Annotated in this window: 42 protein-coding genes and 1 pseudogene (1 of these 43 only partly in view); 28 read left to right on the top strand and 15 right to left on the bottom strand. The window is 71.7% G+C overall.

Annotation, left to right across the window (positions count from 1 at the left end; genetic code table 11):
- The 4 genes and pseudogenes from Aco04nite_RS05215 to Aco04nite_RS05200 form a co-directional block, all read left to right on the top strand.
- Positions 1–214: pseudogene (locus Aco04nite_RS05215) on the top strand (ATP-dependent Clp protease ATP-binding subunit ClpC); the annotation flags it as partial.
- Between the two features lie 698 nt (positions 215–912).
- A complete protein-coding gene (locus tag Aco04nite_RS05210; protein ID WP_212996007.1) occupies positions 913–1,389 on the top strand; it encodes a DUF8817 family protein in 477 nt (158 codons plus the stop codon).
- A 429-nt stretch (positions 1,390–1,818) separates the two neighbouring features.
- The gene (locus tag Aco04nite_RS05205) at positions 1,819–5,073 is read left to right on the top strand and encodes a 3-keto-alpha-glucoside-1,2-lyase-like domain-containing protein (RefSeq protein WP_244875763.1); all 3,255 of its coding nucleotides are present in this window, start codon (positions 1,819–1,821) and stop codon (positions 5,071–5,073) included.
- A 355-nt stretch (positions 5,074–5,428) separates the two neighbouring features.
- Positions 5,429–5,575, top strand: coding sequence for a hypothetical protein (locus tag Aco04nite_RS05200; RefSeq protein ID WP_212996005.1), 147 nt, complete (start codon positions 5,429–5,431; stop codon positions 5,573–5,575).
- On the opposite strand, the gene Aco04nite_RS05195 is transcribed toward Aco04nite_RS05200, so the two are convergent.
- From Aco04nite_RS05195 to Aco04nite_RS05175, 5 genes are all read right to left on the bottom strand, one after another.
- Positions 5,565–6,563, bottom strand: a complete 999-nt coding sequence (locus tag Aco04nite_RS05195) for a CaiB/BaiF CoA transferase family protein (RefSeq protein ID WP_212996004.1) — start codon at positions 6,561–6,563, stop codon at positions 5,565–5,567. The two genes, Aco04nite_RS05200 and Aco04nite_RS05195, sit on opposite strands and share 11 nt — an antisense overlap.
- Positions 6,564–6,603: 40 nt before the next feature.
- Entirely contained in the window at positions 6,604–7,761 is a 1,158-nt protein-coding gene (locus Aco04nite_RS05190; protein ID WP_212996003.1) for an MFS transporter, read from the bottom strand.
- A 9-nt stretch (positions 7,762–7,770) separates the two neighbouring features.
- Positions 7,771–8,676, bottom strand: a complete 906-nt coding sequence (locus Aco04nite_RS05185; RefSeq protein ID WP_212996002.1) for a TIGR03619 family F420-dependent LLM class oxidoreductase — start codon at positions 8,674–8,676, stop codon at positions 7,771–7,773.
- A gap of 70 nt (positions 8,677–8,746) precedes the next feature.
- The gene (locus Aco04nite_RS05180; RefSeq protein WP_212996001.1) at positions 8,747–9,697 is read right to left on the bottom strand and encodes a DMT family transporter; all 951 of its coding nucleotides are present in this window, start codon (positions 9,695–9,697) and stop codon (positions 8,747–8,749) included.
- An 82-nt stretch (positions 9,698–9,779) separates the two neighbouring features.
- Complete coding sequence (locus Aco04nite_RS05175) at positions 9,780–10,718, bottom strand: LysR family transcriptional regulator (RefSeq protein WP_212996000.1); 939 nt, start codon at positions 10,716–10,718, stop codon at positions 9,780–9,782.
- Positions 10,719–11,093: 375 nt separating this feature from the next.
- Here Aco04nite_RS05175 and Aco04nite_RS05170 point away from each other — a divergent pair, with 375 nt between their 5' ends.
- The 13 genes from Aco04nite_RS05170 to Aco04nite_RS05110 all read left to right on the top strand — a co-directional run bounded on the left by Aco04nite_RS05170 (position 11,094) and on the right by Aco04nite_RS05110 (position 26,876).
- Entirely contained in the window at positions 11,094–11,594 is a 501-nt protein-coding gene (locus Aco04nite_RS05170; RefSeq protein WP_212995999.1) for a LuxR C-terminal-related transcriptional regulator, read from the top strand.
- Positions 11,595–11,770: 176 nt separating this feature from the next.
- Complete coding sequence (locus Aco04nite_RS05165; RefSeq protein WP_212995998.1) at positions 11,771–12,511, top strand: maleate cis-trans isomerase family protein; 741 nt, start codon at positions 11,771–11,773, stop codon at positions 12,509–12,511.
- Positions 12,508–13,683 (top strand): FAD-dependent oxidoreductase, encoded by a 1,176-nt coding sequence (locus Aco04nite_RS05160; protein WP_212995997.1) that lies wholly within the window; start codon positions 12,508–12,510, stop codon positions 13,681–13,683. The genes Aco04nite_RS05165 and Aco04nite_RS05160 overlap by 4 nt, the downstream gene beginning before the upstream one ends.
- 32 nt (positions 13,684–13,715) lie before the next feature.
- Positions 13,716–14,525, top strand: a complete 810-nt coding sequence (locus Aco04nite_RS05155) for an aspartate/glutamate racemase family protein (protein WP_212995996.1) — start codon at positions 13,716–13,718, stop codon at positions 14,523–14,525.
- Positions 14,526–14,529: 4 nt separating this feature from the next.
- Positions 14,530–15,555 (top strand): porphobilinogen synthase, encoded by a 1,026-nt coding sequence (gene hemB, locus Aco04nite_RS05150; RefSeq protein ID WP_212995995.1) that lies wholly within the window; start codon positions 14,530–14,532, stop codon positions 15,553–15,555.
- A gap of 23 nt (positions 15,556–15,578) precedes the next feature.
- On the top strand, positions 15,579–16,907 hold the full coding sequence (locus Aco04nite_RS05145; protein ID WP_212995994.1) for a glutamyl-tRNA reductase: 1,329 nt from the start codon (positions 15,579–15,581) through the stop codon (positions 16,905–16,907).
- A complete protein-coding gene (locus tag Aco04nite_RS05140; protein WP_212995993.1) occupies positions 16,904–18,964 on the top strand; it encodes an acetate--CoA ligase family protein in 2,061 nt (686 codons plus the stop codon). Before Aco04nite_RS05145 ends, Aco04nite_RS05140 begins: the two co-directional genes overlap by 4 nt.
- Positions 18,961–20,304, top strand: coding sequence for a glutamate-1-semialdehyde 2,1-aminomutase (gene hemL / locus Aco04nite_RS05135; protein ID WP_212995992.1), 1,344 nt, complete (start codon positions 18,961–18,963; stop codon positions 20,302–20,304). The genes Aco04nite_RS05140 and hemL overlap by 4 nt, the downstream gene beginning before the upstream one ends.
- Entirely contained in the window at positions 20,301–20,723 is a 423-nt protein-coding gene (locus Aco04nite_RS05130; RefSeq protein ID WP_212995991.1) for an Ohr family peroxiredoxin, read from the top strand. Before hemL ends, Aco04nite_RS05130 begins: the two co-directional genes overlap by 4 nt.
- 282 nt (positions 20,724–21,005) lie before the next feature.
- The gene (locus tag Aco04nite_RS05125) at positions 21,006–24,104 is read left to right on the top strand and encodes a GH92 family glycosyl hydrolase (RefSeq protein WP_212995990.1); all 3,099 of its coding nucleotides are present in this window, start codon (positions 21,006–21,008) and stop codon (positions 24,102–24,104) included.
- A 144-nt stretch (positions 24,105–24,248) separates the two neighbouring features.
- Complete coding sequence (locus Aco04nite_RS05120; RefSeq protein ID WP_212995989.1) at positions 24,249–25,343, top strand: aldo/keto reductase; 1,095 nt, start codon at positions 24,249–24,251, stop codon at positions 25,341–25,343.
- 18 nt (positions 25,344–25,361) lie between these two features.
- Positions 25,362–25,961 carry a TetR/AcrR family transcriptional regulator gene (locus Aco04nite_RS05115; protein ID WP_212995988.1) on the top strand — a complete coding sequence of 200 codons (600 nt, stop codon included), beginning with the start codon at positions 25,362–25,364 and terminating at the stop codon, positions 25,959–25,961.
- Between the two features lie 48 nt (positions 25,962–26,009).
- Positions 26,010–26,876 (top strand): S1 family peptidase, encoded by an 867-nt coding sequence (locus tag Aco04nite_RS05110; protein WP_212995987.1) that lies wholly within the window; start codon positions 26,010–26,012, stop codon positions 26,874–26,876.
- A 140-nt stretch (positions 26,877–27,016) separates the two neighbouring features.
- On the opposite strand, the gene leuA is transcribed toward Aco04nite_RS05110, so the two are convergent.
- Positions 27,017–28,795, bottom strand: a complete 1,779-nt coding sequence (gene leuA / locus Aco04nite_RS05105; protein ID WP_438874894.1) for a 2-isopropylmalate synthase — start codon at positions 28,793–28,795, stop codon at positions 27,017–27,019.
- A 60-nt stretch (positions 28,796–28,855) separates the two neighbouring features.
- Here leuA and Aco04nite_RS05100 point away from each other — a divergent pair, with 60 nt between their 5' ends.
- Positions 28,856–29,545, top strand: coding sequence for a FadR/GntR family transcriptional regulator (locus tag Aco04nite_RS05100; protein WP_212995986.1), 690 nt, complete (start codon positions 28,856–28,858; stop codon positions 29,543–29,545).
- Between the two features lie 10 nt (positions 29,546–29,555).
- On the opposite strand, the gene Aco04nite_RS05095 is transcribed toward Aco04nite_RS05100, so the two are convergent.
- Genes Aco04nite_RS05095 through Aco04nite_RS05085 form a run of 3 tightly spaced genes read right to left on the bottom strand, consistent with a single transcriptional unit; the run spans position 29,556 to position 32,823 of the window.
- Positions 29,556–30,833 carry a glycosyltransferase family 2 protein gene (locus Aco04nite_RS05095; RefSeq protein ID WP_244875762.1) on the bottom strand — a complete coding sequence of 426 codons (1,278 nt, stop codon included), beginning with the start codon at positions 30,831–30,833 and terminating at the stop codon, positions 29,556–29,558.
- Positions 30,827–31,924 carry a glycosyltransferase family protein gene (locus tag Aco04nite_RS05090; RefSeq protein ID WP_212995985.1) on the bottom strand — a complete coding sequence of 366 codons (1,098 nt, stop codon included), beginning with the start codon at positions 31,922–31,924 and terminating at the stop codon, positions 30,827–30,829. The genes Aco04nite_RS05095 and Aco04nite_RS05090 overlap by 7 nt, the downstream gene beginning before the upstream one ends.
- The gene (locus tag Aco04nite_RS05085; protein WP_212995984.1) at positions 31,921–32,823 is read right to left on the bottom strand and encodes a WcbI family polysaccharide biosynthesis putative acetyltransferase; all 903 of its coding nucleotides are present in this window, start codon (positions 32,821–32,823) and stop codon (positions 31,921–31,923) included. Before Aco04nite_RS05085 ends, Aco04nite_RS05090 begins: the two co-directional genes overlap by 4 nt.
- Positions 32,824–32,994: 171 nt before the next feature.
- On the opposite strand from Aco04nite_RS05085, the gene Aco04nite_RS05080 reads away from it, so the two are divergent.
- Genes Aco04nite_RS05080 through Aco04nite_RS05065 form a run of 4 tightly spaced genes read left to right on the top strand, consistent with a single transcriptional unit; the run spans position 32,995 to position 37,047 of the window.
- Positions 32,995–34,125, top strand: a complete 1,131-nt coding sequence (locus Aco04nite_RS05080) for a glycosyltransferase (protein ID WP_212995983.1) — start codon at positions 32,995–32,997, stop codon at positions 34,123–34,125.
- A complete protein-coding gene (locus tag Aco04nite_RS05075) occupies positions 34,122–35,255 on the top strand; it encodes a glycosyltransferase (RefSeq protein WP_212995982.1) in 1,134 nt (377 codons plus the stop codon). The genes Aco04nite_RS05080 and Aco04nite_RS05075 overlap by 4 nt, the downstream gene beginning before the upstream one ends.
- Positions 35,246–36,223, top strand: a complete 978-nt coding sequence (locus Aco04nite_RS05070) for a glycosyltransferase (RefSeq protein ID WP_212995981.1) — start codon at positions 35,246–35,248, stop codon at positions 36,221–36,223. The genes Aco04nite_RS05075 and Aco04nite_RS05070 overlap by 10 nt, the downstream gene beginning before the upstream one ends.
- Positions 36,220–37,047 carry a glycosyltransferase family 2 protein gene (locus tag Aco04nite_RS05065; protein WP_212995980.1) on the top strand — a complete coding sequence of 276 codons (828 nt, stop codon included), beginning with the start codon at positions 36,220–36,222 and terminating at the stop codon, positions 37,045–37,047. Before Aco04nite_RS05070 ends, Aco04nite_RS05065 begins: the two co-directional genes overlap by 4 nt.
- On the opposite strand, the gene Aco04nite_RS05060 is transcribed toward Aco04nite_RS05065, so the two are convergent.
- The gene (locus Aco04nite_RS05060; protein ID WP_212995979.1) at positions 36,977–38,179 is read right to left on the bottom strand and encodes an FAD-dependent monooxygenase; all 1,203 of its coding nucleotides are present in this window, start codon (positions 38,177–38,179) and stop codon (positions 36,977–36,979) included. The genes Aco04nite_RS05065 and Aco04nite_RS05060 overlap by 71 nt on opposite strands.
- A gap of 153 nt (positions 38,180–38,332) precedes the next feature.
- Here Aco04nite_RS05060 and Aco04nite_RS05055 point away from each other — a divergent pair, with 153 nt between their 5' ends.
- Positions 38,333–39,610, top strand: coding sequence for a cytochrome P450 (locus tag Aco04nite_RS05055; RefSeq protein ID WP_212995978.1), 1,278 nt, complete (start codon positions 38,333–38,335; stop codon positions 39,608–39,610).
- 16 nt (positions 39,611–39,626) lie between these two features.
- On the opposite strand, the gene Aco04nite_RS05050 is transcribed toward Aco04nite_RS05055, so the two are convergent.
- Both Aco04nite_RS05050 and Aco04nite_RS05045 read right to left on the bottom strand, forming a co-directional pair.
- Positions 39,627–40,871 carry a sensor domain-containing phosphodiesterase gene (locus Aco04nite_RS05050; RefSeq protein WP_212995977.1) on the bottom strand — a complete coding sequence of 415 codons (1,245 nt, stop codon included), beginning with the start codon at positions 40,869–40,871 and terminating at the stop codon, positions 39,627–39,629.
- Between the two features lie 86 nt (positions 40,872–40,957).
- The gene (locus tag Aco04nite_RS05045; RefSeq protein WP_212995976.1) at positions 40,958–41,701 is read right to left on the bottom strand and encodes a VOC family protein; all 744 of its coding nucleotides are present in this window, start codon (positions 41,699–41,701) and stop codon (positions 40,958–40,960) included.
- A 1,244-nt stretch (positions 41,702–42,945) separates the two neighbouring features.
- Between Aco04nite_RS05045 and Aco04nite_RS05040 the strand changes: the two genes are divergently transcribed.
- Positions 42,946–44,205, top strand: a complete 1,260-nt coding sequence (locus tag Aco04nite_RS05040; protein WP_212995975.1) for a prolyl oligopeptidase family serine peptidase — start codon at positions 42,946–42,948, stop codon at positions 44,203–44,205.
- Between the two features lie 100 nt (positions 44,206–44,305).
- Here the strand turns inward: Aco04nite_RS05040 and Aco04nite_RS05035 are convergent, their stop codons facing one another.
- Entirely contained in the window at positions 44,306–46,834 is a 2,529-nt protein-coding gene (locus Aco04nite_RS05035; protein WP_212995974.1) for an alpha-L-rhamnosidase-related protein, read from the bottom strand.
- A gap of 256 nt (positions 46,835–47,090) precedes the next feature.
- Here Aco04nite_RS05035 and Aco04nite_RS05030 point away from each other — a divergent pair, with 256 nt between their 5' ends.
- Together Aco04nite_RS05030 and Aco04nite_RS05025 are read left to right on the top strand one after the other, a co-directional pair.
- Entirely contained in the window at positions 47,091–47,903 is an 813-nt protein-coding gene (locus Aco04nite_RS05030) for a P-loop NTPase family protein (protein ID WP_212995973.1), read from the top strand.
- A complete protein-coding gene (locus Aco04nite_RS05025) occupies positions 47,900–50,701 on the top strand; it encodes an AfsR/SARP family transcriptional regulator (RefSeq protein WP_212995972.1) in 2,802 nt (933 codons plus the stop codon). The genes Aco04nite_RS05030 and Aco04nite_RS05025 overlap by 4 nt, the downstream gene beginning before the upstream one ends.
- Here the strand turns inward: Aco04nite_RS05025 and Aco04nite_RS05020 are convergent, their stop codons facing one another.
- Both Aco04nite_RS05020 and Aco04nite_RS05015 read right to left on the bottom strand, forming a co-directional pair.
- Positions 50,702–51,196: a helix-turn-helix transcriptional regulator gene (locus tag Aco04nite_RS05020; RefSeq protein WP_212995971.1), complete on the bottom strand. Its 495-nt coding sequence runs from the start codon at positions 51,194–51,196 to the stop codon at positions 50,702–50,704.
- Between the two features lie 149 nt (positions 51,197–51,345).
- Complete coding sequence (locus tag Aco04nite_RS05015) at positions 51,346–52,101, bottom strand: hypothetical protein (RefSeq protein WP_212995970.1); 756 nt, start codon at positions 52,099–52,101, stop codon at positions 51,346–51,348.
- A 272-nt stretch (positions 52,102–52,373) separates the two neighbouring features.
- Here Aco04nite_RS05015 and Aco04nite_RS05010 point away from each other — a divergent pair, with 272 nt between their 5' ends.
- Together Aco04nite_RS05010 and Aco04nite_RS05005 are read left to right on the top strand one after the other, a co-directional pair.
- Positions 52,374–52,670 carry a WXG100 family type VII secretion target gene (locus tag Aco04nite_RS05010; protein ID WP_212995969.1) on the top strand — a complete coding sequence of 99 codons (297 nt, stop codon included), beginning with the start codon at positions 52,374–52,376 and terminating at the stop codon, positions 52,668–52,670.
- A gap of 19 nt (positions 52,671–52,689) precedes the next feature.
- A protein-coding gene (locus tag Aco04nite_RS05005; protein WP_244875765.1) for an FtsK/SpoIIIE domain-containing protein crosses the window boundary here: on the top strand, positions 52,690–53,443 show its 5' end (the start). The gene runs 3,650 nt beyond the window's last position; only the first 754 of its 4,404 coding nucleotides appear in the window; it begins with the start codon at positions 52,690–52,692; the stop codon falls past the right edge of the window.

Below are 53,443 nucleotides of genomic sequence, written 5' to 3'. Positions count from 1 at the left end.
GCGGCGCACGATCCAGCGGGATCTGGAGGACACCCTGTCGGAGCAGATCCTGTTCAACGAGCTGCGTCCCGGCCAGATCGTGGTCGTGGACTGTGAGGGCGACCCGGACAACATCGAAAAGTCCAAGCTCACCTTCACCGGCGCCGACCGCGGCGCCACCGTCCCCGACGCCGTCCCGGCAGACCTCGACACGGCGGCCACCGCCGAGGAGTAGGCCCGCCCCTGTTACGACAACGAGCCCGCCGTCCCGGTGGTGCCATGCCGCTCACGTGGCTTGGCGCTGACCATGACGGCGGGCTCGCTCCGCATCCGGCATCAGTCGCCCGACGACGTTCGGATCCTGTACCGAGGGGTTCGAGAGCCACCTTCACCTAGCGTCCTGCGTCAGTAGTTGCTTTGTCGGTTCGGTCCGGGTGGAGCTACCTTTCCCAGCCGATGCCGCTGATCTGGACGCGAATCGCCGTGCCGTGTGCGGCGGACTTGTCGGCCGGGTGATGCCGGGCTGCCAACACCACCCACTGGCTGCGACCGAGTGGTCTCAGTCCATGCCGCGTGGCTGAATGTTGCGCTGGACACCGGGATGGGAGAACTTTCTGCGGTGTTGCTCGTCAAATCCGATCAATCACGTCTGGCAGAAGAACATGTGTTTTATGGCCAGACGTGATTGGCCCACGCTTGACATCTGATGCCGCAGAAGGTTGCGCTGTAGCTGGCTTCGCCGCAACTTCGTGCGCCGTGGCCAGATCCCGCCCTCGCCGACTGCTGCAAACAGGATCGAAGACTGAGGACGCGAGGTGAACCCGACCGCAGAAGGTGAGACGGTGGTTCGCTGGAACTCATGGAACTCATGGAACTCATGGAGCGCTGGACGTGGTTCCGGGCAGCCGACTCGGTCGGGCGAAGGGCCGGTGCGTGGTGACCGGGCCGACCCCTGAGCAACTCGCGTCACAGAAGCGAAAGCGCGACGCGCGGCGGGCCGCTCTGGAGCAGGGGTATGCCCGGCTTGCCACACCGCGCCGGGGCGGTGTGGTGCCTGGTGGCGCAGTTGCGCCGTTGTCGGCTGTGCCGATCCTGCGCTGTGCTGACCTGGACCGGACCATCGCGTTCTACGAGTTCCTGGGATTCGCCTCGGACCGGTTGTCAGGCTATGCCGTCTTCACCGCCGGTGACGCTGAGCTTCATGTCTCTGCGACCGGGACCGTGCTTGATCCGGGGGGATGCCTCGTCCATGTCAGCGACGCCACGGTGACGCGAGCGGTGTTGGCTGCCCGGGGTGTTCGGTTGCTCGGTGACCTCGAGGAGGACGGCCGGCCGGGTGCCGGGATCCGCAGCTTCACTGTTGAGGATCCAGACGGTAATACGATCCGCTTCGGTAGCCCCTGGTCCTGACGGTCCGAGGCCATCAGCGGGCTGTGACCTGTGCATATCCGCATGGACATAGCCAGCGGTTGAGCAGCTGCGACTACTGCGGACGGCCGAGATCAGCAGGTGGGCGCACGTCGAGTCTTGGTGGCACAGGTCACAGAAGCGTACTTCTCAGAACTATACTTCTGTGACCTGAACAGACCAGGTTCCTAGGATGATGTAGAGGGTGTGGCGGGCTGCGGGGGACTTTTGCTGGCTGCGGCGAAAGTTGTGGACTTCGTGACAGAAGGCGCCTAGCGTGATCAGGCATCGATGGTTGTCGACCTGTCTGCGGGGCGCTCGATGAAGAGATCGCTGTTCACCCGACCATGCGCCGCCCTGTTGGTGGGCGCCCTTCTGCTGGCTGCGGCACCGGCCGGGGCGGCGGCCGCGCCCCCTCCGCAAGAGCCCGGCGTGACCCTGCGGACCTACGATCTGCAGACGGCGCGGGATGCGATCTGCACGCTCAAGCCTGCGCAGACGCCGAACGTCGACAAGCTGATGCCGGCGATCAACTGGACGACCGAGGCGGACTTCGGGCTGGCGGACCACTTCCAGGCTGAGGTGCTCGCGAACATCAACATCGGGACGGCGGGGGCGTACGCGTTCCGGCTCACCAGCGATGACGGGTCCCGGCTGCTGATCGATGGTGCGACCGTGATCAATCATGACGGCGCGCACGGGGCGACCTCGAAGGACGGCAGTGTCACGCTCACGACCGGGTATCACAGCCTGCGTGTGGACTACTTCGAGCGTGACGGCGGCCAGCAGTTGACTCTGGCGTGGCAGCCGCCGGGGGCGAGCTCGTTCGTGACGGTGCCGAACAGCGTGCTGAGCACCGATGCGGGCGTGGTGCGGGTGACCGCGCCGGGGCGCAAGGAGTGCGAGGGCTCGGCGGACAGTCCGGGGGATGGGCTGCCGTTGGATGCCGTGCACCCGGGCTACACGCTGACGGATCTGCGGCCGGCCGGGTTCCAGCCGCAGGTGAGCGCGATGGACTGGTTCCCGGACGGGCGCCTGGCCATCGCGACCTGGGGCGGGAGCGACACCGTGGCGGGGGAGGTGTACATCCTCAGCGGGGTCACCGGTGCGACCTCGCCGAGCCAGGTGACGTACCGGAAGATTGCCTCTGGTCTTCGGGAACCGATGGGGTTGAAGATTGTTGACGGCACGATCTATGTCTCGCAGAAGCATGAGCTGACGGAGCTCACCGACACCACCGGCGACGGCGTGATCGACCAGTATCGCCGGGTCGCGACGTGGCCGTTCGACGGCAATTTCCACGAGTTCGCGTTCGGGCTGCTCTACAAGGACGGCTACTTCTACCTGAACCTGTCCGTGTCCATCGATCTCGGTGGCGCGACCACGCAGCCGCAGGGTTCACCGAACCGCGGCACCAGCTTGAAGATCAACCGCTCGACGGGTGCGGTGCAGTACGTCGCGGGCGGGCTGCGCACGCCGGATGGTCTCGGGTTCGGGCCGGAGGGTGACCTGCTCGTGCTCGACAACCAGGGCGGGTGGCTCCCCGCGTCGAAGCTCGTGCAGATCAAGCAGGACCGGTTCTTCGGGCACTACACCAATCCGGACGGACCGTACGACGACCAGCCCGTGACGCAGCCCGTGCTCTGGCTGCCGCAGAACGAGATCGCGAACTCGCCGAGCACTCCGCTGATGCTGGACTCGGGTCCGTACGCGGGGCAGCTGCTCTTCGGTGATGTCACCTACGGCGGGATCCAGCGGGCGTACCTCGAGAAGGTCGGTGGTCAGTATCAGGGTGCGGTTTTCCGGCTGACCCAGGGGCTCGAGTCGGGGGTGCTGCGGCTGACGCAGGGGCCGGACGGTGCGCTCTACTACGGCGGGCTCGGTGCGGGTGGAAACTGGGGTCAGGAAGGCAAGCTGACGTACGGGCTGCAGAAGCTGACCCCCAACGGCACGAGCGTTTTCGACATCAAGGCCATGCGTACGATCGCCGGCGGTTTCGAGTTCGAGTACACGCAGCCGGTGTCGGCGGACACCGCCGCGCAGCTCGCCGCGCGGTACCGGGCCGAGCAGTGGCGTTACGTGCCGACCCCGGCGTACGGCGGGCCGAAGGTGGATGAGGAGTCGCTGCCGGTGGCGTCGGCGTCGCTGTCGGCGGACCGGTTGAAGGTGACGCTGAAGCTGACGGGGCTGAAGCCGGGCCGTGTGGTGCACGTTCGCTCACCGCGTCCGTTCACGTCGACATCCGGTGCGTCGTTGTGGAGCACCGAGGCCTGGTACACGCTCAACAGCCTGGCCGATGGTTCGACGTTGCCGACGGGCCGGGCCGAGGCGGAGAACGCCGGGCTCAGCGGGAGTGCCGGGGTGGCTTCCGACCACACCGGTTACACCGGGTCGGGCTTCGTCGCGGGGTATGGCTCCGTGGGGGCCGCGACCACGTTCAGCGTCGATGTGCCGGCCGCCGGGGCGTACCCGGTGTCGCTGCGTTTCAGTAACGGCCCCAACCCGTCGGCGGGTGCCAAGACGGTCAGCCTCTACGTCAACGGCAGCAAGGTCAGGCAGGTCAGTCTTACCGACACGGGTACGTGGGACACCTGGGCGACCCAGCTCGACACGGTGACATTGCGGGCCGGGGGTAACACGATCGCCTACAAGGTGGATGACGGCGACGTCGGGCACGTCAACCTGGACAGCCTGACCGTCGGCGACACCACGGCGGCCGCGCCGCGGACAGGAACGCTCACCGGCATCGGCGGCAAGTGTGTCGATGTGGACAACGCGAGCAATGCCGACAAGACCAAGATTCAGCTGTACGGGTGCAACAACTCGTCCGCGCAGAGCTGGACCCGCGACGGCGACACCCTGCGCGCGCTCGGCAAGTGCCTGGACGTGGACAACGCCGGCACGGTCAACGGCACCAAGGTGCAGCTCTACACGTGCAACAACGGCGGCGCGCAGGTGTGGCGGGCCCAGGCTGACGGGTCGTTGCTGAATCCGCAGTCGGGCAAGGTCCTCGACGCGGCGGGCGGTTCGAGCGCGGACGGCACCCAGCTGCAGATCTGGGAACCGGCGGGTGTGGCCCAGCAACGGTGGACCCACAACGGCCCCGGCCGGGTGACGCTGTTCGACGGCGGCAACCTGCAGGCCTTCCAGAACGCTGACGGTACGCCGGCCACGTGGCCGGTCTCCGGCGGCTCGGCGGAGGCGTTCGGTGGTGACCTGCGCACCAAGCAGACGTACGGCGATTTCCGGTTGCACGCCGAGTTCTGGCTGCCGAACCTGCCCGGTGACGTGACCGGTCAGGCCCGCGCGAACAGCGGCATCTACCTGCAGGACCGTTACGAACTTCAGATCCTCGACACGTACGGTAAACCGGCCCTGGTAGACAACGACTGCGCCGCCATCTACCTGAAACGGGCGCCCTCGGCCAACGCGGGAACAGCCCCGGAAACGTGGCAGACCTACGACGTCACGTTCCGGGCAGCCCGCTACGACGGCACCACGAAGATCGACAACGCCCGCGTCACCGTGGCCTGGAACGGCACCACCGTTCACGACAACATCGCCATCGACGGCCCCACCGGCAACGGCGCCGCGGAAGGCCCGTCCTTCCTGCCGATCCGCCTGCAGGACCACGGCGACCCGGGGGCGAACGTCCGCTACCGCAACCTCTGGATCGAACCGGCCTGACGGTGCTCGCGTACCCGGGCCCGCCCGCTCCAAACGGGCCCGGGTGGGTGACGTGATGCGGCCGCCCGGCTCCGTGAGAAGCGCTGACGTGGGGGTAGCCCGGGCCGACAGCAACTCGGCTACCGGAGGATTCCCATGGCGAAAGACACCCTGTCCCGTTCCCTGCACGACGTCGGCCTCGCCGCGTGGTTCGGCGGCACCCTGGCCAACGCGGTAGCCCTCAACCCGGCCGCCGCGCAAGCGGACACGGCGAGTGGCACCGGCCGCGTCGCGAACACCGGCTGGAACAAGTGGACCCCGGTCAACGCGGCCGCCATCGGCGCGCACCGAACCGGCCAGCAGCACCCCCGGCGACGTGGCCACAGCGCAGAAGCGGCTGTCCACCCTGCAGTGGGCCATTCCGCTGCTGACCGGCGCGCTGATCGTCGTCAGCTCGTTCGCGGGCGAGCAGCAGCGCGCCGGCGAGGTCAAGAAGGGCGTCCTGGCCCGCTTCACCAGCTGATCGGGGCAGGGGTTGCGGTGGGGGTGCGGGAGAAGCGGGGGGCCGGCGCCGGCTGCCGGACCCCGCCCACCGAGGGGTACGCCCGCCGCGCGGCCGCCTGCGGGTGGTCGGCGGCCTCGTCGAGGGTCAGGACGGGGACGACACACGCGTCCGTGTCGGCGAACACCTTCGTCCAGTCGTCGCGGTCGCGGGTGCGGAAGGTGTCGGCGAGCAGCCGGGTCAGCTCCGGCCAGCTCGCCCGGTCGTCGCGCGGCGGGAGGTCGTCGAGGCCGAGGGTCTCGGTGAGGGTGCGGTAGAACTTGTCCTCGATGGCGCCGACGGCGATCCGGCGGCCGTCTGCGCACGCGTACGTCGTGTAGAACGGCGCGGAGGTGAAGGTCTGCAGGCCGGGGGTTTCCCGCCAGCGTTGCACGAGACCGGTGAGCAGGGCGGTGCCTTCGACCATGGCGGTGTCGACGACCTGGCCGGGCCCGGTGTCGCCGCGTTCCCAGACGGCGGCGAGCAGGCCTAGGGCCAGGGTCATCCCGCCGCCGGCGAAGCTGGAGAGGTAGTAGGGCGGGGGCTCGGCGGCGTCGGCGAGCGCGCCGGTGACGGCGAGGAACGTGATGTCGTGGCCGGGGCGCTGGGCCCAGGGGCCGTCCTGGCCCCAGCCGCTGACCCGGCCGTAGATCAGGCGCGGGTTGCGGGCGTGGCACTGCTGCGGGCCGATGCCGAGCCGTTCGGCGACGCCGGGGCGGAAGCCCTCGACGAGGATGTCCGCGTGGGCGACGAGGTCCAGGATCTCGGCGACGCCGGCCGGGTCCTTCAGGTCGGCGGTGACGCGGCGGCGGCCGCGGGCCAGGGGGTCGCCCGGTGCGGCCGGTGCGGTGGCGGGGCGGTCCACGCGGATCACGTCAGCGCCGAGATCGCCGAGCAGGGTGGCGGTGAAGGCGCCGGCCGCCGTACCCGCGATCTCGATGACGTGCAGCCCGTGCAGGGGTCCGGTCATGGTGAGCTCCAGCGTGGTAGGTGGGGGTGCGTCTTCGAACCTAGGCGCGCGAGCGGCGGGGCTCACTACGGGAAGCCGAAGGGCTGGTGGCGATCGCGACGGCCAGGCCGAGCACGGCGATGACCGCTGCCAGCACGGGTAGGCGTACGGCGGGGACACCGGCTGCGAGTGCCGTGCCGCCGAGCGCCGCGCCGATCGAACTGCCCAGGTAGGTGGCGGAGCTGTTGGCGCCGATCGCCGCGGTCGCGGTGTCCGGGCAGTGCCGCAGCAGCTGATGTTGTTGCGGCACGACGAAAGCCCAGCCGGCCGCACCCCAGGCCGCGCAGGCGAGGAAGACGGCGGCGGTCCCGGCGGACAGCGTGAATCCCACCAGGGCGACGGCGAGCACGGCCAGCAGCGCGGCGGCCAGGCGCGGCGGGCGGTGGCCGCGGTCGAGGACCGGCCCCGCGGCGAGGCTGCCCAGCAGGCCACCGGCACCCCAGACACCGAGGTGCACGGTGGGATCGGTGACACCTCCGGCGGCAAGCACGGGTGCCAGATAGGTGTACGCCCCCAGGCTCGCCGTGGTCTGCAGCAGGGTCACGGTGACGACGGCGGCGACGCGGCGGTCGCGCAGGGCCGCCGTCCGGTCCCGCAGGGACGTCGTGGTGCGCGGCTCCTCGCCGGCGGGAAGCACGAGCAGCAGCGCGGTGAAGGCGAGCGCACCGCACCCGGCGACCAGCCACAGGGCCGCCGCCCAGCTGTGGTGGCGGCTGAGGATCAGGCCCGCGGGGACACCGGCCACCGATCCGGCGCTGAGACCGGCGAGCACGAGCGACAGGGCCCGGCCGCGGCGGTGCGGTGCCACGAGGGCGGCGGCGGTGGTCGCGGCGAGCGGTGAGAAGACACCGGCGGCGGCTCCGGCCACCGCCCGGGACACGAACAGCACCGGCAGGGACTGTGCGAGGGCGCCGGTGACATTGGCCGCTACGAAAATTGCCATGGCGTACGCGAGGACGGTGCGCCGCCGCCCCGGCAGGAGCATCGCCAGGGGCGGCGCCGCGAGCGCGTACGCCAGGGTGAACGCGGTGACGAGCTGGCCGGTCGCCGCGGGGGAGCTGCCGAAGTCCCCGGCGATCGGGATCAGCAGGCCGGCGGTGAGGTACGCGTCGGTGCCGAGGGCGAACGTGCCGAGGGCCAGGACGGCGGGGGCTCGCACCACGCGTACCTATCGCAGGGTCTGGCGGCCGAGGTCGACGAGCTGTTCCGTGACCGTCCGCAGGGTCTTCCAGTGGGTGGCCTCGTCGAGCGGCACGCCGGGGAACGAGGTGTCCAGCACGACCTGGTCCACGTCCAGCTCGTTGAGGCGTACGAGATCGGTGTGAATCTGATCCAGCGAGCCCTCACCGGCGAGCCTGGAGTGGGCGGGCAGCGGGGCGTCGGTGATCCGCAGTTTGATGCGGGGCGCGAGGGCGGGCACCGGGCGGCCCTGTTTGCCGGCGACCGTGCGCAGGCGGCGAGCCCCGGTGGCCAGGTCTTCGATCGTCATGGACGTGGGGTGCCAGGCGGTGCCGTGCTGGACGGCCCGGCGCAGGGCGGCCGTGCTGTGCCCGCCGACCCACACCGGTGGTGGCTGCCGCACGGGCCGGGGAGCGGTGTGCACGTCCCGGAAACGGACGTGTCTGCCCTCGTAGGAGGCGACGTCGCGGGTCCAGAGCAGCAGCAGCGCCTCGAGGTATTCGTCCATCAGCTCACCGCGTTGCGCGTAGGGCAGCCCGAGGGCGGCGAACTCCTGCGGTGCCCAGCCCGCGGCGACGCCGAGCACGAGCCGGCCGCCGCTGATCTGGTCGAGGGTGGCGGTCACGCGGGCGGTCTGCAGCGGATGCCGGTACGGCAGGATCAGCACGGTCGTGCCGAGCTCCACGGTCCGGGTGATCCCGGCGAGCCACGCCAGCGTCGTCAGCGGGTCGTAGAACGGCGCCGGGAACAGCCGCTGGACCTCCGGGGTCAGCGCCACGTGGTCCGACATCATGATCAGGTGGAAGCCGGTCTCCTCGATGCGGACGCACCAGTCGTGCAGGCGGGCCGGGTCGGTGCCGGGGCCGAAGTTGGGAACGTTGATGCCGAATCTCATGCGGGCTCCTGACAACCGTGGGCGCGGGGAAGGGCAGGCGCGCCGCACGGGGGAGCGGCGCGCCTGAGCATCAGCGGGGCACTTCGGCAGGGGGAGCCGGCGCAGCGGGTGCGGGTTGTGCGGGGACCGCCTGTGCGGGCGGGGTGGCGGTCACGGGCTTGCGGCGTACAAAGTAGATGGCCGTCAGGATCAGGGCGGCACCGGCCAGCACGGGCCAGCCGAGCGGCTCACCGAGGACGATGGCGCCGAGCAGCACCGAGACGGGCGGGAACAGGTAGGTGACGGTCGAGGCGACCGTCCCGCCCTCGCGCACGATCAGCTGGAAGTTCAGCACGTACGCCAGCCCGGTGCAGATGACGCCGAGCACGAGCAGCCCCAGCACCGCGTCGAGGCGCAGGTGCACGGCCCGCAGCCCGCCGAACGGCAGCGCGGGGATCATCAGCAGGGTGCCCGCGCTGAGCTGGGCGGCGGCGAGCGTCAGCGGGGGCAGGCCGCGCCGGGCGAGGAAACGTCCCATGTAGGCGAAGCTCGCGCCGAGGCTCACGGTGCCGACGGTGAACGCGATGATCCCGGACGTGCTGTTGGCGGTGCCCGTGTGCCACGGCGCGGCGATCAGCAGGGTGCCCGCGAAGCCGAGAACGAGACCGAGGGCACGCCACCCGCCGAGGCGGCGTTCCTGCCGCCAGAGCAGGGCGACCACCAGGGCCCACACGGGAGTGGTGGAGTTGATGACACCCGCGACGCTCGACGACGCGGACTGCTCGCCCCACGCGAACAGGGTCCAGGGCAGGGCGTTGCCGAGGAACGCGGCGACCAGCAGATGCCCCCACAGCGCCCCGCCGCGCGGCAGGCGCAGGCCCCGCGAGTAACAGATGGCCAGCAGGACCAGCGCGCCGAGCGCGAGCCGGGCGAAGACCATCTGCACCGGCGAGAAGCCATAACCGGTGATCTTGATCCAGAGGAAGACCGATCCCCAGATCAGCCCCAGCAGACCAAGCCTGAGCAGGCTTGCTTTGGACACGTCGTCTCCCTCACACAGCGGCGTAGCGGGTCGTCGAGACCCATGCTCACGTGCGGTGACGGTTCAGGTCCATCGCGAGAATCTAGCCAGGAACGTTAAGTAGATCTGCACGGTCGAGCCGTCGCGCGGCGGTGCCGAGCTCGTTCAGCACGGCGGCGAGGTGCGGCGCCCGTTCGCTGCCGCGGCGCAGCACAGCGGTGATGTGCCGGGCCGGGCGGTCGACCTCGAGACCGCGGATGACCACCCCCGGGCGCGGGGCGACGCTGGCCAGCCGCGAGACGAGGGCGACACCGAGCCCGAGGGACACCGCGGTCATCACGCCGTCCCAGTCGCCGATGCTGTGCACGACGTGCGGGGTGAACCCGGCCGCGGCGCAGGTGGCCATCGACACGTCGAGGCAGGCCCCGGCGCGCGGCAGGATCCAGGGGTCCTCGGCGAGATCGGCGAGGCTCACGACCGCCGAGGTGGCCGCGGGATGCTCGGCGGGCAGCGCGATGTCGAACACGTCGGTCAGCAGCGGCTGTCGGTGGAAGCGCCGGTCGGTGGCCGGCGGGCCCTGGCGCGACTCCACCATGAGCACGATGTCGAGGTCGCCGCGCACGAGCAGGTCCAGCGCCTCGGGGTGCTCGACCTCGAGCAGCCGCAGCCGCAGCAGCGGTGACGTGTCCCGCAGCGAGCGCAGCGCGGGCAGCGCCAGCCCGGACAGGGTCGCCGCGAACCCGCCGAGTGCCACCTGCCCGGCGGCGCCGCCGCCGGTGGAGGCGGCGATGTCGGCCTGGGCGAGCTCGATGCGGGCGAAGATCTCGTCGGCGTGCCGCAACAGGATCTGGGCGGCGTTCGTGAGCCGGACCCGGCGCCCCGCCGACTCGATCAGCGGCACACCCGCCTCCCGGCTGAGGGCGGCCAGTTGCTGGGAGACGGCGGACGGGGTCAGGTGCAGGGCCTGCGCGGCGGCGGTGACGGTGCCGTGCCGGCTGAGCTCGCGCAGCACCCGAAGGCGGCGCACATCCAGGTCATGCATGGCTTCCAGGCTAAGGCCTTCCTCGGGGCCGGGTGGGCGGGTAGCGGCGTGGCGAGGCTGTTCATTCTCTATTAAAACTGTATTTATGTGACGCGCACCACACTCCTTGTCCGCACTCACGGTCACCAATACAGTGCATATTCGTGACGGCCGCCGGGGGTCACGCAATGGATCATTCGGTGGCCGCCGCGACGACTCCGGCACGATCGGCGTCACGGCAGGCACGGGGTGCCGTAGATCATCGATCAGCGACGCTCGGTGCATTCCTTACATCCTTGGCGCGGCTCCCGTGCGCCCACCGGAACAACCGATGTGTTCAGCGCCTGAATGCATCGGGATCGCTGGGAGGCGAGGATGCAATGCTATGCGGTGGAAATGTCTTTCAGTGCCGACGAGAAATTACGAAAACAGTGGCGCGCGGCGCACCGTGACTACTGGCAGGCGCTCGCCGATCGCGGTGTCCTCGTCGGTGGCGGACTATGGCCCGACGAGAACGGCGGCCTGCTGGTGTGCCGCGCCGCCGGTGAGGACGAGTTGTGGACGCTGGTGCGCGCCGACCCTTACGCCCTCGCGGGGGTGATGGCCCGGCTGCGGGTGCGGCGGTGGAACGTCATGATGGGCGAGCGGCTGCTCGACCCGCCGGAGCCCGACGAGCCCCCCGACGGGCCCGCACAGTCGGAATGGCCGCTGACGGCCCATGAGCACCGGATCGCGCGGCTGGTGCTCGACGGCATGACCAACCAGGAGATCGCCACCCACTTCCGGGTCTCCTCGCGCGCCGTCGAGCTGCACCTGACCAGCATGTACCGCAAGCTCGGCATCTCCCGGCGCGCCCAGCTCGCCCTCGCCCTGACGTTCAGCCCGCTCGCCGCCTGAAGGCCGGCCGCACCACCGACGCCGTCGCGGCCCGGTGTCACGCCCGTCGCGTGACACCGGGCTCGTTCGTATTTCCCCGCAATTTCGCCGAACCCGTATCGCTGCGGATTCCCGTAGTGCCCGTGCCCGTGACCCCCGCTTAGGCTCGGCGCAGCGATTAATTGTGGGAGGCACACGTGGCAACACATTCCAGGCACCGGTTCGCCGTGGTGGTTCCGCCCGCCAACGCCGCCGTTGAGCCGGAAACCAGAATTCTGCTGTCGGACCGCGGTGATGTCTATTCTGCGCGTTTTCCCGTCCTGCCCGGAAAAACGCTGCGGGAACGCCTCGAAACGTACAACAAAGTGCTGCCCGAAACGCTCGGCGCATTCGGCACCCTGCGGCTGGACGCGGCGGTGATCGCATGCAGCGGTTCGCACTATCTGCTCGGCCCGGCCGAGGACCGCGAGCTGTGCGCCCGCCTCAGCCGCGAGTTCGGATACCCCGTGGTGTCGGCGACGGTGGCCACCCTCGACCTGCTGGCCGCGCTCGGGGACCGCTCGATCACGCTCGTCTCGCCGTACGAGCCGTGGCTGACCGAGCTGTCCGTCGGCTACTGGCAGGCGGCGGGACTCACCGTCGACCGGGTCATCGCGATCCGTGCCGGTGCCGGCTTCTCCCCGTACGACGTGACCACCGACGAGCTCGTCGACCAGGTCGAGCGGGCCGCGCCCGGCGACACCGGCACGTTCTTCCTCACCGGCACCGGCATGTTCACCCTCGACGCGCTCGACCGGCTGGCCCGCGGCACCCGGCGCACCGTCCTGACCTCCAACATCGCCGGATCCTGGTGGGTTCTGCACCACACGGCAGCGGCAGCGGTGTCCTTCCCCGACGGACCGCTGCGCCGGCTGGCCGACGAACGCGGGCTGCGATGAGCGACGGGGTCCTCATCGCCGGCGCCGGACCGGTCGGGCTCACCTGCGCGCTCGCACTGGCCCGGCACGGGATCGCGGTGACCGTCCTGGAACGCGGCGACACCCTGTCGACGGCCTCCCGGGCCTCGACCTTCCACCCCGGCACCCTGGACCTGCTCGAACCGCTCGGGGTGGTCCCCGAGCTGACCGCCGCCGGCCGCCTTGTGTCCCACATCCAGTGGCGCGACCTGACCGGCACGGTACTGGCCGCCATGGACTTCGCCGTGCTGCAAGGGCTCACCCGGCACCCCTACCGGCTGCACGCCGAGCAGAGCACGCTGACCCGGCTGCTCGCCGCCGCGTTGCTGGCGCTGCCCGGCACCCGGCTGCTGACCGGCCACGAGGTCCGCGACGTCATCACAGCTCCCGGCAGCGTCCGTATCCGCGCCACCACCCGGGCAGGGACGAGCGAATTCACCGGCCGCTTCCTGGTCGCCGCGGACGGCGCGCACAGCAGCGTACGGACGGCGCTGGGGGTGGACTTCCCCGGCGAGGACTACCCGCACTACGCGCTGCGGGTCATCACCGGCACCCCGCTCGACGAGAAGGTGCCGGGGCTCGCACCGCTCGCGTACATCCGCGACGTACGGCAGTCGTTCAGCGTCCTCGGGCTGCGCGACCACTGGCGCCTGATCTTCCGGATCCCGGCCGGCATCGACGCCGGCGACGCCGTACGCCCGGACGCGGTCCGCGACCTGGTCCGCCGCGCGCTGCCGCAGACCGATGTCCGGATCGACGACGCGCACACCTACCGGGTGTCGCGCCGGGTCCTGGAGCGGTACCGGCACGGCACCGTCTTCTTCGCCGGCGACGCCGCCCACCTGACCTCGACCGCCGGCGGCCTCAACATGAACTGCGGCCTGCACGACGCCGCCGACCTCGCGGAGACCCTGACCGCCCTGCTGCGCGGGGACGGCAACCCGGACGAGCACGCCGACCGGTGGGCCGAGCGGCGCCGGGCCGCGCTCGTCGGCACCGTGCTGCCGCTGAGCGAGGCACGCGCCCGCGGCGCCGACGGCGGCGACCCGCGCGCGGCCGTTGCCGAGGTCGCGCGTACCGCAGCCGACCCCGCCCTGACCCGGCACTACCTGGCCCGATCGTCCCTGCTGCCCGCCCTGAGCGCCACCGCCTGACCGCCCGCCACCGCTTGAGAGGAAAGGACCCCATGCGTCTCTGGTTCCAGAAACACACCGTCGCCGGTCGGCTGCCCCTGCTCGACAAGTGGTACGACGACCACCTCGCCGCCCTCGTGTCCCCCGGCACCACCGTGGACATCCACACCCTGCCCGAAGGCACCTACGGCGACGACACCCCGTTCGACCTCGTCGGCTTCGGCAACCTCGCGCTGCGCTTCAACGGCTACTTCGGGGAGACCGCCCTGACCGCCGAGCGCGAGGGCTACGACGCCTGGATCATCGCCGCCGGACAGGACCCCGGGCTGCGCGAAGCCCGGACGCTGGCCGCCATCCCGGCGCTCGGCTACACCGAGACCGCGACGTTCCTGGCCGCGATGCAGAACCACCGGTTCGGGGTGCTCGGCTTCATGCCGAAACTGCGCGAGCCGATCACCGACAACATCGTGCGCCAGGGACTGCGGCACCTGCTCGCCGACTACCAGATCGCCGACGACGGCGCCGAGGCCGTGCGCCGGGCGCTCGACGGCGATTTCACATTGTTCCTCGACAGCTTCACCCGGGCCGCGCAGAAGGCCGTCGACGCCGGCGCCCAGCTGCTCATCCCCGCGGAGGGCATCCCCAACGAGATCTTCTGGCACCTCGGCATCCACGAGCTGCACGGCGTCCCGGTCGTGGACCCGGCCGGGCTGGCCGTCAAGACGGCCGAGCTGCTGGTGCAGCTGCGGGACCTGCGGATCTTCACCCGTACGGGAGCGGGCTACTGGTTCCGCCGCCCCGAACCCCACATCAGCGAGCACGTCGAGCGCGTGTTCCAGGGCCACCTCATCGGAAGGGCTTGAGCTCATGACCAGCGCCTCCATCCCCACCGCGTACGCCGCCGACGGCGACCGCGCCGCGTTCCCCCTGCACCGGCCCCGGCGGCTGCGGCGCACCCCCGCGCTGCGCCGGCTCGCCGCCGAGACGACCGTGCGGCCCAGCAACCTCGTGCAGCCGCTGTTCGTCCGCGAAGGACTCAGCGAGCCCCGGCCCATCGCCTCGATGCCGGGCGTCCTGCAGCACACCCGCGACAGCCTGCGCAAGGCCGCCGCCGAAGCCGTCGCCGCCGGGGTCGGTGGCCTGATGGTCTTCGGCATCCCCGAGGCCAAGGACGCCCTGGGCACCGGCGCCTCCGACCCCGACGGCATCGCCCAGCAGGCGCTGCGCGACGTCGTGGCCGAGGTCGGCGACGAGACGGTCGTGATCAGCGACATCAACCTCGACGAGTACACGACCCACGGCCATGTGGGGGTGCTGGGACCAGACGGCGACGTCGACAACGACGCCAGCCTCGAGCGGTTCGCCGAGGTCGCCGTCGTCCAGGCCGACGCCGGCGCGCACATCGTGGCCCCCAGCGGCATGATGGACGGCCAGGTCCGCCACATCCGCGCAGCCCTCGACCGGGCCGGGCACCACTCGGTGGCGATCCTCGGCTACTCCGCCAAGTACGCCTCCAGCTTCTACGGCCCGTTCCGCGACGCCGTCGAGTCCTCGCTGACCGGTGACCGCAAGTCCTACCAGCAGCACCCCGCCAACCTGCGCGAGTCGCTGCGCGAGGTCGCCCTCGACGTCTCCGAGGGCGCCGACATGGTGATGGTGAAACCCGCCTCGCACTACCTCGACATCGTGCGGATGCTGGCCGACTCCGTCGACGTCCCGGTCTCCGCCTACCAGGTGTCGGGGGAGTACTCGATGATCGAGGCCGCTGCCGCCAAGGGCTGGATCGACCGGGACAACGCCGTCGCCGAGAGCCTGACCTGCCTCTACCGCGCCGGTGCCACGGTGCTCATCACGTACTGGGCCACCGAGTTCGCGACCAAGCTCGCCCGATAGCACAACCCGTGGATGTGACTGTCATGTCAGCACAGCGATCGTCAGAGAACCCCGTCAACCTCGTCGTCGTCGGGCTCAGCCACGCCAGCGCCCCCGTCGACCTGCTCGAACAACTCAGCCTCCCCGACGACCGGGCCGACGCCCTGCTGCAGGCCGCCCGCACCGAAGCCGACGCCGCCGGCGCCATGCTGCTGGCCACCTGCGGGCGCATCGAGCTCTACGCCGAGCTCGAGGCGGGCGCGGCCGCCGACCGGCTGCCACGGCTGCTCGCCGAGCAGAGCGGCCAGCCCCTCGACAAACTGCGCCCCTACCTCTACGTGCACACCGCCGAACGGACCGTCGAGCACCTGTTCTCCGTCGCGTCCGGGCTGGACTCCGTCGTCATCGGCGAGGAGCAGATCCTCGGGCAGGTCAAGGGCGCACTCGAACGGGCCCGCGGTGCCGGCGCGTCCGGGCAGGCGCTGCACCAGATGGTGCAGACCGCGCTGCGTACCGGGAAACAGGTGCGGACCCGGACCGGACTCAACAAGGCGGGCCGTGACCTCGCCACCGTCGGCATCGCCCGTTTCGAGCAGCACGTCGGCTCGCTGGCAGGGCGGCACGCGCTCATCATCGGCGCGGGCTCGATGGCGGCGGTCGTCGCCGCGGCCCTGCGCCGGGCCGGCGTCGAGCGCTTCGACGTCGCCAACCGCAGCCCCGAACGGGCCCAGCACCTCGCCGACACCGCGGGCGGGCGCGGCGCCGGCCTTGCGGAGATCCCCGAGCTGCTACCTGCCGCCGACGTCGTCGTGACCTGCGCCGGTGGCACCGACATCGTGCTGAGCACGTCGATCGTCGCCGGCGCCATGGCCGATCGCGCCGACCGGCCGCTGTTCGTACTCGACCTCGCCCTGCCCCGCAACGTCGACGCCGCCGTCGCGGACCTGCCCGGCGTCCGCGTCGTCGACCTGCGCACCCTCACCGACGCCGAACCCGACATCGAGTCCGCGGCCAGCGTCGAGGCGGCCGAGAAGCTCGTCACCGCCGCCGTCGAGGAGTTCATGGTGACCCAGCGCACCGCCCGGGTCGGCCCGGTGCTCGCCGCCATGCGCACGGCGGCCGACACCGCGCTGACCGCCGAGCTGTCGCGGCTGACCCGCCGCGTGCCGAGCCTCGACGAGCACGCGCACAGCGAGATCGCTCGGGCGCTGCACCGCGTCGTGGACAAGCTGCTGCATCAACCGACCGTGCGGGCCCGGCAGTTGGCCGGCAGACCGCAGGGCGACGTCTATCTCGGTGTCCTGGGCGAGCTGTTCGCCCCCGCGGACACCGCCCCCGATCCCGGCGAGAACAAGAACGAGGTGCTGGTGTGAGCGTGTTGTCAGCGTTGTGGTCGGCGTCGTCGGTGGCGGTCATCGGCGCCACCGAGCGGCCGGGGGCACTCGGCCGCAAACCGGTGGACTACCTGCTGCGGTACGGGTACGAGGGCCGCATCCTGCCCGTCAACCCCAAGTCACCGCAGATCCTCGGGCTGCCCGCGTACCGCAGCGTCCGCGAGGCCCCCGGCCCCGTCGGCCTGGCGCTCATCATGGTCTCCGCGGAACGGGTGCCGGCCGCGGTCGACGACTGCGTCGCGGCGGGCGTACCCGTGGCCATCATCGCCTCGTCCGGTTTTGCCGAGACCGGCGCCGAGGGGGCCGCGCTGCAGGCGGAGGTCGTCGCCCGGGCCCGGGCCGGCGGACTGCGCCTCATCGGCCCGAACTGCATCGGGGCGGTCGGCTTCCACCACCGGGTGCTGGCGACGTTCAGCCCGCTGTTCATGGCCGAGTCGGTGCCGTTCGAGCCCGGCGGCCTGGCCGTGGTGAGCCAGAGCGGGGCGCTCGGGTTCGGCGTCGCCAGCCTCGCCCTGGAGCGCGGCCTGCGCCCCGGGTGGGTGGTGAGCACCGGCAGCGACGCCGACGTCACCGCGATCGAGGTGCTGCGGGCGCTGGCCGAGGAGCCCGGGTGCACCGGGCTCCTCGCGTACCTGGAGACGGTGCCGGACGTGACCGCCCTGCGGGAGCTCGCCGCCAGCGGCAAACCGGTCGCCCTGCTCAAATCCGGGCGCAGCGCGGCGGGCAGCCGCGCCGCCGCCTCGCACACCGGCGCCCTGGCCACCGACGACCGGGTGCTGGACGGGGCCCTGCGCCAGTACGGCATCACCCGCGCGACCGACGTCGACGACCTGCTCGACATGGGCCGCGCCTTCAGCGGCCCGCACCGCCCCCGCGGCCGCCGGGTCGCCGTGGTGACGACCTCGGGCGGCTCCGGCATCCTGGCCGCCGACGCGATCGCGGAGCAGGACCTCGAACTGACCCCGCTGGCCGACGAGACGCGGCGGCAGCTCGCGGAGATCGTGCCGCCGTTCGGGTCCGCGGAGAACCCCATCGACATCACCGCGACCGTGCTCAGCGATCCGTCCCTGCTGGACCGCTCGCTCGACACGGTCGCCCGCGACGACACCGTCGACATGATCATCGGCTGTTTCTGCGTGATGGCCGGCGCCGACGTCGACAAGGCGGTCCGCAGCTTCGGCCGGGTTGCCGAGCAGTACGGCAAACCGGTCCTCGTCGCCCGCACGGGCGCCGACTTCCTGGCCCCCGACGCACCCGCCCAGCTGCGCGCGGCCGGCCTGCCCGAATACCCGTCCCCGGCCCGGGCCGTCCGCGCGGCTGCAGCCCTCGCCCGCGCCGCGTCCGGAGCCGGTGCCACACGCCCGCCGGTAGTGGCGCCGCCGGGGACACAGCACGCGGTTCCTGCCAGCGACGCCACGGAGCCGCAGCTCAAACGGCTGCTCGCCGCCGCGGGCCTGCCCGTGCCACCGGGCCGGGAAGTCAGCGATGCGGCGGAGGCCACCGCGGCGGTCGCCGAGCTCGGCGGGGTGGCGGTGCTCAAGGCCGTCGTACCCGGACTGCTGCACAAGACGGAAGCCGGTGGCGTCGCCGTCGGGGTGACCACCGGCGAGGCCGCGGAGGTCTTCGCCCGGCTCGCCGCGCTCGGCGGGACCGTCCTGGTCGAACGGCAGGCACCGGACGGCGTGGAGCTGATCGTCGGGGTCCGGTCCACCCCGCTCGGCAACGTCCTCACGGTCGGACTGGGCGGGATCTTCACCGAGGCCCTCGACGACGTGGCCTGCCGGCTGCTCCCATTGCGCGAGGGCGACGCCGCGGCCATGCTCGGCGAGCTCCGCGGCGCGCGACTGCTGGAGGGCCTGCGGGGCCGCCCGGCCGCTGACACCGCCGCGCTGCTCCGGGTCCTCGACAGCCTGTCCGCGCTGACGACCGACTGGCCCACCGGCTTCGAGCTCGATCTCAACCCCGTGCGGGTGCTCAGCGACGGCGCCGTCGTGCTGGATGCCGCGTACACGCTGTCCAAAGGAGCCGCAGCATGAGCACGCAGGCCGTTCTTCCGCGCACCACGTCCCGGTCGCAGGAGCTGTTCGACCGCGCCCGGGCCGTCGTGCCCGGCGGCGTCAACTCCCCGGTCCGCGCGTTCGGGGCCGTCGGTGGCACGCCCCGCTTCATGACGTCGGCCTCCGGCGCGTGGCTCACCGACGCCGACGGGCGCCGCTACCTGGACCTCATCTGCTCCTGGGGTCCGATGATCCTGGGACACGGCCACCCCGCGGTGGCCGATGCCGTCCGGGAAGCCGCGGCCCGCGGCACCTCGTTCGGTACGCCCACCGAGTCCGAGGTCACGCTCGCCGAGGAGATCGTGCGCCGCGTCGCCCCGGTGGAGAAGGTCCGCCTGGTCTCCTCGGGCACGGAGGCCACGATGTCGGCGATCCGGCTGGCCCGCGGCTTCACCGGTCGCCGCAAGGTGATCAAGTTTGCAGGCTGCTACCACGGGCATGTGGATGCGTTGCTCGCCCAGGCCGGCTCGGGTGTTGCCACGCTGGGCCTGCCGGACAGCCCCGGCGTCACGGGTGCCACCGCCGAGGACACGATCGTGCTGGCGTACAACGATCTCCCTGCGGTCGCTGCCGCCTTCGCCGCCGCGGGTGACGAGATCGCGTGCGTCATCACCGAGGCCGCACCGGGCAACATGGGCGTCGTCCCGCCCGCGCCCGGCTTCAACGCCGGCCTGCACGAGCTGTGCCGCCGGCACGGCGCGCTGCTGATCTCCGACGAGGTGATGACCGGATTCCGCGCGGCCGCGGCCGGGCACTGGGAGCTCGACGGGGCCCGCGAGAGCTGGCACCCGGACCTGCTCACCTTCGGCAAGGTCATGGGTGGCGGCTTCCCGGCCGCGGCCTTCGGCGGCCGCGCCGACGTCATGGCGCACCTGGCGCCCGAGGGCCCGGTCTATCAAGCGGGCACGCTGTCGGGAAACCCGGTCGCGACGGCCGCGGGTCTGGCCACCCTTCAGGCCTGCACCCCCGACGTGTACGCCCACCTGAACCGTACGGCGGACACGATCTCCGGCCTGGTCAGCGCCGCCCTCGACACGCAGGGTGTCGCCCACCGGGTGCAGCGCGCGGGCACCCTGTTCTCGGTCTTCTTCACCGACGCCCCGGTCACCACCTACGCGCAGGCCCGCGCCACGGACACCTTCCGCTACCCGCCGTTCTTCCACTCCCTGCTCGACCAGGGCGTCTACCTGCCACCGTCACCGTACGAAGCCTGGTTCGTATCCGCTGCCCACGACGACGCGGCCCTCGACCACCTCGCCGCAGCCCTCCCCGCCGCGGCCCGGGCCGCCGCCGCATCCCCGGAAGGAGACACCCGATGACCATCGTCTACACCGCGACCGTCGACTCCCTCGGCGACGGCCGCTCCGGAACGGCCCGCAGCGACGACGGCCGCCTCGAGGTCACCCTCACCGCCCCGCAGCAGCCCGGCGGCACCAACCCCGAGCAGCTCTTCGCCGCGGGCTACAGCGCCTGCTTCCACAGCGCCCTGCGGCTGAGCGCCCGCGAGGCCGGCATCACCGTGCCGGGCAGCACTGTCCACGCCACGGTCCACCTCATCCGCGACGACAACGGCTACCGGCTGGCCGCGGACCTGGTCGCCGTCCTGCCCGGCATCCGCGCCGACGTCGCCACGATGCTGGTCGGCCAGGCCCACCAGCGCTGCCCCTACAGCCGCGCGGTCACCGGCAACATCGAGGTCACCGTCCGCGCCACCGACCAGCAACTCACCGCCGGCTGACGCGGAACCCGGCCGGGCAGCGCCGCCCGGCCGGGTTCCGGCTCTTCAGGGCGCGAGGGAGCCGCCGCGCGGTGAGGGCCTGGTTACTGACTTGGCCGCGGGTCCGGCTGGCTACGCTGGTCCCGATCGGGCCGCGAACTGGTGACAACGGGCCCGGCGGCAGGCGAGGGGATGCCCGGTGTACATCAGGCGGGTATTGACAAATGTGAATTGAAAAGAGTCCTATCTGTGTACCGGTGACAGCGTTGTCACCTTCGGATCTCAGAAGGGACGGCATCCCCCATGCTCCGTACCCTCGCCGCGGCGGTCGTCCTCACCGCTGCTGTGCTTTCCGTTCCGCAGGCGGCAAGTGCCGCGGACCTGGCCCTCACGCAGTACGTCAATCCCCTGATCGGTACGGATGACAGCAACTCGCCCAACCCCGTCGGTGGCGGTGCGGGTGGCAGCACGTTCCCCGGTGCCACCGTGCCGTTCGGGATGGTGCAGTTCAGTCCGGATACGCCGACGGGGTCGCCGTCGGGGTATCGGGACCGGGACCGGACGATCGAGTCGTTCAGTCTCACGCATTTCAACGGGGCCGGGTGCCCGAACAACGAGGATCTGCCGATCCTGCCGGTGACCGGCGCGCTCGGTGCCTCGCCCGGGAATTCCTGGACCAGTTATGCGTCCGCGTACACGAAGACCAACGAGTCGGCCTCGCCCGGCTATTACAAGAACCGGCTCGACAAGTACGGCGTGGACGCCGAGCTGAGTGCCACCACCCGCACCGGCGCGCTGCGGCTGACGTATCCGGCGAGCACCACCGCGCGGGTGCTGATCAACGCGAGCCGCTCGGCGACCGGGGACCGGGACGGGAACGTGTCCATCACCGGGAACCGGGTCTGGGGTGAGCACACCGCGGGCGGGTTCTGCGGTGGGCGTACGTTCAAGATGTACTATTCGATCCTTTTCGACCGTACGCCCACCGGCTTCGGCACGTTCAACGGCGCGACGGTCAGCGCGGGGTCGGCGAGCGCGAGCGGCACGCAGGCCGGCGCGTACGTCACGTTCGACACCACGAGCAATGCCGTGGTGAACGCGACCGTCGGGATCTCGTTCGTCAGTGTCGCCAACGCGCAGAACAACGCCAGCGCCGAGGCCGCGTCGTTCGCCGATGTGCGGAGCAACGCGAACGCGAAGTGGAACACCGCGCTCAACCGGGTGCAGGTCACCGGTGGCGCCGCGACGGAGCTGCAGAAGTTCTACACCGCGCTGTACCACGTGCTGCAGAACCCGAACATCGCCAGCGACACCAACGGCGAGTACCGGGGCTTCGACGGCGCCGTGCACACCGCGAGCCATCCCGTCTATCAGAACTATTCGGGCTGGGACATCTACCGGTCCTGGTCGGCGCTAGTCGCACTGATCGCACCGGACGTGATGACCGACATCGTCAAGTCGATGGTGCTCGACGGCCAGCAGGGCGGCTCGCTGCCGAAGTGGTCGCACCAGAGCATCGAGGACTTCGTCATGCCCGGCGACCCGGGACCGATCGTGGTGGGCAGCGCGTACGCGTTCGGCGTACGCGGATTCGACACCGCGGCAGCCCTGGCCCTGATGAAGAACAGCGCGAACGGAGGCGGCTCGCAGGGCTACGTCCTCCGCGGCAACCAGTCCGTCTACGCGGCGAACGAGTTCATCCCGGGCAACCCTTCGGAGACCCTGGAGTACGCGTCCAGCGACTTCGCCATCGCCCAGTTCGCCAAGGCCGTCGGCGACACGAGCGCGTACACCACGTTCAGCACCCGCTCGCAGTTCTGGCGCAGCTCGTTCAACGGCGAATCGTCGTTCATCCACACCCGTGACGGCGGTGGCGCGTGGTCGACGCCGTTCAACCCCGCGCAGGAAAGCCCCTATGTGGAAGGGAACGCCGCACAGTACAGCTGGATGGTCCCGCACAACCTCGGCGCGGTCGTCACGCTCATGGGTGGCCCGGCCACGGCGGTGCAACGCCTCGACCACCACTTCACCGAACTGAACGGCGGGCTGTCCCGGCCGTACTTCTACATCGGCAACGAACCCGAGCACGGCGTGCCGTGGGCGTACAACTTCGCCCGCAAGCCCGCCGGTGCCAGTGACGCCGTGCGCCGGGTGATGGCCGAGTCCTTCACCACGGGCGCGGGTGGCCTGCCCGGCAACGACGACCTCGGCGCGACCTCGGCCTGGTACGTCTGGTCGGCACTCGGCTTCTACCCCGTCACCCCGGGCGCCGACACGCTCGCCGTGCACGGCGGCTCGTTCCCCAGCGTGCTCATCCAGCGCCCGTCCGGGAACATCACCGTCACCGGTGGCAGCGCCGCGAACCGTTACGTGCAGACACTTTCCGTCGGCGGAACAGCGACGAGCCACAACTTCTTCAGGTACGCCGACATCGCGGCGGGCGGCACCGTCGCGTACACAATGGGCAGCGCTGCTTCGGCATGGGGGACCGGCGCGGGTGACGTACCCCCCAGCTTTGCCGAAGGCCGCACCCAGCCGCCGGCCGAACCGGACCTCGGGGCGAACCTGGCCCAGGGCCGGCCCGTCACCGGCTCGGCGACGTGCAACAGCGCGGAGTCCCCGGCCAAGGCAGTCGACGGTGCGATCGCGGGGAACAGTAAATTCTGCTCCGGCACCGCCCCGCAGTTCCTGCAGGTCGACCTCGGCTCTGCGCGAACGGTCAGCTCCTTTGTGGTCAAACACGCCGGCCTCGGCGGTGAGCAGACCAACTGGAACACCGGCGCTTTCAACCTTTCCACCAGCCTTGACGGTACGACGTGGAGCACCGCGGTCAGCATCACCGGCAGCAAGGCCAGCCGCAGCTACCTGCCGATCGCCGCCCGCACCGCGCGCTACGTCCGGCTGGACACGACCCAGCCGGCCGCCGACGGCAGTGGCACCGCCAGAATCTACGAGGTCGAGGTGTACGGCAGCAGCAGCGCCCCGATCGACCTGGCGCTGCGCCGCACCGCCGCAGCCGACTCCTCCTGCGCCGCCACGGAAAGCCCCGACCGGGCGTTCAACGGCAGCTGGCTGGGCGGCTGGTACGACAAGTGGTGCTCGCAGGGCACATCGAAATGGCTGCAGACCGATCTCGGCAGCACCCAGCACATCGGCTCGGTCGTGATCCGGCATGCCGGCGCCGGCGGCGAGTACTCGAGGTGGAACACCCGCGACTTCGACGTCCAGACGTCCCCGGACGGCAGCACGTGGACGACCCGCGCCCAGGTCCGCGCCAACACCGCGGACACCACGACGACAACGGTCAACGCGGACGCACGCTATCTGCGTGTTGCCGTGGTGACGCCGACCCAGGACGGCACCACCGCCGCCCGCATCTACGAGGTCGACGTCCGGTCCTGACCGTTCGCGCCGGGTGGGTGAGCGCACCCGCCCGGCGATGTCGCGGACGTCACGAAGTCTGGACTTGCCGGTTCACTTTGCAAGGGTGCAAAGTATGGACCAGGCGGTCCGAATGGGCTCGCCGGATCGACGGATGAGGCGGCCATGAACAACTACTACCTGCTCGGGCGTTCCGGGCTGCGGGTCAGCCGGCTGGCACTCGGGACGATGAACTTCGGGGTCGACGGGTTCCACAAGGCGTACGGAAAGACCGAGGAGGAGGCCGAGCCGATCTTCCGGGCGTACGTGGAGTCCGGTGGCAATTTCATCGACACCGCGGACTTCTACACCGCGGGGGAGAGCGAGCGGATCCTCGGCAGCCTGATCAAGCGGGCGGGCAACCGCGAGCGGCTCGTGCTGACCGGCAAGTTCACCAACAGCGTCGACCCGGGCGACCCGAACGCCAGCGGCAACGGGCGCAAGCACATCGTCCGGGCGGTCGAGGCGTCGCTCAGGCGGCTCGGCACCGACTACCTCGACCTCTACCTGCTGCACACCTGGGACCGGATCACCCCGGTGGAGGAGGTCGTGCGGACCCTGGACGACCTGGTCCGGGCGGGGAAGATCCGGCACGGTGGGCTGTCGGACGTTCCCGCCTGGTACGCCGCCCGCGCCCAGAGCTACGCCGAGGCCAACGCCATGAGCCCCCTGGTCACGGTCCAGCTGCCGTACTCGCTGGTGAACCGTGCCATCGAGGCGGAGTTCGTGCCGATGGCGCAGAACCTGGGCATGGGCGTGACCGTTTGGAGCCCGGTCGCGGGCGGCCTTCTCACCGGCAAGTACCGGCGCTCGGCCGGCGGCATGGACGGCACCGGCCGGCTGACCAACCCCGACGCGGGCGGCGCTACGGTCACCGACCACGACTGGCAGGTCATCGAGACCCTCGAAAGCGTCGCCGCCGACCTGGGCCGGCCGATGGCGCAGGTCGCGATCAACTGGGTCGCGACCCGGCCCGGCGTCGCGTCGGTGGTCCTCGGTGCCAGCAGCGCCGCGCAGGTGCGGAGCAACCTCGCCGCACTCGACTTCGACCTCCCGCCCGACGCCCGGCGCCGGCTCGACGAGGTCAGCGCGACGCCGCCGGCGCTGCCCTACGCCATGTTCACCCCGGAATACCAGAGCTGGATCGTCAGCCCCGGCCTCGGCGTCGGTGACAAGCCGGTCGGCTACCACCTGCCCGTCTTCAACGCCGTGAATTCCTAGCGGCCTATTCTCGACGCCATGACCGGATTGACCGCAAAAGGCGCCGCGACCCGTGACCGGATCGTGCGGGCCGCCACCGAGCTGATCCTGGAGCGCGGGGTCGCCGGGATGACCCTCGACGAGATCCGCGACGGCACGAAGACCAGCAAGAGCCAGCTGTTCCACTACTTTCCCGGCGGTAAGAGCGAGCTGGTCGCCGCGATCGCCGGTTACCAGAATTCCCAGGTCATGGCCGCCCAGGAGCCCTGGATCGACCGGCTCGACTCCTGGCGGGCCTGGCAGGGCTGGCGCGACGCCGTCATCACCCACTACACCGGGCTCACCCACAAGTACTGCTCGGTCAGCGCGCTGGTCAACGAGGTCGCCCCGACCGACCCGGAGCTGGCCACCCAGGTCATCGCGTACGCCGACCGCTGGCTCGCCCAGCTGGCCACCGGCCTGCACCGGATGCGCGACACCAAGCTGCTGCGCCCCGAGGCCGACCCGGACCGGCTGGCACTGGCGGTCTTCGCCTCGTTGCAGGGCGGCCTGCTGGTGATGCAGTCGAAGAACGACATCGAACCGCTCGCCGCCGCCCTCGACGGCTCCCTGACCATGCTGCGCAGTTACGCCCCCTGACAGACGGCGTTTATCCGCGCCATACATGACGCGGACGAGGATGGGTGCATGCGAACCATCTTCACGCGGGTCGCCGTCGGGGCCGCGATCATTCTCGGGGTCGTGGCGGGTGCGCCGGGGCCCGCCCGGGCGATCGCCCATGGTGAGGACGCCGCCGCGGGGCACTACGGGTTCTCGGTGCGGCTGAGCATGACCGGGTTGCCGGCCGCCGACCACGGCAGCCGGGACAGCTCGTGCTCCGGGGCGCTCATCGCGCCCCGGTGGGTGATCACCGCGGGTCACTGCTTCCGGGATGCGGAGGGCAAGCGCGTCGGGCGTACGGTCGCCGAGCGCACCACGGCGACGATCGGCCGCACCGCCCTGACCGACCACACCGGCCACGAGATCGACGTCGTGGCGGTCCATCAGTCGAAGACGGCCGACGTGTCCCTGGTCGAGCTGGACGAGGCGGTGACCGACGTCGAGCCGCTGCGGATCGCCACCACCCCCGCCGCGCCCGACGAGACCGTCCGGCTCACCGGCTGGGGCCTGACCAGCTACGACGAGGGCGACGCCGTCGACCGGCTGCAGACCGGTGAGTTCGTCGTCACCGGGCTCGGCGAGGCAACGGTGAGCGTCGCCGGACGGGCACCCCGGGCCGACACCAGCGCCTGCCCGCACGACTCCGGCGGCCCGTACTTCCGCACCCGCGCCGACGGCGTCCCCGAACTGGTCGCGGTCGTCAGCCGCGGCCCGGCCTGCCCGCACACCGGCGACGACGTGGCCGCCCGCGCCGACAACCTCACCGGCTGGGTGTCGGACACCATGGCCGGCCGGGTCCTGGGCCTCACCCGGAACTGGTGGATCGCTGTCCTGCTGGCCTTCGCGGGCCTCGTCGCGGCCGCCGCGGTGGTCGTCGTGCGGCGCCGTTCCTGAGTTGTCGTCATAACAGCAGAGCAGATCGGAGCGGGTTGTGGCAGGTGAGGACGACATCTCCGGGTGAAGACCCCGGGGCGGCCACCGACGCGCGCGTACCTCGCGCCGTCCGCGTGGCCCATGTCGTCAGGATGGCCGCCTCACCGCGCCGCGCGGTTGACAGCGGCGATGACGCCCTGCACGGATGCGGCGAGCAACGAGGTGTCCCAGCCGGCGCCCCAGCGCACGACACCGTTGACGCGGCACTCCAGGTAGGCGATCGCGGGGCTGTCCGGCCCGGCGCCGGTGGCGTGCTCGGTGTAGGCGAGCACGTCCACGACAAAACCGGCGCCGCGTAGGGCGTCGGCCATGGCGGCCAGAGGTCCGTTGCCCTCTCCGGCGCAGGTGAGCGTACGGTCGCCGGTGTGCACCGTGGCGGTGAAGGTGTGCTTGCCCGCGGTGGGTTCGCTGGTGCTCCACGAGCCGAGCGCGACCGCCGCGTCGCGGCCCGGGTCGACATAGGTGTGCTCGAAGAGGTCGCGCAGGTCCTTCGCGGACATTTCCTGGCCGGTCGTGTCGGTCACCCGCTGCACGACCCGGGAGAAGTCCGGCCGCATGCGTTGCGGGAGGTCGAGGCCGTAGTGCGTGTTCAGCAGGTGGGCGACGCCGCCCTTGCCGGATTGCGAGTTGATCCGGATGACCTCTTCATAGGTACGCCCGATGTCGGCCGGATCGATCGGGAGGTACGGCACCGTCCAGGGCGCGTCCTCCGGTGGCACGCCGTCCTCGGCGGCCCGCTTGGCGTGGTGGGCGAGACCCTTGGCGATGGCGTCCTGGTGGGTGCCGGAGAAGGCGGTGTGGACCAGGTCGCCACCGTACGGGTGGCGCGGATGCACCGGCAGCCGGTTGCAGTGCTCGACGACCTCGCGGACCGCGTCGATGTCGGAGAAGTCCACCATCGGGTCGACGCCCTGCGCGTGCAGGTTGAGGGCGAGCGTCACGAGGTCGACGTTGCCGGTGCGCTCGCCGTTGCCGAACAGGCAGCCCTCGACGCGCTGGGCGCCGGCCAGGACGGCGAGCTCCGCGCACGCGACTCCGGTGCCGCGGTCGTTGTGCGGGTGGACGGAGAGGATCACGCTGTCGCGCCGGGCGAGGTTGCGGTGCATGTATTCGATCTGGTCGGCGTACACATTGGGGGTGGCGACCTCGACCGTCGCGGGCAGGTTGTGGATGACCGGCCGGTCCGGGCTCGCCTGCCACAGCTCGGTCATGCTGTCGCAGATCTCGAGGATGTAGTCCGGTTCGGTCAGGTTGAAGACCTCGGGGGAGAACTCGAACCGGACCGCGGGTCCGGGGCGCCGGTCGGTGCGGCGCAGCAGGTGGGTGCCGGCGTCCAGGATGAGCCGGTGGACCTCGGCCCGGGAGCGCCCGAGCACGACGTCACGCCACACCGGGGCCGTCGCGGTGTAGAGGTGCACGACCACCCTGGGCAGCCCGTCGACGGAGTCAACCGTCCGGTCGATGAGGTCCGCGCGGGCGGCGGTGAACACGGAGATGGTGACGTCGTCCGGGACATCGCCGCTGGTGGCCAGGTGCCGGACGAAGTCGTAGTCCGTCTGGCTGGCGGACGGGTAGCCGACCTCGATCTCCTTGTAGCCCATGGCGACCAGCAGGTCGAACATGCGGCGCTTGCGGGCGGTGTCCATCGGCTCGGCGAGGGCCTGGTTGCCGTCGCGCAGGTCGACGGGGACCCACAGGGGTGCCTGCCGGAGCGTGCGGGAGGGCCAGGTGCGGTCGGTCAGGGGGAGTGCGACGCGCTGCTCGACCGGACGGTACCGGTGCGAGGGCATCCTGCTGGCTCGCTGCCGGTTCCATTCCGGGGCGTGTGCGGGAATGTCACCGTCGGGTGTGTGCAGGGTGGATGGGCGAAGCGTGGACATGTTCGGTACGCTAACTCAGAGCAACTCGTCAGACAAGCTGATAAGTGAAGGTGGTGCTTGATGGCGCTCGACGCCCTCCGCGCCTCACCGCTCGTCGAGCAGGCCGCGCAGCGTATGCGCGACGAGATCTCCGGCGGGCAGTGGGAAGTCGGCATGAAGCTGCCGAGTGAGACCGCCCTCGTCAAAATTCTCGGCGTCGGCCGCTCGACGGTCCGCGAGGCCCTGCGGTCGTTGTCGGGCGCCGGCCTGGTGCAGGCACGCCAGGGTGCGGGCGTCTTCGTCATCGCCACCACGCCCCACGAGGACTGGGCCACGGGCATGCGCCGGTCCGCGATCACCGATGTGTACGAGGTCCGCATGCTCGTCGAGGTGGAGGCGGTCCGGCTCGCCGCCGTCCGTCGCACCGCCGACGACATCGCGGGCATCCGTGCGGCCCTGCGTCACCGCGCGCAAGCGGCGGGCGAGGGCGATGCCCAGTTCGTGGATGCCGACATCGCGCTGCACGCCACCGTCGTCGCGGCGGCGCACAACCCCGTCCTCACCGGCCTGTTCACGGAATTTCTGCCGGTGCTGCGGCAGGGGCTGATCGACCTGGTCCAGCTGTTCGACCTGCGTGCCGACCGGCCCGATCACGGTGCCGACGCCCATGCTGTGCTGGTGGACGCGGTCTGTGCCGGCGACGCCGAGGCTGCTGGCGGCGCCCTGCGTGCGGAGCTCGAGCAGACCCTCGCCAGGTTGCAGCGGCGGTGAGCTGACGGCGTCAGGACCAGCCGCCGAGATAGCCGGCGAGACCTGGGTCGGCGTCGAGCGCAGTGATGTCGGTGGCGTCGACGCGGGTCTCGAAGAGGTCCTTCCCCCAGGTCGCGCGGCGGGAACGGGCGCGGGCGGAGTCGATCCGGACAGCTCTTCCGAGCAGCACCGCCCCGAGGATGCCGATGCCGACGGCCGACACCGCTTCCCGCAGGGCGTCCGCGATGCTGTCGACGCGGATCGCCGCCGGCAGGTCGACGACGACGCGGGCCAGGGGAGCGGCGCCGGCTTTGGTCACGCGCTGATCGGCGGTGAAGAGGCCGATAAATTCGTCGGGTACGCACACCACGGCCGCCGGGAGCGCCGCGAGCACCGAATCGACGCACACGAACGCGGCGGCCGGTGACGGTGCCGCGCCGAGCCTGACCACGATGTCCGGGTTCGCGCTGCGCAGACCGTGCCCCCGCGAACCGGCGACACCGATGACGTCGGCGAGCAGCAGCGTCTCGTTGTCCTTGCGCGCACGACGGGCCGGGTCGTCCAGCTCGCGCCCCGCCCAGTCGGGCCCGTCGTGCCAGGCCACCGCGTCGGGGGCGTGGGCAAGGATCGCACCGCCGAGCCAGGCGCGGTACGCCCACTCCCAGTCCTCGCCGCCGTACGCGCGGAACTGCTCGTCGAACCCGCCCACCCGCTCGAAGAACCAGCGCGAGCAGGCGAGTGCGGCGCTGATGACGTACCTGTAGGCGCGGTCGTCGGCGTCGAGCAGGTCCCGCGTGTTTCGATAGCCGTCCCGGAGCCACTGCGGTTCGGGCAGCTCAGCCGCGGGGCCGGCCCGTTCGACCGGGGCATCGACGGGGAGCCCGGCGAGGGCGGCGTGCCGCCTGCGGCCTACGACGACGGCCTCGGGTGCGAGCGCCGGCAGCCGTGCCATGCGGGTGAGGTACGACGGCTCGGGCACCGTGTCGGCGTCGAGGAAACACAGCACGTCCCCGGTCGCCGCCGCCGCGCCGAGGTTACGTGCCGCCGCCGCACGGAACCCCTCGTCGGCTTGGCGCAGGAGGCGGACCCCGGCCGGCACCCGCGGGGGTTCCGGGGATCCGTCGTCGACGACGATCACCTCGGTGCGTGCGGCGGGATGCGTCTGCCGGTTCAGCGCGGCGAGCGTACGGTCCAGCTCGGCCTGTTGCCGGTAGTGCACGACGATGACGGACACGGTCGGTGGTTCGTCGGGGTTGACGCCGTCGAGGAGATCCCAGCGGTTGCCGGGGACTGAGCGGCCGGTCACCATGCGATGTCCTTGCTCCACCAGCGTAGGTACGCGGCGGCGGTGTCGTCGAGATGCGGGCGGGTGACGGCGTGTGCCGGGAGCCAGGTCGACGCCGGGTCGGCGAGCGCGGCGGCGATCGCTTCCGCGAGCCGATCGGGCGCGACGAGATGCACGGTCGCGGGTCGTAGCTCCGCCATCTCCCGGGTGTAACGCCCGTCGATGACCAGGGGACGTCGTCCCGCGGCGATCCAGGTGGCCAGCGAACCGGACGCGGAGAAATGCCGGTGCGCCACGACCGGCACCGTGGCTTCCCGGCACCGCGCGATGAGGTCCTCCTCGGCCACAAAACCGGTCACGTCGACGGTGACTCCGTGCTCCGCGGCCCGCTCGGCAAACACCCGCAGGTCATCCTCATGCCCCGCAGATGGACCCCCGAGTACGGTCACGCGGGGGCGGTTGGCGGGCGAGGCCCCGGTCGGGGTCTCGCGGGGGCGGTCGGTGAGGGTGGCGAGTGCGTCGACGACCTCGGTGTGGCCCTTGCCGGGGTAGAAGAACCCGAGGACGGCGACGTCGGTGACGCCGGGCTGCGGGCTTGGTCCGGGCGGCGCGGGCGTGACGGGTAGCGGCACGACGGTGAGCGCCCGGGGCACGATGCCGAGCTCGGCGAGGTGGGCGGCCTCGTGGCGGCTGTTCACGACGACACCGAGTGCAACCTTCGCGACGCGGGCGTAGCAGTCTGTGCGGCGTGGGAGGTTACGCAAACCGTCGGAGGGCTGCGGGACGTCATGGAGAGTGACGGTCAGCGCCGTGCGGACGGCGATGCGTTCCACGAGCGCGGCCGCCTCCTCCGGTGACCCGGCCCAGAGCCGGTCGGTGAAGTGGAGGTGGGCACGCTCCGGCGGGTGCTCGCCGAGCAGGTCCGCCGCGGGCACCCCCAGCGGGAAGCCGGTCTCTGCCGCCACCGCTGCGGCAAGATCCCGGGCAGCGACCGTGACCCCGTGGCGCTCATCGGCGGTCACGACCAGCGCGGGAAGGCCGTGCCGCCGATCAGCGGTGACGGCGGGTGCGGGCGGTCTCTGGCGCTGGTCGGTGGTTGCGGGGAGAGCGGTCATGAGAGGCCCAGGATTCGGAGGGAGTCGGCGTGGCGGGTGAGGCCGGCCTGGACGGCGTCGGGGTGCGTGGAATACCAGGCCAGGTGTGCTTCGCGGACGGCGCCGGCCTCGATGGGCGTGCCGTCGACGAGCCAGTCCGGGCGCTCGTCCGCTTCGTCGAGGTTCCAGGCTTCGAGCACCGCTGCCTCGCGCGGTGCGTGGACGGAGTTGAGCAGCGGCCGGCCCGGATCAGTGGCGTGGGAAGGGAGGCCGAGTGCTGCGCGGACGCGTACCGCCAGGGCTGCGAAGATCGGATTGCCGGGATGGTTGAGGGTCCGCATGAGCGTGAACGACGGTGCTGCGAAGAGATCGGAGACGATCACGGTGCCGTGGGCGGCTTCTCGCGTACTCAACTGGGTGAGGGAGTGGTCCGCAATCGCCCGGACCGTCGCGGGGTTGAGGCGCACGGTGGGCAGCCCGGCGGCCTCGGCGAGGACGCGCAGGTCGTGATATTCGACGAGCGGTGGGACGAGGCCCGGGTCGGACGGGGGACGGATGATGGCGTGGGCCGGGTAGAGGCCGGCGAACCGGATCACCGGCACCCGCACCGTCCGGGCTCCGGCGGCGAGGCGCGCGCTGAGCTGCGCGGTGCCGAGCGGGAGGCCGCGGTAACCGTCGCGGATCGGCTGGGAGATCAGGAACGACGCCCGGCCCAGCCAGTGGTCCAGGTGGGGGAGGTCGGCTGCGGTCAGTTCGTGGACGGCGGGCAGGCGGACCGTACGCAGACCAGCGCCGTCGAGCATGATCCGTAACGACTCTGCCTGGCAGTTCCCTGTCACGAGAGTGATGGGACTGTCACCGTGCGGCTCGGAAAGTCCGTAGAACTCCCCGTAGTGCCGGGTCCGCGGGGAGTGATCCATGATGCCTCACGCATTCCCGCAAATCCGCTGCTCACACCCGTTCTGCCGAAGCGATGTTGTCAGAAACATCTCAGCGAATCCCGGGACGTTGTGGGCATACCGTGTCCTGCGCGCACCCCGAGCCTGGCGTCGGTCGCCCGCACCACCTGACCGATCCTCAAGGAGGCCGCTGTGCAGCTCACCGCACCCGTCATCAGAGTGGCTCCGATCCCGTCCGCGCACCCCTACGTGCGGCACGTGCTGACGGGCGGCGGCATCGACCTGCTGCCCGACCCGCCGCCGCCCGGCGCCCCGGACGGCCGCTGGTGGCCGCCGGTGATGTGCGACGCCGCCTGGGTGACGGCGAACCGGAACGACTTCGACGTCATGCACATCCACTTCGGCACGGAGTCGTTCCCGGCGGAGCACCTCCGCTCGCTCGTACGCGCGCTGCGCACGAGCGGCCGCCCGCTCGTCTACACGCTGCACGATCTCGAGAACCCGCAGCTGATCGATCAGGCGCAGCACCTCGAGCACCTCGACATCCTCGTCCCCGCCGCCGACGCTGTCGTGACGCTGACCGCGGGCGCCGCCGCCGCGATCAGGCGGCGCTGGGGCCGCGTGGCCGAGGTCGTCGCGCACCCGCACGTGCTCGCCCTCGACGCGGACGCACCCGCCGGGCGCCGTTCGGACGCCGCGGTCCTCGGCGTGCACCTGCGCGACATCCGTCCCGGCACCGACGCCGTGCGCGCGGTGGCGACCCTGCTCGACGCCGTGGACCGCCTCCGGGCGCAGGGCGTCGCCGCGGTCGCCCGCGTGCAGGTCAACGACCGGGTCCGCGACGAGGCCGCCCGCGAGATCGTTACCGCGCTGGTCGCCGCGCATCCCGCCGCGGAGCTGCACCGCAGCGAGCGGCTCGACGACGCCGCTCTCACGCGGTCCATCGCCGACCTGGATGTCGCCGTGCTGCCGTACCGCACCGGCACGCACTCCGGCTGGGCCGAGCTCTGCTGGGACCTCGGCGTCCCCGTCGCCGGCCCGCGTGTCGGGTACGTCGGCGAGCAGCACCCGGAGGACTTCGCCGCGTTCGACGCCGGTGACGGCGACGCGCTCGCCCGGGCCGTGCGGCGGCTCCTCGCCGCCGCACCCCGCGCGGGTTCGGCCGGCCGGGCTGCGCGCCTCACCGAACGCCGCCGCCGTCGAACAACCGACGCCGCAGCGATCACCGCCGCCCACACCGCCGTCTACAAGCGAGTCCTGGCCGCGCCGCCCGCGCCTGCCGACCTGGCCGCACCGCTCGAGCCCGCAGAGCTGGCAGCATGAGCGCCCGTGCCGTACGTCCCCGCACCATCGCCGTCATCGCGCCGCTGCGGCACCCCATCCGGGAGCCGCACGCCGGTGGGCTCGAAGCGATGGTGTGGGACCGCGTCCGGATGCTCCGAGCGCGCGGTCACCGCGTACTCCTCTGTGCCGTAGAGGGTTCGCAGTTCCAGGAGGACGTCCCGGCGGAGTTCCGCCTGCCCGCGGCGGTCTGGCCCGACGAGATGGACGCGACCGACTCGACCTACCCGCCGGGACACCTCGACCGGGCCCTTCCCGCGCTGGAGGCAGCCCTCGACTTCATCCGCTGGAACGCGGACACGATCGACCTGGTCGACAATCACAGCCTGCACCCGCAGCCCCTCGCCCGCGCCGACCAGCTCGGGGTCCCGATGGTGACGACGCTGCACACCCCGCCGCTCCCCGCGCTCGTCGAGGCGGCCCGCGCGGCGGTCCGGCCCGGACGGTTCCTCGCCGTCAGCGCCTACACGGCCGCGGAGTGGCGCCGGCACGGTGTCGACGCGATGGTGATGCCGAACGCGATCGACAGCAGCCGCTGGCACCTCGGGCCCGGCGGCGAAGGCCTCGTCTGGTTCGGACGGGTCGTCCCGGAGAAGGGCGTGCACCTCGCCGTGCAGGCCGCGCGGCTCACCGGGCGGACGCTGCGCATCGCGGGCCGGGTCGGCGACGCGCCGTACTTCCAGAAGCACATCCGCCCGTTCCTCGGCGACGGCGTCGAGTATCTCGGCCCGCTCAGCCAGCCGGAGCTCGCGCAGCTCGTCGGTGGCAGCGCCTGCGCACTGGTCACCCCGCTCTGGGAGGAGCCCTTCGGCCTCGTCGTGGCAGAGGCCCTGGCCACGGGTACGCCGGTCGCCGCATTCGACATCGGCGGCATCGGTGAGGTCGCGGGTACGGCGTCGGCGGTCCGGCTCGTGCCCATGGGCGACGTCCAGGCACTGGCGGAGGCGGCGGGGCATCTCGCGAACGCCGGCGGGGGCGAACGGCAGCGCCGCCACCGGACCCGCGCGGCGGCCATCGCGCGGTTCTCGCTGGGCCACCGGGCAGCCGAGCTCGAAACCGTGTTCGACCTGGCCGCGACGCACGCACGACCGGGAGCCGGCGCATGGGTATGACGGGCTGGTACCTCCACCACCACGGCGCGGGCCACCTGACCCGCTTCCGCGCGGTGCGACCGCATCTCGCCGGAGACGTCACGGTCTTCAGCTCCCTGCCCGCACCGCAGAACCTCCCGCCGGACACCCGCTGGGTACGCCTCGACCTCGACAACGACGGCACCCCCGACCCGGCCGGCGCCGACCCGACCGCGGGTGGGCTGCTGCACTGGGCGCCCCTCGGTCACGCCGGGCACGCGCGCAGGCTCGCCGTCATCGCCGACGCGATCGCCGGGCAGCGCTTCGACCGGTTCGTCGTCGACGTCTCCGTGGAGGTGGCGTTGTTCGTCCGGCTCCTCGGCGTCGCCACCGTTGTCGTCACCCAGCCCGGCGACCGGGGCGACGGGCCGCACCGGCTCGCGTACGCGTCGGCTGCCCGGGTCCTGGCACCGTGGCCCGCGGGTGCGCACCGTTCACCCGCGCAGCACGGACTCGTCGAGGTCGGCGGTATCTCGCGCTTCGACGGGCGTACCCGTGATGGTGTGCCGGACCCTGGCACCGTCCTCGTGCTGGGCGGCGGCACCGCCGAGAGCGACCTCGCTGATCGCGTCGCCCGCGCGGCAGCCGCGACCCCGGGCACCCGCTGGAGCATCGCGGGCGGCTCGACGTGGATCGAGGATCCCTGGGAGGCATTGCTGCGCGCCGAGGTCGTCGTCGCGGCGGCGGGGCAGAACAGCATCGCCGATCTCGCCGCCGCCGGTGCGCGGGCGGTGGTCGTGCCGCAGCCACGACCGTTCGACGAGCAGGTGGCGACCGGTCGCTTCCTAGCCGACCACAAGCTCGCCGTCGTCGAGCCGAGCTGGCCCGACGACGACGCCTGGCCCGTGGTGCTCGACCAGGCCCGGGCGCTGCGACCCGACTGGGCACTGTGGGGTGTCACCGGTGCCGCGCATCGGGCCGCCGACGCGATCGCGCAGGTCGGATCATGATCGCGGTCATCACCATCTGTTCCGCGTCCCGTCTCGACCACGTACGCCGCCAGCAGCGATTGCTGACGTCAGAGCCCGTGCGCCGCATCGTGGTCTGGCTCGACGCCGACGCGCCGCCGTCCGTGCCGGAGTTCGCCGGAGCCGAGATGCTGCACGTCCGGCCGGGGGAGCAGGGCATGCGCCTCGCCGCCGGGCGCGACCGTGGTGCCGAGGCGGCCCTCGAAGCGGGCGCCACCCTGCTCGTCCTGCTCGACGCCGACTGCCTTCCCGGCCCGGACCTGCTCGCGCGGTACGGCGCCGCTGCCGCCGCGCATCCGGGTGCGTTGTTGTGCGGCCCGGTCACGTACCTGCCGGAAGGCGTCCTGCCCGAGGACGCTGGTGACCTCCCGGCCCTGACCGCACCGCATGCGGCGCGACCCGCGCCGCCCGACGGGGAGAACGTGCCGGGGGAGCACCGGTTGTTCTGGTCGCTGTCGTTCGCGGTGACGGCGGAGGCCTGGCGTACGGTCGGCGGCTTCGACGAGTCCTATGAGGGGTACGGCGGGGAGGACACCGACTTCGCGTTCACCGCACGGGCGGCGGGCGTACCCCTCGTCTGGGTCGGGGGTGCGCACGCCTACCACCAGCACCACCCGACCTCGACCCCGCCGTGGCAGCACCTCGACGACATCCTGCGCAACGGCCGGCTCTTCGCGGACCGCTGGGGGACCTGGCCGATGCAGGGCTGGCTCGACGCGTTCGCCGCGGCGGGCGCTATCGAGCGGACCCCGGGCGGGTGGAGGCGATCGCCGGTAGTGCCTGACCGGTCTGGGCCACATGGCTGAGGCGTGACGTGAGTTTGCGGAGCACGCCGAGGCTGCCGATCCTGGCCACCGTACGCAGGACCCCCACGCCGGCCGCGGACGCGGGGTAGAACAGCCGGGGCGTGCCGGGTGGCAGCTTCTGCGCATCGTCGATCAGGGGCCGCATCCAGCGTTCGTACAACTCCAGGGCGGCGCCGTGGTGCTCCCGGCTGAGATACGCGGCCAGGACGTAGCCGCCGATCATGGCGAGCGAGGTGCCGCCCCCACCGAGCGGGGTCACGCACCACGCGGCATCACCGGTGACGCAGACGCGCCCCTTCGCCCACGACGGCATCATGATCTGGGTCAGATAGTCCATGTAGACGTCGTCGGAGCCCTTGAAACCGTCGACCACGCGCTGGGCCTGCCAGCCGGCGTCGCCGAACACCTCGCCCAACGCGTCGCGGGCCTGGTCGAGGGGCAGTTCGGCGAGGTTCTGCCCGCGGGTGGTGAACGCCAGCGTCGCCCGGGTGGTGCCCGCGTTGTCGGGACGCAGGGTGATCTGCCGGCCACCGCTCGCGGAGTACCAGCGCCACCATCGGTCGTCGTCCCCGGTCCGCGGGATGGTTCCGTAAGCCATGTTCAGCCCGAGCTCGCGGCGGGTGACGGCGGATCCGAAGACCAGGTCACGGGTACGCGACCGGACCCCCTCCGCGATCACCAGCAGCTCGTAGTCCGCCGTGGCACCCCGCTGGAACGTCACCTCCACGTGGGAGTCCTGGTCGCGTACCCCGGTGATCTGGTCGTCGTAACGCACCTGGACGCCGGCGGGCAGCGCGTCGAGGATGATCCGCGCGAGGTCGCCCCGCAGGATTTCGAGCTCGGCGGTGAGACCGTCCGGATCCTCGACCGGGAACCGTGCGACGGCGCGGCCGCGGGCGTCGAGCACCGCCGTGCCCTGTTCCGTGGTGCTCCGGCGGCGTACCGGCTCATCGAGGCCCATCTCGGCGAGGACTTCGCGCGCCGCGCCGCGGATGTCGATGTTCTGGCCGCCGTCACGGAACACCGCGGACCGTTCGACGACCTCGACGTCCCATCCGGCGCGTCCGAGCCAATAGGCGGTGGTGAGGCCGGCGATGCTGGCGCCGGAGATCAGCGCACGGGGACCGGTCATGGCGTACTCCCACTCTAAAGCTTGAAAATCTAATCACTTGATTATCAAGCCACTATAGGGGAGCAGTTTCGCAGAACGTAATCCTTCCGTGTGATCATGGGCGCGCGAGTGACATCGGGGCCCCGATGGTTCGCCGAGTCGGGGAGTGGCCGGATGGGCTTGACGTCGTTGGTGTCCGCGGTTCGTTCACAGGTGCTGGGGTCGCTGGCCCGCAGGTTCGCCGGCGACGGCCCGTACGCCGGCCTGGCCCTGCTCCCGGACCGCATCCTGTGGCCGCTGCACCGCGACGGCCTCGACCCGGTCGAGCGGATGGCCGAGATCCGCGGGCGCGAACCGGTCAGCAAGCTGCCGGTGCCGTTCGGGATCCGGGCCTGGCTGGTGACCGGCGACGACGCGACCCGGGAGGTGCTGGGCAGCCTGGACGGGTTCAGCAACGACTTCGGCAAATTCGCGGGCAAGGTCGGGATCAAGATCAGCGCCGACCCGGGCGGTCTCGGGTTCGCCGACCCGCCGGACCACACCCGCCTGCGCCGGATGCTGACCCCCGAGTTCACCATGCGCAGGCTGAGCCGCCTGCAGCCGCGGATCGAGGCCATCGTCGCCGACCGGCTCGACGCGCTGGGAGCCGCCGGTGCGCCCGCCGACCTGTGGCACGAATGGGCGCTGCCGATCCCGGCGCTGACCATCTGCGAACTGCTCGGGGTGCCGTACGCCGACCGTGAGTACTTCGAGAAGGTCAGCATGTCCAGGTTCGACATGGGCGCCGGCGCGCACGCACCCCTCGACGCGGTCTCCGAGTCGCTGAACTACCTCGACGGGCTCATCAAGGAGCAGCGCCGCACCCCCGGCGACGGCCTGCTCGGTGCGCTGATCCGGACCCACGGCGACGCGATCGACGACCGCGAGCTGGCCGGTCTCGCCGACGGGGTGCTGACCGGTGGCCTGGAGACCTCGGCCAGCATGCTGGCGCTGGGCGCGCTGGCCCTGATGGAGGACCCGGCGATGGCCGCGCAGCTGCGCGCCGGCGAGAACGTCGACGCGATCGTTGACGAACTGCTGCGCTACCTCACCGTCGTCCAGGTGGCCTTCCCACGCGTCGCGATCCGGGACCTCGAGATCGGCGGGGTGCCGATCCGCACGGGTGACGTGGTGATCTGCTCGCTCAGCGGCGCCAACCGCGACCAGCAGGTCGGCGCGGACCCGGAACGCATCGACCCGGCCCGCCTCCCCGGCCGTTCCCACCTCGCGTTCGGGTACGGCGTGCACCGCTGCATCGGCGCCGAGCTGGCCAAGATGGAGCTGCGTACGGCGTTCCCCGCCCTGGTGCGGCGCTTCCCGGACCTGCGGATGGCGGTCGACCCGGCCGAGCTGCAGTTCCGCCGGGCCTCGATCGTCTTCGGCATGGACAGCCTGCCGGTGCACACGGTGTGAACGGCTTGCTGCGCACTCAGCCTGCAGTCAGCCTGCCGACCAGGGAATGTGCCGCCGCGGTGACCAGTTCGCGGTCGTAGCTGACGACGAACTCGAACTCACGGTCGCCGTCCGATCCGGCGTCGCCCAGATCCCGGGCGATCAGGGCCGCCGAGGTGTGAGCGCCGAGAATGACCACGGTCCACTCGCTGGCGAGCGGATCCTGGACGGGCAGGGCCGAACCCCGCACGCCGGGAGCGGGATTCGCCGGCATGTCCACGCCGAGGACACCGATGAACGGCAGCTTCGCCGCGAGCTCGGTGTAGTCCTGGACCGTGAACGGCCGGAAATACCGGGCATGCTCGAACGCCGCGAGCAGGACCGGGGGCACCGGGGCCTGCACCGCCATCAGCTCCAGCGTCTTCGACACCGGGATGAGCAGATGTTTCGGGGCGTGCCTGACCCGGTGGCGAGCCCCGACCAGCCCGTACGGCGTGGCGTGCAGAGCCGGCCCGATCGGTCGCGCGGTGAACCGCTCCGGCCGGAACGCCGACGGTGCGAAACCGCGCTCACCCCGGCCCCACAACCAGCCCTGGCCCAGCGTCGCGCCGAGGACCAGCGCCCGGGTCAGGTCGTCCTGGGTCTCGATACCCTCCGCCACGACCTCGGCACCGGACTGCTCCGCGTACGCCCGCACAGCACCCGCCACGGCGACAGTGGCCGGATCCTTGACCGTACGCAGCAGCTGCAGATCGAGCTTGACCACCTCGGGCCGCAGCAGCGGGATGAACGCGAGCGACTCGGGCTGGGCCCCCACATCGTCCACGGCGATGGCGCACCCGGCGCCCCGGAGCCGCTCGGCACCGGCCAGCATCCCGGCGGGATCGGCGGCCAGGGCCCGCTCCGTGATCTCGACGACCACCTGCACGTGCGGCGCCCGCTCGGCGAGGGCCCCGAGAACGATGTCCAGCCGCTGGGTGAGGGTGCTGGGCTCGAGATTGACGAACAACGTCACCGGCCGCCCCTGCGCCAGGGCCCCCGCATCCGTCAGCGACGACCGCAGCGAGGCCAGCTCGAGGTCGGCGAGGCGCCCCTCGGCCCGCGCCGCGTCGAGCAGCGCCATCGGCGATTCCCACCTGGTGCCACTCGGCCCGCGAAGCAGCGCCTCGTAGGCCAGCACCGCCCCGGTGTCCAGATCGATGAACGGCTGATAGACGCAGTGCAGCCCACCGTCGCGCAGTACGTCGCCGAGCCCTGCCAGGTGCGTCTCTGTGGCGCTCACTCCCGCCTGATCGGCACCCCGCCCCCGATACTGAGCCGGTTCTCCGCCGGCCGATCCTTCGCGGGGCCGATCCTTCGCGGGGCCGATCAGAGCCGTTCTGTGAACGCGCAGAATTCGTTGCCCTCCGGGTCGGCCAGGACCCAGGGGGCATGGATCGCGTCGGGCTGCCGCAGGACGGTCGCACCGGCCAGGAGCAGGGCGGACGGGTCGCGGTCCCGCAGATCGAGGTGCCAGTGCAGCCGGTTCCTGGCGACCTTGGGCTCGGGCACCGGGTCGAAAACCAGGTAGTCCCACGGAAAGCCGGGTGCGGCCTTGACCGCGGCGGCCGAACCCTCGGCGATCACGTCACCGCTGAGGACGCGGCCCCACCACCGGGCCTGGGCGTACGCGTCGCGGCACTTCACGACGAGCTGGAAGATCCCGCTGGGCCGATCGTCGGCCGCGGGATAGGCGCAGACCTGGTTGCCCTCCGGATCGGCCAGGACAAACCAGGGATCAGGACCGGGGGACCGTACGACATGGGCGCCGGCAGCGACCAGAACGTCCGGGGCCGCCCCGCTGAGCCGCAGGTCGAGATGCGCCCTGGTCGCTTGCGGGCGTAGCTCGCGAACGGTGGTGAGCCGCAGAATCTCTCGCGGCGACCGACCGGGCGCGGCATCGATCCGCAGCCGCCCTGGACCGACGTCGCGAACCGTGCCACCGCCGAGCGCGGCGCTCCAGAACCGTGCGGCCCGCGGTGCGTCCAGCACCTCCAGGCTCAGCCCATCGAACTGCGCCGCCGGCAGGACGTACTTCGCCAGCTCGTCGCTGATCATGGATCTGTTCGTCATTACCGCTCCTGGGACGTGGCTGACGTGCGCCACCGGGGTCCTGAGCGGCTTCTCGGAGCGTTGACGCTAGCGCCGGGCCTCCCCGGGCGAAAGCCCCGGTCCGAAAGAGTGAAGATCTTTCCCTAGAAAATCTATGCTCTCGGTACTAGACATGCTCGGCGCGGAGGGTTAACGTTTCTCTTGTCGAACACGAAACAACAGTGAAGACGCAGACGATTACCACCCCGGTTCCTGGGGTGAAGGAGCTGGACCGACACCGACCCGGCTCGAGAAGTGGCAGGGCAGGACGTTCGTCGCACGTGTTCGGGGCCATGAAGTCGCGTGGGGTTCCGGCGCCGGCGGATGAGTTGAGGAAATCAGAGGAAAGGGAGGGCTTCACACCGTTGGATCGCCCGTTACCGGCCGCTTGATGTGGGCTGGGCGCGGACACCGTTGTCTCCATCGAACGAGAGGTGGTCTCCGGTCACGCTTATGCGGTCCTCGCACCCGAAACCCGAGTATCGGGCTGGTGCGGATACGACAACCCGGCGTTTCTGCCGGTAGATGGTGGTTAAGACCCGTAACCCTTGGGCCCCGGTGCTGATTCAGCACCGGGGCCCTCGTTCTTGCCCGCATCCATACTTCCGGTCGCGCTGGGGACTCCGCGGGGCTGCCTCAGGGGCTGCGGGGTGTGCGGGGCTGGCCCGGGGGCTGCGGGGTGTGCGGGGCTGGCCCGGGGGCTGCGGGACGGCAGGATCCGGGAGCGTCGCGGGCTGCGTCAGGGGTGCGGGGTGTGCGGGGTGTGCGGGGGCGCGTCAGCGTCGGGGGTGGGTGGGGTCCGTTCGCTGGGACGGGCGGCCAGCGGGCCAGGAGTAGCGCTCGACGTGCCGGAAGGTCCGGTGGGCCGTGCGTCTGGTGTCGCTGGCCGGGGGTGTCCATCGGCCGCGCTGATCGGGCAACGGCACGCGCTGCTCGTTCAGTAAGCGCCACAGCCTGGTGCCGCAGTCCGCGCACCGGCCGTGCTGGATGAAGACGCCGGTCGGGTGGGCCGACTCGCTGACCACGACGACCAGGCCGCCGCAGCACGCACATAGGACACCCCGGGCCGCATCCACCCGCTCAGCCTAAGCGCTCACCCCGAGGAACGCGACCGCAGCGACCGCCGCCGCTGGGCAGGCGGGCCCGGATCCTTCCGCGGGGTGACGGGCCTGTGATAGACCCGTATCACTGCGTTATTCGTAACGGGTAGGAAACAGGGAGGCAATGTGGCCACCTCGGTCAGTCGTCGTTCCGTGCTTGCGGCCGGCGCGGGCGCCGCCGTCGGGTTGACTCTTCCGGGCGCGGCGGCTCAGGCCGGCGGGCATTCGGGTGCCGGCGTGGGGTTCACGGTCAATGCCGAGACGCTGGACGGCGGGGAGCAGGTCACCTCGCTGACCCTCGCCACCGGACGGCTCGGGCGGGTCGACCCGGCGAGCCTGACGACCGGCACGTTCAGTGTGCACGTGAAGGCCACGAGCCCGGTTCCCGTCGCGCCGGGTGATCAGATCTTCAGCGAGTATGACCTGGACCGCGTGGTGACCGGTGTGCGGCTCGACCGGCGCGGCAACGTGGTGGTGGAGCTCGAGCACGGGGAGGGGAAGGCCGGCGCCTCGACGCTCGGGTACATCGCGGGCAGGGGGCGCAATGTTCGGCTCGTCCTCGCGTACACATTGGTGCAGAATTTGGCATTTGTGGTTGATGGCCGGCGGCGGGTGACCATTCAAGATTTTGTGCAGGGGCGGGTGGTCAACCCGGAGGTGGACGCTTTCGGTTATCGAGTCTCGGGCTCGGGGATGAAGTATCGGCTGTATTCGCCGCCGGAGCGGTCCGGCAGGCGCCCGCTCGTCGTCTGGCTGCACGGCGGCGGCGAAGGGGCCTCGTTGCCCGACAACTACTACGACAACGAGACCACCCTGCGGGCCAATCGGGGCGCGCTCGGGTTCGCCACCCCGCAGGCGCAGCGGATCTTCTCCGGCGCGTACGTCGTGGCCCCGCAGAGCACGTCGTTCTGGCTCGAGGACGGCGACCGTTTCGCGCCCCGGATCATGGAGATCATCCGCGAGGTCGTACGCCGCAACCCCGTCGACCGGGACCGCATCTACGTCGCCGGCTGCAGCAACGGCGGCTACATGAGCCTCAAGATGACGACCGTCTATCCGGAGCTGTTCGCGGCTTCCGTACCCATCTGCGGTGTGGTGGAGTCCCTGCAACCCGGCGGCCCGACCATGATCACCGACGCCGAGCTCCGGGCCATCTCCACCCCGACCTGGCTCATCGCGTCCCGCGACGACGACACGGTCGCCCCCGGACCCAACACGGTCCACGCGCATGACCTCATCCCCGGCTCCCTGGTCTCCCTCTACGACCACGTCGTTTGGAACGGCTACCAGTTCCCCGGCCACTGGTCCTGGATCTACGCCGCACGCAACGACCCGAGCAGCCACGGCACCCACCTCTGGCAGTGGATGGCCCGCCAACGCGCTTGACGCATCGCACGCCGTTCGCCGCCGGGGGTGACGGCGGCGTGATCCACCCGCTGCGGCCGGTTGATCACGCCGTCGTCGTGTCCCGGTAGATCGGTGCGGGTCAGCGCACGACGATGGTGTGCGTGCCCGGGCCGATGTCCCGCACTGTCCTTCCGGGAACGGCGGCGCCGTTCAGGGTCGTGCGTGCTGTGCGGGCCTGGGCCGGCAGGACGACCTGGCCACGGGTTCCGGTGGGTGCCGTGATGCGGAGAGTGAACGTCGACGGCGTGCGCTGCCACGAGACGGTCAGGGGGCCGTGGGGTGTGGGGACGGTGCCCTGTGCCCACGCCGTCGTGCCGGGGTGCGGTTCGAGGGTCCAGGTGGTGAAGCCGGGGCCGGTCGGTGTCACGCCGAGCAGTTCGTTGGTCAGGGCCGGCAGGACGCCGGTGGACCAGCCGTGGACCATGCTGGTGAAGCCGTCCTCGTACGGTTTGCCGCCGGGTCCGATGCCCTCCCATGCGGCGCTGCCGGGGTCGTGTGCCGCCATCCAGCCGTAGGTGCGCTTGATCTGGTCGATCGCGCTGTCCGCCGCGCCGGTCCGGAAACGCGCCACGATCTCCGGGTACGACGTGAAGGCGTACACCCGTTCCGAGGCGCCCCCGACGCCGGGGAGGGTGTTGTTGTCCATGAACGCGTTGCCGTACGGCTGCCGGGTGGTGGCGTCCAGGTAACGCAGCGCGGAGGCGGCCCGGGCGGGGTCGGCGACGTCCGCGGTGATCGCGAGGGAGTTGCCGTCCTGGCCGTGGCGGACCGGGCCGTCGAGCGTGTCCAGGTAGGCGCCCGCGGTGGCGTCCCAGAGTTTGGCGTTGACCGCGGCGGTGACCGTGGCGGCGCGGCGGGTCCAGCGGTCGGCGTCGGCGGTGTAACCGAGGAAGCCGGCGATCCGGGCGGCGTCGCGCAGGGCCTGGACGTACAGCACGTTGTAGTAGGTGACCCGGCCGCTGCGGGGCAGGAAGGCGTAGTCGCCGTACTCCCCGGTGGCGTTGAGGCCCTTGCTCAGCAGGCCGTCGCCGTCGGTGACGCTCGGATACCAGGTGTCGAGGACGGCGGTGAGCGTCGTCCAGTGGTCCGCGGCGTACGCCCGGTCACCGGTGTACAGCACGTAGTCCCAGCTCGTGGTGATCCACCACAGTGGGTAGTCGAACAGCTTCAAGGCGTACCCGACGATCGAGGCGGGCGGGAGGAAACCGTCGGATCGCTGGTGGGCGGCCAGATCGGCGAGCACGTTACGCGCGGCCACGGCGGCATCCGGATGGGTCAGATAGAGGGTACGCCCGGAGACGGCCAGGTCGCCGACGTAGGGGTCCCGATCGCGTTTCGCCCCGTCGTGCAGCACGAGCTTGCCCTCGAGGGTGGGACTCGCCGCATCGCGGGGGTCGCAGTCGGTAGCCCGGAATGTGTCGACGGTGAGCTCGCCCGCGTACGACGCGGCGTACCAGTAGCGGTTGAGCTCGTCGTCGGAACAGAGGAACGTCCCCGCGTACGACTCCGGCGTGCCGAGGTAGGCGGTGAACTCCAGCGCCACCGCGTCGATGGCGACCTGGCCGTAGGGCAGCGCGGCGGGGGCGTCGGCGGGCAGCGCGTCCAGGGTGATCTTCAGGTAGCGGAAGCCGTGCAGCCCCTCGGCGTGCACCTGGGTGCCGCTCTGGTCGCCCGGCTGGTCGAGCCAGTCGGCGCCGCCGGCCGGTACGGCGTACTGGTCGGTGCCCGGGCCGCCGGAGCCGTCGCCGCGGGTGTAGTCGGAGCGGTCGGTCAGGAACTGCAGGGTCTCGGAGAACGCCAGGCGCACCCCGGGGTTGTTGTCCGACGCCCACGCGAAGACCACCCGCGGGTAGCCGACGACGACCTTGCCGAAGTCGACGGTGACGCTCGGGGCGGCCGCCGCCTCGACGACGCCGGGCCACAGCGCGTTCACCCGGGTGTACTGCCCGCGCGGCGTGTCCTGGGTGCGGGTCACCGTCAGCCGTACCGAACCGGTGGTGACCGCCGCGCCGAACGGCACCGCCCGCTGGACGTCGCTGTTGCCGGTCACCGTCGCGGCCGGCTGCCAGGCGGTGCCGTCCCAGGTCTCCACCGTGAAATCGACGGGTACGCCGTCCGCGTTCGACAGCAGCGTCACCCCGGGCAGCGTCTGCGCCGTGGGTGTGGTGATCGTCAGCACCGCCGGGTAGGTGGCGGGTTCCGCGTCGTTCCAGAACGTCCCCGGATCCGCGTCGACGGCGTTGCCTGGTTCGTACGTGGTGGGTGTGCCGTTGTTGCCCCCGTTGGGGGCGTGGAACGACGAGGCGGTGGCGGTGGTTCCCGCGGGCCATTGTGGCGGTGCCGTGGGCCGGGGCCGGGTGAGGACGGTGACGGTGCCGCCACGGGTCAGCAGGGCGTCCGGGTCGCGCACGTCCCCGGTGGTCGCCGTCACCAGGGACGGCGTCACGTGCCGATCGGCGGGTCCGACGACATAGCGCCGCCAGTCGGGTTCATCGGCGGCCCCGGCCGCCGGCGCCGGCTGGGGAAGTGCGGCTGCGGCCGCCGTGGCGACACCCGCCTGCAGGAGAAGGCGGCGCGGTATGCCGGATGATGCCGTGAAACGTTTCATATATGCGATTTTCGTCCCACAGAGCCGGTACGTCCATCAATGGATCATCCCTCGGTCATCGAGTGCACCACCTTTGCCCGCCGGAAGCCGCCGGGGCGGTGCTTGTCCTCAGCTGTGGCACACGACACCCGACGGGCGTCAACTCCACGACCGATGAGCGACACCCGTGAGCTGGTTGAGTCCCCGGGTCCATCACCAGCATCGAGGTCAGAGGTACGTAGTGACGCAACAAGGCCAGGTCGGGCGTACCCGTGAGATGGCTCTTCTGCGTGCGGCCCTGGCCGGGACGACCGGCGGCACCGTGGCGTTCTACGTCTGCGGCCCCGGCGGTATCGGCAAGTCGGCGCTGCTGCGGCGCGTCGCGCACGAAGCCGGGAGCCTGGGCCGGCCGGTTGTCCGGCGCGATATTGCGGACCTCGAATCCCGGGTCGTCCCGGCCGGGACCGGACCCGCCGTCATCCTGATCGACGACTGTGATCACGTCGACCGGCTGCCGGAGATCCTGCCGCGCACCGGGCCGCCCGGAACGGTGTTCATAGTCGCGTCGCGCCGGCCGCCGGCGCCGCGCTGGACGGGTGCTCTCCGGGTCGTGGCCCTGGCGCCGCTGTCGGCGGCGCAGTCGCAGGAGCTGATCCGCGAGCTCGGGGTTCCCCGGGACAGATGGGCGACCGTTCTGTCGGTGGGCAGGGGAAATCCACTGGCACTGCGGGTCGCGGCGCGGGTGGCTGCCGCGGGAACCGAGTTCCTGCGGGACGACGACCTGCGCCGGGAGGTCGCGGTCTCGCTCTTCCACCGGCTGATCGGTGACATCCCGTCCGGCGCCCACCGGCAGGCCCTGGAGGTGTGCGCGGTCGCGTCCGGGACCACCGAGGACCTCCTTCGTGCGACGGTCCCGGCAGGCGGGCCCGGGGAGCTGTTCGCCTGGCTGCGGGACAGGCCGTTCGTGGCGTCCCGGGCGCGCGGGCTCTTTCCCAGCGCCGCGGTACGCGAGGTCGTGCGGGCGGAATTGCACTGGCGCGACCCGGAGGCGCTGTCCAGGTACCGGACCGCGATGGTGGCGTTCGCGTGAGCCCGGATCCGAGCCGGGTGCGGATCGAGGGCCTGGGACCGTTCCGCGCGTACGTCGACGGCGCCGAGATCGAGCTCGGGCCGCCCAAACAGCGGGCCACGCTGGCGGTCCTGGCCCTGAGCGCCGGCACGACCGTGTCCCGGGCGGAACTGGTCGACGGGGTCTGGGGCGAGTCACCGCCGGCGACCGCAGCCGGGAGCCTGCACACGTACGTGTCCGGGCTGCGGCGCGCGCTGGGGCCGGCTCATGAGCTGCTGGCCAGCGATCGGGCCGGGTACAGCCTGCTCATCAGCCGGGAGAGCTTCGACGCGACCCGTGCCGAGGACCAGGTCGAACGGGCCCGGGCCCGAGCCGCCCGGGACCCGGCCGGCGCCATCGCACCGTACGAGCAGGCCCTGGCCAACTGGACCGGCGGGACCCTCTTCGCGGGGGTGCCCGGCCCCTTCGTCGAGCAGGCCCGGCACCGCCTCGCCGCCCTGCGGGTGCGGTCGCTGGTGGAGCTCACCGGGATCGCCACGCCCGCGCTGCTCCCGGACGTGACCGCCCGGCTGCTCGCGGAGATCCCGGCGCATCCGTTCGACGAGCGGCTGCGGACTGTCACCATGACCGCGCTGCATCGCGGCGGCCGCACCGCCGACGCCCTGACGCAGTACGCGGAGCTGCGTCGGCTGCTGGCTGCCGACCTGGGCATCAGCCCGTCCGCCGCGACCCAGGCGGTCTACTCGGACATCCTCGCCGAGGATCGCCGCCGGCCCCGGCCCCGGCCGCTGGAGACAGCGCCGCTGGAGACAGCGCCGCTGGAGACAGGGCCGCTGGAGACAGGGCCGCCGGACACCGGGCCGCTGGGGACTGGGCCGCCGAAGACTGGGCCGCCGGAGACTGGGTCGCCGGAGACCGTCACGCCGGTCCGGCCCGCGCAGCTGCCGCACGACCGGGAGACGTTCGTGGGGCGGTCGGCGGAGCTGCTCACCCTCGTGCGCAGCGGCACCGGTGAACCCGTGCGGCGGGGGATCGTCCTGGTCGTCGGCGCGGGCGGGATCGGGAAGACCGCGCTGGCGGTGCGGGGCGGGCACCTGCTGAGCGACAGCCATCCCGATGGGCAGATCTACCTCAACCTGCGTGGGTTCGACCCGTCGTACGCGGCGCTGACACCGGACACCGCACTGCATCAGCTGCTGCTGTCCGTCGGTGCCCGGCAGATCCCGCCCGAGCGGGAGCAGCGCATCGCGCTGTGGCGCAGCCTGCTCGCCGGCAGACGCATGCTGATCATGCTGGACAACGCGCGGTCCGCCGACCAGATCGAGCACCTGCTGCCCGGCGCGGGTTCCTGCCTCGTCATCGTGACCAGCCGGGACCGGCTGTCCCGGCTGGTCGTGCTGCACGACGCGACCCGGATCCAGCTCGGCGCGCTGCGTGCGGAGGAATCGCTGGACCTGCTCGCGACAGCGATCGGGCCGGACCGGGTGAGCGCCGAACCCGGGGCCGCCCGCCGGCTCACGGAGTTGTGCGACCATTCGCCCTTCGCCCTGCAGATCGCCGCGGAACGCATCGTGTCGACGGGGGACGCCGCCGTCGGCACCCTCGTGGCGCATCTTGAGGACGTCCGGCGCCGGCTGGACGAGCTGCAGGTGGACGGCGATCCGCTGTACTCCGTACGCGGCGTGCTGACGTGGTCCTTCGCCGCACTCGACGCCGATGCGGCCCGTGCCTTCCGGCTCCTCGGGGTGTTCCCCGGCCCGACGATGACCCGGCACAGCGCCGCGGCGTTGTTCGGCACCGATGCCGGGCGGGCCGGGCTGCTGCTGGACACGCTGAGCGCCCGCTGCCTGCTGGAGCAGGACGGCGACCGGTTCCGTATGCACGACCTCACCCGGGTGTACGCCGCCGAGGTGGCCCGCGACCTGGACGCGCCGGAGCGCAGAGCCGCCCTGTCGCGGGTCCTGTCCTGGTACCGCGCCGAACTGTCCATCCGGGATCCGCGGTGGTGCGCGACGGAACATCCGAACCTCGTCGCGCTCGTCCACGCGGCCGGCCAGACCCGGCACCACGAAGCGGCGTACGACCTGACCGCCCGATTGTTCGACTACTTCTCCGTGGCGGGTCAGCCGCTGGAATGGCTGGAGCTGCTCCGGGTGGCGATGCGCTCCGCGGAGGCAACCGGTGACCGGCTCGCCCGTGCGGTCATCTTCCATCACGGCGGTGTCGCGTACGCCCGGCTGGGGCAGAACGAGACCGCGGTTCGTCAGCTGCGCGACGGGCTGGAGTTGCTGACCGGGCCGGAGGATCGGGCGTACCGGATCGGCCTGCTCTGCAGCCTGACCACGACGCTGCGGGAGATGAAGCGGTGCGAAGCCGCCGAGGAGCCCGCCGGGGAGGCGTTGACGCTCGCACGGGCGACGGGGAGCGACCACGACCTGGCGTCGGCCCATCACGCCCGGGCCGGCCTCGACGCCGCAACCGGGCACTGGCAGGAGGCGATCCGGCAGGGGCTGGCAGGCCTCGCGCCCGCCCGCGCCTGCTGCCATCGGATTCTCGAGTCGGCGTTGCTCACCGCCATCGGCCGGGCCCGGCTCGGCCTCGGTGAGTACGACGCGGCCGCTACGGCGTTCGGCGAAGCCCTGCGGATCAGCCGGGACATCGGCGACCGCTACCACGAGGGGCAGGCGCTGTTCGGCCTGGCCCGCTGCGGAACGCCGGACGGCACCGACCTCGCTCACCGGGCACTGGCCCGCTTCGCCGAGCTGGACGCCGCGGAAGTGGCCGAGGTGCGGGCATTCCTGGCCGGGCCCGGGATCTGATCACCCGTTGTCCCGCTGCCAGATCAGCACCGCCTCCACCCGGTTGCGCGCCCCGAGTTTGCTGAAGATGCGGTTGATGTGGTTCTTGACCGTCTTCTGCCGCACCTGCAGCTGGGCGGCGATGTCCGGGTTGGGCATCCCGCGGCTGATCGACTCCATCACCTGGGCCTCCCGGGGCGACAATGCCCCGCCCTGTCCCGGCCGGGGTCCGGCGTTGCGGGCCTGCGTGCGGGGGATCAGGGCGAGCCGGTAGCGGGCCGTGGCCGGATCCCGCCGGCGGGTGTGCGGACCGGTCAGCCCGTTCAGGGCGCCGGCCAGTGCGTGGGGTGCCGGCGCCGGGCCCGTACCCGGGGTGATCACCACGTCGACCGTGGGCACCCCGTCGATGTGCACGTCCAGGCCCTTGCTGGCGAACTGCCGGCGGATGTGGGCGAGGATCTCCGGGCTGGCGATCGCGATGCGCACCCGGCCGCCGGATCCAGCAGGACTGATCATGACCGCCAGTCTGGGCGGGCCCGGTCCGGCGACCCTTCAGATCGGCTTCACACGGCTCGTGACCAGCGCGGATGTGCGGGCTCGGCTCGTCACCATCGCAGGCGGACGGGCTCGGCTCGTGACCAGCGCAGGCGTGCGGGCTCGGCTCCTCACCATCGCAGGCGGACGGGCTCGGCGAACAGTCCGGTGTCGATCAGGCCGTTGAGGTCCACCCGCAGGCGCCACGTCGCGTCGTTGACGCCGGCCGCCACCACCGCCCAGCGCCGCGCCGCGGCGGTGAGCAACAGGCCGCTCTGGTGCGAGTCGCGCTGATCGGGCGGCGCGGCGAACAGCACCACCCCGCCCTCCGGACGGCTCAGCAGCGGCGACGCCTGGGCCAGCCGCTCGACGCCGAGGCCGGTGAAGCCGGGATCGGGGTCGAAACCGACCCGGATCACCTGGGCCCGCCCCGCCCACGGCCCGCTGGTGAGACGCCGGGACCAGTCGTCGACCAGGCGTGCCGCGAGCGGGCCGTCACCGGTCAGGCCGATCATGCCGTCCGCCGCGGCCAGGTTGAACAGCAGCCGCCCGTCGCCGATGTCGCCGAGCGAGACCAGCAACGGCAACGGCCACGGCGCCCGGGGGTCCACCGCGGTCGTGTCCAGCCGGTGCAGTGCGGCCTGCCAGGTGCGTCCGTCGTGCCCGGCGGTCCAGCCCGGCGGCGGGGCGAGATCCGGGGTGGTCAGCCGCAGCGACACGGCGTCGGTGCCCAGCACCACGGCGCCCACGTCCGGGAGACGGCGGCCCCGCTCGGCGCATCCCGCGGCGAGCGCACGGATCGCGTGGTCCACGATCCAGGCACCGGACCGCTGGCCGCCCGCCGCGGCGGTCTCGCGCACCACAGCGGCGCGTCCGGACAGGTTCATCGCTCAACTCCCTCTGCGGCACGCGGAACCGGGCCGGACGGCGATCGCGGCCCGCGGGAGCGGGCCGAACGGCAATTGCGGCCCGCGGAACAGGGCCGGACGGCAATGGTCAGCGGCCCGGACCCGGCTGTCAACGCGGGTTCTGGGCCCAGGGGCCCACGTCCGCGGGCACCGTTCTGGACCTCGCGCGGCGCCGTTCCTAGCGTGGTCGGCGGTTGATCATCTTCGGGTCTGGCGCACGCGCGGCCCGGAGCACACGAAGGGACAACTCGATGGCGAACCTCAGCATCACGTACTCCGACATGGAGGACAGCGCAAAGCGCATGAGCTCCAACAAGGAGGAGATCGACAGCCGGCTGACCGAGTGCAAGTCGATCGTGGACCAGCTGACCACGGCCGGCTTCGTGACCGACCAGGCGTCCGGCAAGTTCGACGAGGTCCACACGGAGTTCAACACCTCCGCGGGCCAGGTCATGGAGACCCTCACCCAGCTCTCCGAGTGGCTGAACAAGGCCGTCGAGGCGATGCGTGAGATGGACACCGAGCTCGCCGGCTCGCTGAACAAGTAATCAGGGGGATCCCGTGCGCATGCTGATCACCCTCGCGTCGCCGCAGGCGTGGTCGGCCGACGTGATCGTGGACGCCGACCCCGCCACCCCGGTGCGGGACGTCGTCAAGAACCTGCTGAACGATCTCGATCCGCCGTACGCCGCGCACGGGCCCGCCCTGGACAGCGGCGGCGTCCACCTCGACGACCGGCCGCTCGACCCCGGCCTGCCGCTGTCCGGCTCCGGCCTGCGTGACGGCTCGGTGCTGTGGGTCGGCGGGCCGGGGCCGGCGGCGTACACCGCCACCCGCGGGCTGGTGACGATCCGCGCCGTCACCGGGACCGGCGCCGGCCGGATCTGGTCCCTGGGCCCGGGCGAGCACCGGCTCGGCTCGGCCGCTGACTGCCGGGTACGCCTGACGGGCGACGTGCCGGCCGTAGCCGCTGTCATCCGGGTCACCTTCGACGCCGAGGTCCACATCCGCGGGCTCGGTGGCGGTCTGCAACTGGACCACCAGGACCTGACGGGCGACGAGCTCGGCTGGCGGGAGGCCGCGCAGCTGCGTGCGGGTGGCACGGTCCTGGAGGCACATCCGGTGCTGGGCCCGGACGCTGTCGTCGAGCCGTCGCCGGAGGGCGAGCACCTCGACTACAACCGGCCGCCGCGGCTGCTCCCGCCGGTCCGGCCGGGCAGGTTCCGGTTGCCCGACCCGCCGAAGGCCCCGTCCGTCAACGCGCTGCCGTGGCTGGCAGCCGCGCTGCCGGCGGCATTCGGCGGCGTCATGGCGCTCGTGC

The sequence above is a fragment of the Winogradskya consettensis genome (assembly GCF_018332715.1).
Taxonomy (GTDB): Bacteria; Actinomycetota; Actinomycetes; order Mycobacteriales; family Micromonosporaceae; genus Actinoplanes; species Actinoplanes consettensis.
The sequence above is the reverse complement of the archived record's forward strand: the minus strand, read 5'-3'. Positions and strand labels throughout refer to the sequence as shown.

Bases quoted from the DNA above. Each gene is read 5' to 3' on its own strand.
- Aco04nite_RS05195 (WP_212996004.1), bottom strand. From the start codon at position 6,563: ATGACCGGACCCCTGCACGGGCTGCACGTCATCGAGATCGCGGGTACG.
- Aco04nite_RS05185 (WP_212996002.1), bottom strand. From the start codon at position 8,676: ATGAGATTCGGCATCAACGTTCCCAACTTCGGCCCCGGCACCGACCCG.
- Aco04nite_RS05175 (WP_212996000.1), bottom strand. From the start codon at position 10,718: ATGCATGACCTGGATGTGCGCCGCCTTCGGGTGCTGCGCGAGCTCAGC.
- Aco04nite_RS05170 (WP_212995999.1), top strand. From the start codon at position 11,094: ATGTCTTTCAGTGCCGACGAGAAATTACGAAAACAGTGGCGCGCGGCG.
- Aco04nite_RS05160 (WP_212995997.1), top strand. From the start codon at position 12,508: ATGAGCGACGGGGTCCTCATCGCCGGCGCCGGACCGGTCGGGCTCACC.
- Aco04nite_RS05155 (WP_212995996.1), top strand. From the start codon at position 13,716: ATGCGTCTCTGGTTCCAGAAACACACCGTCGCCGGTCGGCTGCCCCTG.
- hemB (WP_212995995.1), top strand. From the start codon at position 14,530: ATGACCAGCGCCTCCATCCCCACCGCGTACGCCGCCGACGGCGACCGC.
- Aco04nite_RS05145 (WP_212995994.1), top strand. From the start codon at position 15,579: ATGTCAGCACAGCGATCGTCAGAGAACCCCGTCAACCTCGTCGTCGTC.
- hemL (WP_212995992.1), top strand. From the start codon at position 18,961: ATGAGCACGCAGGCCGTTCTTCCGCGCACCACGTCCCGGTCGCAGGAG.
- Aco04nite_RS05130 (WP_212995991.1), top strand. From the start codon at position 20,301: ATGACCATCGTCTACACCGCGACCGTCGACTCCCTCGGCGACGGCCGC.
- Aco04nite_RS05125 (WP_212995990.1), top strand. From the start codon at position 21,006: ATGCTCCGTACCCTCGCCGCGGCGGTCGTCCTCACCGCTGCTGTGCTT.
- Aco04nite_RS05120 (WP_212995989.1), top strand. From the start codon at position 24,249: ATGAACAACTACTACCTGCTCGGGCGTTCCGGGCTGCGGGTCAGCCGG.
- Aco04nite_RS05115 (WP_212995988.1), top strand. From the start codon at position 25,362: ATGACCGGATTGACCGCAAAAGGCGCCGCGACCCGTGACCGGATCGTG.
- Aco04nite_RS05110 (WP_212995987.1), top strand. From the start codon at position 26,010: ATGCGAACCATCTTCACGCGGGTCGCCGTCGGGGCCGCGATCATTCTC.
- leuA (WP_438874894.1), bottom strand. From the start codon at position 28,795: ATGTCCACGCTTCGCCCATCCACCCTGCACACACCCGACGGTGACATT.
- Aco04nite_RS05100 (WP_212995986.1), top strand. From the start codon at position 28,856: ATGGCGCTCGACGCCCTCCGCGCCTCACCGCTCGTCGAGCAGGCCGCG.
- Aco04nite_RS05095 (WP_244875762.1), bottom strand. From the start codon at position 30,833: ATGGTGACCGGCCGCTCAGTCCCCGGCAACCGCTGGGATCTCCTCGAC.
- Aco04nite_RS05090 (WP_212995985.1), bottom strand. From the start codon at position 31,924: ATGACCGCTCTCCCCGCAACCACCGACCAGCGCCAGAGACCGCCCGCA.
- Aco04nite_RS05085 (WP_212995984.1), bottom strand. From the start codon at position 32,823: ATGGATCACTCCCCGCGGACCCGGCACTACGGGGAGTTCTACGGACTT.
- Aco04nite_RS05075 (WP_212995982.1), top strand. From the start codon at position 34,122: ATGAGCGCCCGTGCCGTACGTCCCCGCACCATCGCCGTCATCGCGCCG.
- Aco04nite_RS05070 (WP_212995981.1), top strand. From the start codon at position 35,246: ATGGGTATGACGGGCTGGTACCTCCACCACCACGGCGCGGGCCACCTG.
- Aco04nite_RS05065 (WP_212995980.1), top strand. From the start codon at position 36,220: ATGATCGCGGTCATCACCATCTGTTCCGCGTCCCGTCTCGACCACGTA.
- Aco04nite_RS05060 (WP_212995979.1), bottom strand. From the start codon at position 38,179: ATGACCGGTCCCCGTGCGCTGATCTCCGGCGCCAGCATCGCCGGCCTC.
- Aco04nite_RS05055 (WP_212995978.1), top strand. From the start codon at position 38,333: ATGGGCTTGACGTCGTTGGTGTCCGCGGTTCGTTCACAGGTGCTGGGG.
- Aco04nite_RS05045 (WP_212995976.1), bottom strand. From the start codon at position 41,701: ATGACGAACAGATCCATGATCAGCGACGAGCTGGCGAAGTACGTCCTG.
- Aco04nite_RS05035 (WP_212995974.1), bottom strand. From the start codon at position 46,834: ATGAAACGTTTCACGGCATCATCCGGCATACCGCGCCGCCTTCTCCTG.
- Aco04nite_RS05030 (WP_212995973.1), top strand. From the start codon at position 47,091: ATGGCTCTTCTGCGTGCGGCCCTGGCCGGGACGACCGGCGGCACCGTG.
- Aco04nite_RS05020 (WP_212995971.1), bottom strand. From the start codon at position 51,196: ATGATCAGTCCTGCTGGATCCGGCGGCCGGGTGCGCATCGCGATCGCC.
- Aco04nite_RS05015 (WP_212995970.1), bottom strand. From the start codon at position 52,101: ATGAACCTGTCCGGACGCGCCGCTGTGGTGCGCGAGACCGCCGCGGCG.
- Aco04nite_RS05010 (WP_212995969.1), top strand. From the start codon at position 52,374: ATGGCGAACCTCAGCATCACGTACTCCGACATGGAGGACAGCGCAAAG.